Origin of the sequence: Sphingomonas sp. 28-62-11, assembly GCF_002278865.1 — a bacterium.
In the GTDB taxonomy this organism is placed as follows: Bacteria; Pseudomonadota; Alphaproteobacteria; order Sphingomonadales; family Sphingomonadaceae; genus Sphingomonas.
In genome coordinates this window covers 1-55,621 of sequence record NZ_NCGB01000018.1, presented here as the reverse complement: position 1 = coordinate 55,621, position 55,621 = coordinate 1, and the positions used below count along the sequence as shown (strand labels likewise).

The window sequence follows — 55,621 nt, the reverse complement described above, 5'->3', positions numbered from 1 at the left end:
AGGCCATGGAGCCGCTCCAGGCCGCGACCTTTTGGGTAGAAACGCTTGGGTATTTGGAATTCGTCAAGCAGCGCGGCCTGCCAGAGGCCAAGGCGCGTGCCTGCCTGGCTGATAAATCGGCGGTCGAGCGCGTCGCGATCAACCTGCAGGCGGCCGACACCCAGTACAAGATTTCCGGCACCCCGACCTTCATCGTCAATGGCAAGGTGGCCGAAGGCGTGCTTGACTGGCCCGGTCTGGAAAAGGTGCTCAAGGCCGCTGGGGCCTGATAGGGGGCATTTAGCAGCGTGCAGATCAAGCGGCTTCGGCTGACCGGGTTCAAAAGCTTTGTCGATCCCGCTGATTTGCGGATTGAACCCGGGCTGACCGGCATTGTCGGCCCCAATGGGTGCGGCAAATCGAACCTGCTTGAGGCGCTACGCTGGACGATGGGCGAAAACAGCGCGAAGTCGATGCGCGGTGCCGGCATGGAAGACGTGATCTTCGCCGGCACCGCCACTCGCCCGCAGCGCGACTTTGCCGAAGTATCGATCCTGCTCGATGGCGCTTCCGGGGGAGCAGGGGGCGATGAAAGCGACGAGACCGAAATCGTCCGCCGAATCGAACGCGGCGCGGGTTCTGCCTATCGCATCAACGGCCGCGATGTGCGCGCCAAGGATGTGTCGCTGCTGTTCGCTGATGCCGCCACCGGCGCGCATTCGCCTGCGCTTGTCAGCCAGGGAAGGATCAGCGCCGTCATTGCTGCACGCCCGGCCGAGCGCCGCGCGATGCTGGAGGAAGCCGCCGGGATCGCCGGGCTGCATGTGCGCCGCCGCGATGCCGAACAGAAACTCCGCGCGACCGAGGCCAACCTCGCCAAGCTCGACGAGCTGATCGGCGAGCAGGAAGCCCGCGCCGCAGCACTCCGCCGCCAGGCAAAGCAGGCCGAACGCTACCGCGCGCTTTCCGATCAGATTCGGGTCGCCGAAGCGCGGATGATCTTTGCCCGCTGGCGCGATGCCGCTGCCGCCGCCGATGACGCACGCGCCGAAGCCACCACCGCCGAAGCGCGCGTCGCCGACGCCGCCGAAGCCCAGCGCGCTGCCGCTGCCCATCAGGCGCAGGCCACCGAAACCCTCGCTGCTGCCCGCGCTGCCTCGCTCGCCGCGCGCGACCGGGCGAGTGAGGCGGGGCACCAACTCGCCACCTTGCGTACCGAACGTACCACCGTCGATCGCCGCATCGCCGATCTGGCCGAGGCGCAGGCGCGGATAGTGACCGATCGGGAGCGCGAAGGCGCGCTCGCGCACGACGCGGCAGAGGCGCTCGCCCGGATCGCCGAGGAGGCGAAGCTGATCGAAGCGCGCATTGCCGATGCCGCCGCGCGCCAGCCTGCGCTCGACGCCGCGCTTGCCGATGCCGAACGCGTCGCGCGCGATGCAGAGGTCGCCCTCGCCCAGGCGCTCGCCGCGCAAGCCAGCGAAGCGGCCGAAGCGCGCGTTGCTCAAGCCGCGCTTGCCGCTGCCGCCACCCGGCTCGATCGCGCGACCCGTGATGCCGACCGCGCTGCCGCCGAAGCCCGCGCGCTCGGCGATACCGCGCCGCTGCTCGCCCAGCGCACCGCCGCCGCCGATGCCCGCACCCAGGCGCTCCGCCACGCCGAAACCGCCCGCGCCGCGCTTGCCCAGGCCGATGCGACCGAACGCGCCGCGATCGACACCCGGGACCGTGCCCAATCCGCCCGCGCCACCGCGCACGCCGAGCTCGCCGCGATCGACAGCGAAAGCGCCGCACTCGCCAAGGCCACCCGCAGCACGGGCAAGGACCGCGTCCTCGATCAGCTCCGCCCCGATCCCGGCTATGAACGCGCGCTCGCCGCTGCGCTGGGCGATGATCTGGAAGCCGGACTTGATCCCGCAGCCGAACATTTCTGGGGCGGCGCTGACCCGCAACCCGCCGACCCCGGCGCGCCCACTGGCACCGTCCCGCTCTCCCGCCACGTCGCCGCACCCCCCGCGCTCGCCCGGCGCCTCGCCCAGGTGCTGGTGGCGGAAAGTGACCCCGGCCATCCGCTCGCGGTCGGCCAGCGGCTCGTCACGATTGCGGGGGTGCTGCGTCGTTGGGATGGCTATATCGCCAAATCGGGTGGCGCGGCGGCGGCTGAACGGCTCGAACGGATGAACCGCCTGCGCGCGCTCGAAGCATCGCGCCCCGCGGCCGTTCGCGCGGTCGAGCAAGCCGATGCCGAGCTCGCCCGGATCGACCAGAGCATTGCGGACGCCCGCCGCGCCGCCACCGATGCCCGCCGCCTGCTCGAAACGGCGGAAGCCAGCGCCCGCGACGCCGCCCGCGCCGAGGACCGCACCACCGCCGCGATCGAGCGCATCGAGGCGCAGGCCGCCGATCTCGCCACCCGGCGCCAGCGCATCACCGCCGAGGTCGACGAAGCGACCGCCGAAGTCACCCGCGCCCGCGCCCATATCACCACGCTTCCCGATGGCAGTGACACCCGCGACCAAGTGACCACGCTCCAGCATGAGGCCGATGCCCGCCGCACCGCCGTGGCGCAGGCCCGCGCTGACCGTGCCGCGTTCGACCGCGATCTCGCCGCTGACCGGGAGCGGCTTGCCACCGGCCAGGCCGATGCCCGCAACTGGCGTGCCCGCGCAGGCGAGGCCGCGCGCCGCATTGCCGATATGGCCAAGCGCGAGGAGAAACTGGGCGAGGAAGCCGCGATCCTCGCCGCGCGCCCCGCCATCCTCGACCGCAAGATTGCCGAGCTTGAGGCAAGCCATGCCGAGGCGCGTGCCGAGGCCGAAGCTGCGCAGGCTGCCGAGCGCGCGGGTGAGGCGGCGATGCGCCAGATCGAGGAAGCCGCCCGCCAGGCCGCCGAGGCGCTCTCGCAAGCCCGCGAAATCCGGGCCGGGGCGGCGGCGCGCGCGGAAAGCCAGGAACTGCGCCGGGTCGAGATGGGCCGCCTTTCGGGCGAGCGCTTCGAATGCCCGCCGCCGGTGCTGCCCGAACGGGTTGGCTTCCGCGCCGATGAAATCCGCACCCCCACCGATGAATCGCAGCGCCACGAGCGGCTGAGCGTGGAGCGCGAGCGGATCGGCCCGGTCAATCTTGTCGCCGAAACCGAGCTTGCCGAGCTGGAGGCCGCGAGCACCACCAACGCCGCTGAGCGTGACGAGCTGGGCCAGGCCGTCAACCGGCTGCGCGGCTCGATCGGCACCTTGAACCGCGAAGGGCGCCAGCGGCTGCTCGCGGCGTTCGAAGCGGTGGATGGGCATTTTCGGCGGCTGTTCACCACCCTGTTCAACGGCGGCAGCGCGCATCTGGAACTGATCGATTCGGATGATCCGCTCGAGGCCGGGCTGGAAATCATGGCCCAGCCCCCCGGCAAGAAACTGCAATCGCTCACGCTCCTGTCGGGCGGCGAACAGGCGCTCACCGCAGTCGCGCTGATCTTTGGCCTGTTCCTCACCAACCCCGCCCCGATCTGCGTCCTCGACGAAGTCGATGCGCCGCTGGACGACGCGAACATCGAACGATTCTGCGATCTGCTCGACCGCATGACCCAGGAAACCCGCACCCGCTATCTGATCGTCACCCACAACGCGGTCACGATGAGCCGCATGCACCGCCTGTTCGGCGTGACGATGATCGAGCAGGGGGTGAGCCGGCTGGTGTCGGTGGATTTGGGCGGCGCTGTGGGGTTGTTGGCGGCGTGAGGGAGCACCCAGTCAAAGACTCTGTCTGTTTCTATCGGGCGCTTCTTGACGGCTGGGAGTCTTGCTCGCGCTCCAGCGCCACGCGGATCGCCTTGATGGACAAGATATGCAGCGTGATCGCGAGCGGCGGGAAGAAGCCGGGCAAAAGGCTGTATGGAAAGGTCGATACGAAGGTGTTGGGCACATCGCTCGCCAAGATGTTGAGCGGCCCGGGCGCGGTCAGGACCGAGCGGACGATGACGTTCACCAGCGCCAGAAGCCCAGCCAGGTTCCAGACCAGCGCGACGCGAAAACCCATACCGCCCCGGGTTGTGAAATAGGCGAATAGCGGCGCGCTGAGGGCGATCAGGATGTCTACGTTTGCGCCCTCATAGGTGAGCATCCGAGGCGCTAGACCGATCGCCCAGAACTGATGCAGAAAGAGCTCAACGCCGATCCGGAATATCTGCAGGCCATGCAGCAAGGCGACGGGGATCGCCAGCGCAGCGATACGCCCCCAGCGTGAGCGGACCACCACAACCGCAATGAAAAGGATGATAGGCGCAAAGATGAGCAGGATGCCGGGCGGACGGCCTGGAACCGGCCTGAGCACTTCGAACCACGACAGTGCCAAGACATAGCCAAGCCAAAGCGGCAGCCCGAACGTGATCACTGTCGCAGCGTTGCGAGGCAAATATCGCCTCGCGATCCCAATGACGAGCGCCGCAATCACCCCGACATAGGCAAGGAACAGCTGCGCCGTCATGACATGTGCGCTCCGGCAGCAAGGCGCATGACCGATGGCTGCTCTGCCGCAGGCAAGTGGCTTGCTTGCCAACCTTCGTCATCGACAGCCAGACTTGGCGCAAACGGTACCGGGAAACCGCGGCTGCGATCGAAGCGGTCGAGATTCCAGCCCGGGTGGAGCGGTGTTCGGCTGAAATTCCAGATCGCCTTCAAGCGGTTGGCGAGCGTGGGCTGGGCAAAGGACTTCGCGGCGTAGCGACGGGCGGTCGTTTCAAAATCCTCGGCCGGTGATCCGGTCAGTTCGTGCACGACGTCCGTCACGCCGCCGCCCGCCGAGAATGCGCCGCGCCAATGGTCTTGCAGATAGTAGCGAAAGCCGCTGATCTCGTAAGGGTCGACCCCCTGCATCCTAGCCGTCTTGAAGAACATCCATAACGGAATGCCGATCGGCAATACCGGCTTGCCAATGGCGCGGCTGATCGCTTGGGCCATTTCCTTCCCAGAGAGCAGTTTGGGCCCGGTCGGTCGATAGGATCGACCGGCATGACGCGCTGGATCAGCGAGGACGGCGACCGCCACCCTGGCGATATCCTCGTTGGAGACAGGGGCACTGCGGCTATCTTTCGTTAGGTGCGGATAGATCAGCAGTAAGGTCGCGAAATCGATGAAGCGCAGGAAGTTGTCGGCGAACATTCCCGGATTGAGGATGGTATGCGCCACGCCCGGGATATCAGCGAAGAGACGATCGACGAGCCAGAGCTGGCGGGTCAGCATGGAAGGATGGCGCGCGCTTGAGAGCCACTGGCTCATCTGGACGATTTGCTCGAGCTTCGCCTCCCTGGCGGCGAGCGCGAAGGCGTTCGCTCCCTGGATCATGAAGGGATCCATGATGGGCAGGTAATAGGCACGGCGTGTGCCCTCCATCGCATGACGCAATTGCTCGGTGTCGAAATAGTCCGCGACTACCGTCTCGGCGCCCATTGCATTGAGCAGGGCGCTCCGCTCGTCACGCCGCCTCACCACTGCTCGCACCGGCCAGCCCTGGCGGCGCAATTCGGCGACGACCGCCCCGCCGGTTTTGCCGGTTGCGCCGGTCACCAGGATGCGAGGTTTGGCGGGGGTAATCATCGGGCAGCTCCTTTTGAGGAGCCCTCATTAGCTTCCAGTTTCAATGGCAGACTATCTGCGATAATGTGCATTGGTCATGAAGAAAAACTTCACTGTCTGCCGCGGCGCACTCGACGGCATCGAGATGTTTTTCGCGGTCGCGCGCCACCGTAGTTTTCGCCGCGCGGCGGCAGAACTTGGCGTTACGCCCTCGGCGGCGGGCCAGGCCGTGCGCGCCCTGGAACTCCGGCTCGGTGTTGCACTCTTTGTGCGGACGACCCGAAGCGTCGGGATGACGGAAGCTGGCGAGCGATTTTTGGTGCAGGCCGAGCCCGCCTATCAGCTGCTCGCGGCCGCAGCAGCTGCGGCAAGCGATCTCGGCGGACGTCCCACCGGGCTGTTGCGTTTGGCAGTTCCCCGCTCAGTCGTGCCCCTGATCATACGACCGGTGTTGGCCTCGTTTGCTGCCGCCTATCCCGATATCGAGCTCGAGATTGCGGCAAGCGAGGAATTCGTCGATATTGCTTCGCAAGGGTTCGATGCTGGTATGCGGATGGGCCAGTTCATCGCCAACGACATGACCGCGCTGCGACTCACGCCCCCCTTTCCGATGGTGGTTGTGGGTAGTCCCGAATATCTCGCTCGCCGTGGGACACCGTTATCGCCGGAGGATCTGCGGAATCATGCGTGTCTCAGACTGCGCCGCACGGCAGGCGGATCATCCCCGTGGCGTCTGACCGACAAGGGCAAGCCGCTTGAAATCTTAGTCCAGGGGCCACTCATCGCTGGCGATTTTCCGACGTTGCTTGATGCCGCCATCGACGGAGTCGGTCTTGCACAGGTTCCTGAGCCAGTTGCCGTCGCGCCTGTTAAAGCAGGCGCACTTCGGCAAGTTCTGGCCGCGTTCGCGCCCCAGACGCCGGGTGTGTTCCTCTATTATCCCGATCGCCGCCAAGTGCTTCCCAAGCTGCGTGCATTCATCGAGCATGTGAAGACGCATCTGCCCCCGGCACCGACTTTGGGCAAGGTCTTGTGAAGCATTTTGAGGCGTGACCATGATCGAGCAGGGGGTGGGCAGGTTGGTGTCGGTGGATTTGGCGCGCGCGGTGGGGTTGCTGGCGGCTTAGGCTGGTTTTCTTTTCACAGTATAGTTCTCCCGCGAACGCGGGAGTCCAGGATATCAGGTTCAGCCCTTGGCGACTCTGGACCTCTGCTTTCGCAGGGGTACGACGTGGTTCAGACTAATCGAACCGATTCCAGGCACGCGCGGTCATGCATTTTTCTTCGGCTGATCACCTACCTCACCGACGATCTGTTCGACGCCAGCAAGCGCCAGTTTCAACCGTGGGACGACGAAATCGAGAAACGCCCGCCGCTTGAGTGGTTGTACGCGCTGGCGTTGATGGACGAGGCTGACCGGGATCGGATCGGGTGAAAAATCTCTGAGGATCGTTCTGATTCGCCCGTCCGAAATCGCCGCCGCCGCCTGATAGGACATCACCCGTGCAATCCCGAGCCCCGCCGAGGCAGCGTCGATCACGGCGTCGGCAGTGTTAACTGAAAAGCGTGGTGAGATGGATATTGTCCTGGCATTCGGGGCGTTGCCGATCGTCCAGTTTCGATAGGTCTGGAGCCCTTCGAACGCGATGCAGTGATGATCGGCTAGTGCTTCGGGGGTGTCTGCCGGACCGTTGCGGGCAAGATAGTCGGGACTTGCGCAGATCACCCAGCAAACCGTGCCGACCGTCAGCGCGATCAGATCGCTGTCGGGCAGGCGGCCAATCCGCACCGCGACGTCGACATGCGCCTCGACCAGATCGATCACCTGGTCGGACAGAACGAGCCTCACGGTCACATCAGGATAGGCCGCCAGAAAATCATGGATGATCGGCGCGACATGCAGCTTGCCGAACATGATCGGGGCGGTGACGATCAGTTCCCCGCGCGGCGCGCGATATTCGCCGCTCGCGGCGCGTTCGGCATCGGCAAGGTCGTCGAGCAATCGCCGGGCGACTGCGACAAAGGCTTCGCCCTGTTCGGTCAGGATCAGCTTGCGGCTGGTGCGCACCAGCAATTGCGCCCCGAGATGCGCCTCCAGATCGGAAACGCGCCGGCTCACCGTCGGCAACGGCGTGTTCAGCGCGCGCGATGCCGCTGACAGGCTGCCGCCGTCTACAGCGGCGATCAGGGTGCGCATGGCTTCGAGCCGGTCCATTGAACATTCCATATTGTGGAAGGTAATGTCTCAAAAATAGCGCCTGCTCTCTGAAAACGGAAGCACTTAGTTACGGGTCACCGGCCAGCACGGCCAGTTGCACAAGGACCCAAGCCATGACCCGTATCGTTACCCCCGCTTCCGTTGCCGATGCCCCCGAAGCATCGCGCCCGCTGCTCGATGCTGTTGCCAAGCAACTCGGCAGCGTTCCCAACATGTTTCGCGCCATCGCCACCAGCCCCCAGGCACTCGAAGGTTATCTCAGCTTGTCGGGCGCGCTCGGCAAGGGCACGCTGCCTGCCGCAACCCGTGAGCGGATCGCGCTTGCCGTCGCTGAAGTGAATGGCTGCAGCTATTGTCTTTCGGCACACACCTATCTCGGTCGCAACCTCGCCAAGCTCGACGATGCCGAGATCACCGCCAACCGCAATGGCGCGTCGAACGACCCCAAGGCTGACGCCGCCGTCCGCTTTGCTGCCAAGGTCGCCAAGGATCGCGGCCATATTACCGACAGCGATTTCGCGGCCGTTAAGCTCGCTGGCTACACCGACGCGCAGGTGATCGAAATCGTCCAGCATGTCGCGCTCAACAGCTGGACCAACTTCTTCAACGAAGTCTTCCAGACCGAGATCGACTTCCCCGTCGTTGAAGCCCGGAAGGCCGCCTGAACCCCGGCTACCGACGACAGCACAACCCGGCGGGCGCTGCCCATCCCCTGCAGCGCCCGCCACCCCGTCCCCGAAATTCCGCAAGGAGCCCCGACCATGTCCCGGCGTCTGCCCCTCATCCATGCCGTGTCGATCGCCTCGATCGTGTTGGCGACCGCCTTCACCGCACCAACCCCCGTCAATGCCGCTGCCACCCGCGTGGCCCCCACCAGGAAAGCCATTTCAATGCCCCAGACCAGCTATCACTATGCCACCGTCAATGGCCGCAAGGTTTTCTACCGCGAAGCCGGTGATCCCAGCCTGCCGACGATCATCCTGCTGCACGGCTTCCCCAGCAGCAGCGATTGGTTTCCGCATTTTCACCCAGCGCCCCGATGCGGTGAAGGGCTTCGTCATCCAGAATGCGAACGCCTATATGGAAGGCGTGGGCGATCAGCCCAAACAACTCTTCCTGCCACTATGGGAGCACCGCGATGCCCAGTCGGAAGCAGGCGCGCGGAGCTTTCTCCAGGCCGACACCACGCAGTTCCAGTACACCGTCGGCGCGAAGAACCCGGCCGCGATCAGCCCCGATAACTGGACGCACGATCAGGCCCTGCTCGATCGCCCCGGCACCGATGCCTATCAGCTCAACCTGCTGGAAAACTACAAGACCAATGTCGCGCTGTACGACATCTGGCATGCCGCCTTCCGCCAGCATCATCCCAAAACGCTGATCCTGTGGGGCAAGCATGATCCGTTCTTCGTCGAAGCTGGCGCGACCGCGTTCCTGAAGGATTTGCCAAAGGCCAAACTCGTCTGGCTCGATGCCGGCCACTTCGTCCTTGATGAGAACGCGACGCTCGTCGCCGACGAGATCAAGGCGAGCTTTGCGGACCGATAGCGCTTCTCCCTCCCTGGGCGTCGAGCGTGCGCTCGACGTCCAGGCATCGGCGACACTTGATTGGTCCGGCACCCGATTTGGACCATGGTGCCGCCAAATGGCGTGATCAACCTTTCCTACAACCCGCAGATTTGTTACGATTATTTCGTTCTACGCAAAAGCCACCATCCGCTCTTTATCATCGTCGCATCCCCATCCGGTTGAGCGTTTCGATCCGCTCATCCCCCTTGCGCGACGTTCCGCGCCCTCACGATTTTTCACCCGGGTCATCACTTTCATCACCTATCGCCGCGCCGCCCACCCAAAGTTGCGCCCCTCCATCAAAATCAGATGGAGACCCGCAACTTCCGCAACTTCACCCCGCAACTTCGCCCTCGTCGCGCCCCGCACCACCCCCAAATCTGCTGCACGTGCGAACACCCCTTGGGCGAAACCGCAACCCGTGGTACGCGCCCCGCCATGCTCAATATCAACGGCATTACGGTGCGGCTTGGCGGTCGCACGATATTGGAACGTGCAAGCGCCACCTTGCCGGCGAAGAGCCGTGTCGGGCTGATCGGGCGCAACGGCGCGGGCAAATCCACGCTGATGAAGGTGATGATCGGCGCGCTCGATCCCGATGACGGTGAGATTGAGATGCCGCGCAAGACGCGGATCGGTTATCTCCAGCAGGAGGCCCCGCACGGCACGCGCACCCCGATCGAGACCGTCCTCGATGCCGATACCGAGCGCGCCGCGCTGTTCGCCGAGGCCGAGCATTGCGTCGATCCGGACCGCGTTGCCGAACTTTATGAGCGGCTCGAGGCGATTGACGCCTATACCGCCGAGGCGCGGGCCGCCCGGATTCTGGTCGGGCTTGGTTTCGATGAGGAAATGCAGCAGCGCCCGCTCGACAGCTATTCGGGCGGGTGGAAAATGCGGGTGGCGCTCGCCGCGCTGTTGTTTTCCGAACCCGATCTGCTGCTGCTCGACGAGCCGTCGAACCATCTCGATCTCGAAGCGACGCTCTGGCTCGAAAGCTTCCTGAAGGCCTATCCGGGCATGATGGTGGTGATCAGCCATGAACGCGATCTGCTCAACAATGTCGTCGACAACATCCTCCATCTGGAGGGCGGCAAGGTGACGCTTTATGCCGGCGGCTATGACGCGTTTGAGCGTCAGCGGGCCGAACGCGCGGCGCAATTGGCGGCGGCGCGGGCGAGCCAGGATGCCCAGCGCGCCAAGCTGCAGGAATATATCGCCAAGAATTCGGCCCGCGCCTCCACCGCGAAGCAGGCGCAGTCGCGGCAGAAGATGCTGGCCAAGATGCAGCCGATCGCGGCGATGGCCGAGGATCCGACGCTCAGCTTCGATTTTCCCAGCCCCGATGAACTGAAGCCGCCGCTCGTCACGCTCGACATGGCGACCGTCGGCTATGGCGAGAAGCCGATCCTTCAGCGGCTGAACCTGCGGCTCGACCCCGATGACCGGATCGCGCTGCTGGGTCGCAACGGCAATGGCAAGACGACATTGGCGCGGCTGCTCGCCGCCCAACTCGCCCCGATGGACGGCGCGATGACCAAGTCGGGCAAGATGCGGGTGGGCTATTTCACCCAGTATCAGGTCGAGGAGTTGGACGGCGACGATACCCCGCTCGAGCATATGTCGCGGCTGATGGGGGATAAGTCGCCCGCGGCGGTGCGCGGACAGCTCGGGCGATTCGGCTTTTCGGGGCAGAAGGCGACGACCAAGGTCGGCAAGCTATCGGGCGGCGAGCGCGCGCGGCTGGCGTTGGCGCTGATCACGCGGGATGCGCCCCACATGCTGATCCTCGACGAGCCGACCAACCATCTGGACGTCGATGCGCGCGAGGCGCTGGTACAGGCGCTCAACGCCTATGACGGCGCGGTCGTGGTCGTCAGCCATGATCGCCACATGATCGAGCTGACCGCCGATCGGCTGGTGCTGGTCGATGCCGGCACCGCGCAGGAATATGGCGGTAGCCTCGACGATTATACCGACCTGATTCTGGGCCGGAACCAGCCCAAGGGCGATGGCGGTTCGGCCAAGGGTGGCGGCTCGAAGAAGGACAAGAAGGCCGCAGCGCAGGAGCGCGAGCGCGCGGTGGCATTGAAAAAGGCAGCGCATGAGGCCGAGGCGCTGGTGGTGAAGCTGACGGCGCAGCGCAGCGCGATCGACCGGGCGATGTTCGATCCGTCGGGCGCGGAGCCATGGCTGGCGAAACTGTCGATGGGCGAGCTGTCTCAGCGCCGGGGTGAGGTCGAGGCGAAGTTGGAGATCGCTGAGGCCGCGTGGCTGGAGGCGAGCGAAGCGCTGGAATCGGTGCCGGCTTGAGCCAGAAGCAATAGTGCTAGGTGCCGCGAATCAGGGGGCGGAGCCTTCGAGGGATAATCTAGGCAGCGAACATGGCCTTGTCGGATGTCAAAATAATTAACTTATCCGCGTTCCAACGCCGCGTTTGCGAGTGAGGCTGTAGGAAATGCGACGAAATGCGGGCCGAAATGCACTTTTTCCTATCAATCGTGTATGGATTGCGACAAAGGGATTTTGGACACCGAGGGGGTCGGGTGCTGGGGCATATGGTGTGCCCGGGGAACGACCAAAATTTATAGATGGAGGTAAGTCCATGAAGAAGATCATTACGACGTCGCTGATCGCAGTTGCCACGCTCGGCCTCGCTGCTTGCACGCCTGCTGCTGACACGAACAACACGGCTGCCGTGAACGAAGTCGAAGCCATGGACGCAAACGCCATGGACATGAACGCCATGGACACCAACGCGATGGACACCAACGCGATGGACACCAACGCGATGGACACCAACGCCGTTGAAGCAACCAACGCAATGTAATTCATCATGGGCCTGACAGAATGGCGACTTGCCGATCTGTTGGACCCAATGATCAAATCAGAAGCCGCGCCGCCAACCAGCGGTGCGGCTTCTTTGATTTCGGGCAATGGCGAGGCTTTATTCGGCATTGTCGCTGACGGCATTCGACAAGCCGCCCGTAAACTGCGCCGGTCTGAGCGACAGTTGATGCAAACAGTTCCTTCGCTATTTGATTTCCTACGTTTTTAGTAGGAATATAGCGGTGTGACGCAGGGGAAGCTCCCTCGACACCACAACCTCGGCCCGGCAGGTGCTGCCGGGCCAATTTTTCACGCCCGCCCGCTCGCTAACGCCATGCCGGCCGCATGGCCGCTCGCCCAGGCCCATTGGAAGTTATAGCCGCCCAGCCACCCGGTCACGTCGACCGCCTCGCCGATGGCGTAGAGCCCCGGTACGGTCCGCGCGGCCATGGTCTGCGATGACAAGCCATCGGTGGCGATGCCGCCCACAGTCACTTCGGCCTTTGCAAAGCCTTCGCTGCCATTGGGCACGAATTGCCAGTTGCGGAGCCGCGCACTGGCTTCACTCAGCAGCCGATCGGGCACGTTGGCCAGCTCGCCCGCGGCCCCGATCCGCTCCGCCAGCACCTCGGCCAGCCTGCCCGGCAATGCTGAACCGATCATGCTGCGAAGCGTCGATCGCGGCTGCGCGCGCTTGGCGTTGACGAGCCAGTCGAGCGCCTGCCCGGGCAGAAAATCAATGCCGATCGGCTGGCCGTGCCGCCAATAACTTGAAACCTGAAGGATGGCAGGTCCGGACAGGCCACGGTGCGTGAACAGCGCCGCCTCTCGGAAGGCCGCCTTGCCGCACCGCGCGACGACCTCGGTCGCGACGCCGGATAGCGATTGGAACAGGGCTTCATCTGCCCCCAGCGTCAGCGGCACCAGCGCCGGGCCCGGCTCGACGACTTTCAGGCCGAACTGGCGGGCGAGATCATAGGCAAAGCCGGTTGCGCCCATCTTGGGGATCGACGGCCCGCCGGTGGCGATCACGAGCGCGGGCGCCGTTTCGGTCCGAATACCGACCTGCACCCGGAACTGGCCATCAGCATGCGCCACCGCGCGGATCGGCTCGCCCAGCGCGAGATCGACACGGCCGCGCGCGCATTCGTCGAGCAGCAGGTTGACGATCTGTTTCGCCGAGCCATCGCAGAACAGCTGGCCGAGCGTCTTTTCATGCCAGGCAATGCCATGCGATTCGACCAGCGCGATGAAATCGGCGGGGGTGTAGCGGCTGAGCGCCGATTTGGCGAAATGCGGGTTGGCCGAAAGAAACCGTTCAGGCGTGGTGCCCGTGTTGGTGAAATTGCACCGCCCACCGCCTGAGATCAGGATTTTCTTGCCCGGTGCATCGGCGTGATCGATCACGAGCACGCGTCGTCCGCGCTGCCCGGCGACCTGCGCACAGAACAGCCCGGCGGCACCCGCGCCCAGGATGATGACGTCGTACGGCAGGGACGTTTTTATTCGACGCTTCCCGAAAACCACATGCGCTGCAACTCGCGCTGCTTGTCGAAATACTGATGCTTCAGCGCGCCGGCGATGTGCAGGAACACCAGCGCGTACAGCACGAACGCGATATATTCATGCGCTTCGCCAAAGCTGTCATGGATCGCCTTCTTGCTCGCCGGGTCCATCGCCATGATGAAGCCGATCCGCGGCCATTCGAACGCGCCGAACAGGAACATCGGGTTTTCCGCTGCCTTGTCCCATGCCGAGTCCATGATCCAGCCGGTCAGCGGCATGGCGAAGATGATGGCATAAAGCAGGAAATGGGTGAAGTGGCTCAGCTGCACTTCCCACTTCTGATAACCGCTGTGCAGCGCCGGTGGGCGGTGCGTCAGCCGCCACAACAGCCGCATGATGGCAAGGCCAAGCACCGTGATGCCCACCGATTTGTGCAAGTTAATCGCGGGGCGTACAGATTCATCGGGGTAATATTCCCAGGTCAGCGCCAGGAACACGTTCAGGACGATGCCGATCGCGACAAGCCAGTGGAGCGAGATCGCAAGGCTGGTATAGCGGCGTTCATCCATGCAGAATTCCTACTCTATATTGCACTGCGGCACTAGCCGATCGTGGCCATCGACCTTAGCTGGTTGCAAGCCTGTGTTCATCACAAATCGGAAAAAGTAGCGGCGCATGACCCCAATGAGCCAATCGCTCGTCGCCCAATCGCCGCGACTAACGCCCCGACCTGTGCCGTTCGCCAGCTATGCGATCATGGGATCGGTGGTGCTGTTGTTTATCGCGCTGGTGGCACAGGCTTTTTTCCGCACCGGATTGGCGAGTTGGTCGGTCGGACTGGTGTACATCGCTTATGATACCGCCCTGCTGATCTTCACCGCCAGCAAGACGCATCGATTGGCGCAGCCGATATCAGAGACCCTATCGATTGCGCGACCTGGGCAGGCGCGGCCCAGCCTTGGCGTTATCATCGCGGCGCACAATGAAGCGCGTGTGCTTGGGATCACGATCGACACGCTGACCGCACAGAGCGATCCGCCCGATCTGATCCTGATCGCCGATGATGGATCGAGCGACGACACCCCGGCCGAACTGATGCGGCTTTATGGGTTGGCGATGCCAGCCCTTGGCGCGATCAGCGATCCCGCGCCGAACCTGTCGACGCTCCGCTGGCTCCGCTTGCCGCATGGCGGCAAGGCGCGCGCGCTGAACGCGGCGATCCAGCTGATCTACACCGATGTGGTGCTGACGGTCGACGCCGATACGTTACTCGATCCCGGCGCGCTCGCGGCGATGCGCGGGGCGTTCGCCGAGGAGCCCGAACTGATGGCAGCCACCGGCGTGCTGACCCCGATTTGCGGCCCAACGTTATCCGGGCGCATTTTCCAGTGGTTCCAGACCTATGAATATGTCCGCAACTTCCTGTCGCGCTATGCGTGGATGCGCGTCGACAGCTTGTTGCTGATATCAGGCGCATTCGCCGCGTTCCGCCGCGACGCGCTAATCACGGTCGGCGGCTTTGATCCGGCCTGCATGGTCGAGGATTATGAGCTGATCCACCGGCTCCACCGCCATGCCGCCGATCAGGGGCTCGGCTGGACGATCCGGGTAATCGGCGCGGCGACCGCGCGCACCGATGCGCCGGCATCGCTGATGGCCTTTCTGCGCCAGCGTCGGCGATGGTTCGGCGGCTATCTCCAGACGCAATATTGGAATCGCGACATGATCGGCAATCCGCATTTCGGGTCGCTGGGAACCGCGCAAATGCCCGTCAAGACGCTCGACACCGTGCAGCCCATTTATGGGATCGCAGCGTTCATCATCCTCGTCACGCTGGTCGTAACCGGCAACTTCCTGCTCGCCTGGCCGATCCTGGTGGTGATGATCATCAAGATCGTCTTCGATCTCGCCTATCACCTCTGGTCGCTGCGGCTCTACGCGCGCTGGACCGGGCAGGCCGAGGGGCTGGGGATGGGCTGGGCCATTCTTGCCGCGATCCTTGAGCCCTTCACCTTCCAGCTGCTCCGTCATATCGGCGCGACCTGGGGATGGTACAGTTTCCTCACCGGGCGAGAGACATGGGGCCGCCAGCGCCGCACCGCCATCGAGGGAGCAGGGCGCTAAACCTATTCGATTAGGTTGACTTATCTTCCACCACCGTTCGCCATGAGCGAAGTCGAAGGGCAGGCGCAGCGCTTGGGCTTCGACTTCGCTCATCCCGAACGGGTTAATGCATGAATGACGTCGCCATCATAGGAAACTCGCCAGTAGCGTGACGTTCAGCGTGATGATCACCCCCGTCACCCCCCATGCCGCCCATTTCACCCAGGGCGCATTGGCGAAATTGCCCATCACCGTGCGGTCGCTGGTAAAGGCGACGAGTGGGACGACCGCGAAGGGCAATTGCAGGCTCAGGATCACCTGGCTCAGCACCAGCAGGTCGGTCGCACCCCGGTCACCCATCAGCGCGACGACGATGACGGCGGGGATGATCGCCAGCATCCGTGTCGCCATCCGGCGCAGCCAGATCGGGATTTTGAGGTCGAGGAAGCCCTCCGCCACGATCTGCCCGGCCAGCGTGCCCGTGACGGTCGAATTCTGCCCCGCCGCGAGCAGCGCCACCGCAAACACGACGCTGGCCGCACCCGCGCCAAGCGTGGGGCTCAGCAATTCATAGGCGCGGCCAATTTCCGCCACATCGGTGCGCCCGGTGACGTGAAACGCCGACGCTGCCAGGATCAGGATCGCCGCGTTGATGAATAGCGCGAGGCCCAGCGCGACGCTGCTGTCGATTGTCGCGAGCCGGATTGCGTGGCGCTTGCCGGCATCGTCGGTGTCGAACGCGCGTGTCTGAACGATCGAGGAATGCAGATAAAGGTTATGCGGCATCACCGTCGCGCCGAGAATGCCGATCGCGATATAGAGCATCGCCGGATTGGTGATGATCTGCGTGGTTGGCACCAGGCCGCCCGCGATTGCTCTCAGATCGGGTTGGGCGATCCATAGTTCATAGGCAAAACAGCCTGCGATGACGATCAAGAGCGTGACGATGAACGCTTCGAGCAGGCGGAACCCGTATTGCTGGAGCGTCAGGATCAGCAGCACATCGAACGCGGTGATGGCAACCCCGGCGATCAGCGGCAGCCCGAACAGCAATTGCAGCGCGATCGCGGTGCCGAGCACTTCGGCCAGATCGCAGGCAATGATTGCGATCTCGCACAACACCCAGAGCAGCAGGCCGACGGGGCGCGAATAACGCGCGCGGCACGCCTGGGCGAGATCCAGCCCAGCCGCGATCCCCAGCTTTGCGGCAAGCGCCTGGAGCAGCATCGCCATCAAGTTGGAGATCAGGATAACCGACAACAATTTATAGCCGAACGCCGATCCCCCGGCGATATCGGTCGCCCAATTGCCGGGGTCCATATAACCGACCGCGACGAGATAGCCCGGCCCGCTGAACGCGAACATCCGCCGCCACCAGACCGCGCCCTTGGGCACGCCCACGGTTCGATAGCTTTCACTGAGCGTCACTCGACGCGCGATCGGTTCTTCGATGCCGTGCGCGAAGCCACCGAATTCGCCGTCAAAGGGTGGGGGTGGGGCCATTCATGTTCCTAGGTCGTCGAGCACTTTATCTGCACCGCTCGTGCTGAGCGAAGTCGAAGCACATGGCGATGCGCGTGGCCTTCGACTTCGCTCAGGCCAAACGGAAGGGTACAAGGTACCGCTTTCCGCGCTAGACCCGGTAATGGGCCTCACGTCCAACGACATTTGCCGATCAGCCTGAACGATCGGCCTGCGAATCAGTGCCCATTCACGCGCGCGAGAATAGCGTCGAGCTTCGCCAACAGGGCCGGGTCCCGCTTCGCCGGATCGGTCATCAACGCGAAATCGAGCACGGTATCGATGGGCGAGGGGGTGCGCTCGGCGGGGAGCGACGCGATCAGCGCGCTGACCGTCTTGCGGGCGGTATCGCCATTCTTGTGCATCTGTTCGATCACTTCGGCGACATCCACCGCTGCCTCGCTTTCGCGCCAGCAATCATAATCGGTGACCATGCCGATCAGCGCATAGGGCAGTTCGGCCTCGCGGGCGAGCTTGGCTTCGGGCATTGCGGTCATGCCGATCACATCGGCGCCCCATTGGCGATAGAGCAGGCTTTCGGCGCGGCTGGAGAATTGCGGCCCCTCCATCGCGAGATAGGTCGCGCCATGGGTTACCTTGCCGCCCGCGGTCGCCACCGCTTGTGCCGCAAGGGTGGATAGGCGCGGGCAGACCGGGTCTGCCATCGATACATGGCCCACCAGCCCGGTTGTGAAAAAGCTCGACAGGCGCGCGACGGTGCGATCAATGAACTGATCGACCACCACGAAGCGTCCCGGCTCAAGCTCCTCGCGCAGGCTGCCGATCGAGGAGATGGCGAGGATATCGGTGCATCCGGCGCGCTTCAGTGCATCGATATTGGCGCGCGCGTTGAGCTCGCTTGGCGAAATGCGGTGCCCCCGGCCGTGGCGCGGCAGGAACACCAGGTTCACATCACCCAATTGCCCGAACAGCAATTGATCGGATGGATCGCCCCAGGGCGTGGACACATCGCGCCATTCGGCATTGGCCAGACCATCGATCGCGTAGAGGCCTGATCCGCCGATGATCCCGATCGTCCATTTCCCGTTCATCACTTGCCTTTCATGGGGTAGGCCGCGCCCAATTTGCCAAAGGATTAGCCGTTCATGCGATTCGCGATTGCTCTTGCCGCCCTCAGCTTGCCCGCCGCCGCTCATGCCGCCACGCCGATCACGGGGCAATGGCTGACCGTCGATGGCAAGGCGATTGTCACGATCGCTGAATGTGGAAACGGCGTATGCGGGCGCGTGACCAAGGTGCTGAAACCCAACCCCAAAGGCCCGACCACCGATTTCCGCAACCCCGATCCGTCAAAGCGCAACCGCCCGATCGAAGGCTTGCAAATCCTCGCCAATTTTACCGATGGCGGGAAGGACTGGCAGGGTAAAATCTACAGCCCTGAAGCGGGCAAGGAATATAAATCTTACCTGACGCGCAAGGCCGATGGCCGACTGCAAGTGAAGGGGTGTATTGCGTTTTTCTGCCAGACGCAGGTGTGGATGCCGGTGAAGTAAAGATCTTGGTGCCGAATCAAACCACCACACCCGTTCGCCCTGAGCGAAGTCGAAGGGCAAGCGCTACGCAGGGGCTTCGACTTCGCTCAGCCCAAACGGATCGGTCGATTCCGCCGTTTTGGTGAGCAGTCCTCAAACCACCGCCATATCCACCTTGTAATGATGCCACGCCATGATCGCGGCCGCGCCCCGGTGCGGACGCCACGGCTCAGCGATCAGCCGGATGGCCTTTTCTGTCGGTCGGGTGTCGAGGCCCATGATCCGCCCGATTTCGATCTGCACGGCCAGGTCGCCCGCTGGCCAGATGTCGCATCGACCTTCTGCAAACAGCAGGTAGATTTCGGCAGACCAGCGACCAATGCCTTTCACACTGACAAGCGCGGCGATCGCTGCCTCGTCGTCGTTAGGCAGGTGCTGCAAGTCTAGCCGACCGCTCGTGACTTCCTCGGCCAGACTTTTGGCATAGCTGGCCTTTTGGCGGGACATGCCGGCGGCACGCAGCACATCGTCACTGGCATGGGCAAGGCTGTCGGGCACGTTCAGATCGCCCAGTTCCGACTCCAGTTTGCGCCAGACCGACTGCGCTGCGGCGACGCTCACCTGCTGGCCAATGATCGTGCGGAGCAGCGTGCCATAGCCGCGATCACGAATGCGCGGTTCGGGATAGCCGGCCCGTTCGACCGCACGGGCCATAGCGGGTTCGATCGCCGCCAGCGCATCGAGCGCCTCGGTCAGTTGCGTGGCGGTCAGGCCCATCGAGTGTTTCCTTGAAATCGCACGCTCAAGGCGGCAAGGCGGCGCAACACACGCCTTTTGGAGGATCGAATGCCGCAGCTTACCGTCGTCATGCGTAATGGGGAAGAACGGACGATCACGGGCGAAGCCGGCCTGTCGGTGATGGAAGTGATCCGCGATGCGGGCATCGATGAAATCCTCGCGCTGTGCGGCGGTTGCGCCAGCTGTGCGACGTGCCACGTCCATGTCGACCAGGATTTTGCGGCCAAACTGCCAAAGATGGGTCCGGACGAGGACGATCTGCTCGACAGCACGTCAGACCGCGACGCCAATTCCCGACTGTCGTGCCAGATTCCGTTCACGAACGACTTGGATGGCCTGCGCGTGACGGTGGCCGCGGAGGATTAAAGGGGGGCTGCTAAACTCTAGGCCCGATCATGTCTCACCCCTTTCGTCCTGAGCGGCTGGCTTGGCAGGAAGTCTGAGAGTTCAACCGTTACTTTGGGCGAACGGGTACACCGCAAAAAAGGGCGCATGCGGGGGGCTTGCACCCCGCCCTTGTCCCGTTACGTTTGCGTCAACGTCTTTGGGGAAATTCATGCGCCACCATCTTCTGCCGCTCACCGCCGCCTTGCTTGCTATCGCCACCCCCTCCGTCGCGCAAACGGCGCCCAAGGTCGAAGAAGCCTCGATCGCCGATCTGAAGGCGATGATCGCCAGCGGGGCGGCTACCAGCGAGAGTATCACCCAGGCCTATCTCGCCCGGATTGCGGCGATGGACCGCAGCGGGCCGACGCTGCGCTCGGTGATCGCCACCAACCCCGATGCGCTGGCGCAGGCGCGGGCGGCCGATACGCGCCGCAAAGCGGGCAAGGCGCTCGGTCCGCTTGATGGCGTACCGGTGCTGGTGAAGGACAATATCGAGACCAAGGACCCGATCGCGACGACGGCGGGCAGTCTCGCGTTGAAGGACAATGTCACGCTGCGCGATGCGCCGATGGTCGCGGCCCTGCGCAAGGGCGGCGCGGTGATCCTGGGCAAAACCAACCTGTCCGAATGGGCTAATATCCGCTCGAACAATTCGATCAGCGGGTGGAGCGCCGTTGGGGGCCAGGTGCGCAATCCCTATGCGCTTGATCGCACGCCTTGTGGTTCCTCCAGCGGTACCGGCGCGTCGATCGCCGCGAGCTTTGCGGCGGTCGGCATCGGCACGGAGACCGACGGATCGGTCGTCTGCCCGTCCTCGATCAACGGGCTGGTCGGGCTGAAGCCGACGATCGGGCTGGTCAGCCGCACGCATGTCGTGCCGATCAGCCATAGCCAGGATACACCGGGGCCAATGGCGCGGAGCGTTACCGATGCGGCGATCCTGTTTTCGGCGATGATCGCCAGCGACCCCGCCGATGCGGTGACCAAGAATGCCGACAAGTACAAGCGCGATTATGCTGCCGGGTTGGCGGGTGCGTCGCTGAAAGGCGTTCGGATTGCAGTGCGGCGGCCAACCATGGGGGCCGATCTCGCCAAGGCATTCGATGCGGCGCTGGCCGTGCTGAAGGCGCAGGGCGCAGTGCTGCTCGATGTCGAGATGCCCAAGCTCGACGGGCTGGGCGCGGCCGAGTTTGCGGTGCTGCTGAGCGAGTTGAAGGGGGACCTGAACGCCTATCTCGCGACCACGCCCGCTGCCGTGAAGACGCGGACCTTAAAGGAGGTGATGGCCTTCAACGTGGTGAATGCGGCGACGGAAATGCCCTATTTCGCGCAGGAAACTTTTGAGGCGGCGGAAAAGACGCGCGGGCTCGATGATCCGGAGTATCTGGGCGCGCGGGCGAAATCGAAGCGGCTTGCCGGGGTGGAGGGCATCGATGCGATGCTCGCCAAGGCGAATGCGCAGATACTGGTCGAACCCAGCTATGGCCCTGGCTGGCTGATCGACGGCGTCTATGGCGACCAGTATAACGGCCCCTCGTCAAGCGAGCTGCCCGCGGTATCGGGCTATCCTAATCTGACGGTGCCGATGGGGCTGGTGCGCGGGCTGCCGGTCGGCCTGTCATTCATCGGTACAGCGTATAGCGAGGGCACGCTGCTCGGCGCTGGCTATGTCTACGAACAGGCGAGCAAGGCGCGCGTGGCGCCACGCTATTTGCCGACGGCGGATGTCGGGCCGGGGATGGATGGGGTGCGGTAGGAGAGGTTTGGTATAACGCCTTACCATGGTCCGTTCGGGCTGAGCGAAGTCGAAGCCCACGCGCTGCGCATGCCCTTCGACTTCGGCCCAAGGGCCGAAGTTTATCCTGAGCGCCTGCCTTGCAGGCAGTCGAAGGGCTGAGGGCGAACGGGGTCGTGCCGAAGTCACCAAACTTTAGAGTCAGTCCTTCTCGAGCAGCTCCACCCGCACTCGCGTCGCGCGGAGGGACAGCCGCACCTCGATCATGAACGTTATAAGCCCGGCCACGAGTAGAATTGTTGCCAGAATGAAGGTGAGCGCGACGATGGTGCCGATCTTCCAGTTGGTGAGCTCGGCCACAAACAGCAGCGCTACGACGGAGCAGATCGCCACCGCGCTGCTGACGCACAGGAAAAGCGCCGCGTTGATCATCGACATGCGCCGATCGAGCTGGCGCAGTTCCCAGACATGGCGATCGTGCTCGGGGCCGCTGCTGCTCGGGTGAAGCTTCTCTAGCGTGCGCGAACGATCGATCACCCGGGCAAGGCGACCGGCGATCACGTTCAGCACTGCGCCGATCCCCGCGAGCAGGAACACCGGCGCGACGGAAAGCTGGATCGCCTGGGCGATGGTCGAAACGGCGGGCATGACGGACATGGCGTTACCTGAAAGGGCATCGGCCAAATCGTCAAGCGCCAACGGGTTGGTAACGACTGTTGCTGTAAAATTGCTGCATGACGAAGCCGATGCTGCTTGCCGATTTCGCGCGCCTGCCGCCAGCGATGGTTGCGCAGGTGGGCGACGGGCTGTCGGCTGCGATCGACAGCGTCGCGGTGGCCGCGCCCGAAAGTCATCGGTTTCTGCGCTACCACTGGTTTGCGGCGGCGCTGTCGGCCTATGGCGGCCAGGCCCGAACGATTGTGATCGAGGCGGACCGGGTACCGATCATCGCGTTGCCGATGGTCGCACTGGGGCCGCGTTGGGCGGGTCTGGCGGCGGTGCCGGGGGGCTATTGGCCGTTCCGCAGCTTTCCGACGGCGACGGATACTCCCGCCGATGCATTCGCGGTGCTGGTCGCGGCGCTGGCGCGACAGATCAACGCGCTGCGGATTGGCCCGGTCTATGATGGAGATCCGTCCGCAACCGCGCTGATCACCGCGGCGCGTGCGCAGGGCTGGGCCGTGCTCGACCGGTTCGTCGCGGACAGTTTTCTGCTCGATATGGCCGCCGAAGCTGCGAATGGCTGGCCGCGCAATTCGACACTGCGCAAAAACCGGTTTCATGAAAAGCATCTGGGCGAACATGGTGCGCTCGACTGGCGTTTTCTGGACGGCGCGGCACTGAAGGCGGGCGGGTTTGATGCGCTGGCCTCGATCGAGGAAAAAAGCTGGATCGCGGCGCGCACCGATGGCCATGATGCCAAGTTCACCGCCACCGGGCATGGCGCGTTCTGGCGCGCGCTGGCGGATGATCCAGTGCTGGCGGGGATGATGCACGCGGCGCTGCTCACCGTGGATGGTGCGCCGGCCGCCTTCTCGTTCGATATCGATGCGGGGGCGCTGAAATATGCGGTCGCCAACAGCTATGATCCGGCTTTTGCTAAGCACTCGCCGGGCAAACTGCTCTATTATCGCAATCTGGTCGAAGCGATGGCGCGCGGCATCACCCAGGTCGATTGGGGCGCGGGGGACAGCGGGTATAAGCGCGTGATCGGCGCGACCCAGGGCCCGGCGATCCGCGACTGGCTACTGGTACGACCGGGCCTGCCCGCGATGTTGGGGCGGATGCTGAAAGGGCGTTGGGCACGCAGCGGCCATAGCGGCTGATCCCCGGCCGATTGACGCAAGCGGGCGATTGGCGATATCACACGCCTCGCTACTCGGAGTGGTCATGTTAGGAATTGTCGCCCGCTGATTGCTGGCCGGGGCATCGCCCCGCAGCCCAGCATCGTGCATTGCCGCCGCCCCATGCGGGCGGGTCTTGGCGTGCGGGCGCTAACCCCATGTCTGGGGCTGACATTTCCCATGAACATCTCAAAATACGAACAGCGCGTGCTGCACGCGCTGGCGCAGGGCGGGCGCATTGTTCACCGCCGCGACGAACAAGGCCGGATCAACGCGGTCGATTGCTTTACCCGCGAAGGATACGTGCTTACCGATTGCACCCTGTCACTGTTCCAGCGGCTTCGGCGTCGTGGCTTGATCGCGAGCCAGGGCGGTGGCCCCTATCGCGCAACGCGGCTGGGGCTGGCATCGGTGCGGTCACAACTTGATAATCGATAGGGGTCGGGGATGGAGGATCAATCGCCGCGGCTGGCGGGAATCGAGCTTGGCGGGACCAAGGCGATCGCGGTGCTGGCGCGGGGCCGCACCATCGTCGCGCGCGAATCCTTCCCCACCACCGCCGATCCGGCGGCGACGCTGGCGGCGGTGGTGGCGGTGATTGTCGGTTGGCACGCACAGGCGCCGCTGGCCGCGATCGGCATCGCCAGTTTCGGCCCCGTGGCGCTTGATCCGCACGCGTCGACCTATGGGCAGATCCTCGACACGCCAAAGCCGGGCTGGGCGGGGTTCGATGTGCTCGGCAGCGTGCGGCGGGCTATCGACGTGCCGCTGGCGATCGACACCGACGTCAATGCGGCGGCTCTGGCCGAGGGGCTTTGGGGCGGTTCAGCCGGGTGCCGCATCCATGCCTATGTGACGATCGGCACAGGCGTTGGCGGCGGCATCGTTGTAGACGGGCAGCCGCTGCACGGTTTTCTCCACCCCGAAATCGGTCATGTGCGGGTGCCGCGCGTGGCGGGCGATGCGTTTGCCGGGGTCTGCCCGTTTCACGGCGATTGCATCGAGGGGCTGGTCGCCGGACCGGCGCTTGCAGCGCGCACCGGGCTGAGGGGCGCGGACATTGCAGATGATCATCCGGTCTGGGCCAATGTCGCGCAGGAACTGGGCGATTTCTTCGCCAACATGCTGGTCAGCTTCGCGCCTGAACGGATCGCGCTGGGCGGCAGCGTGGTCCTTGGGCGGCCATCCTTGCTTCACGCGGTGCGCGCGGTGGTGGCGCGTCGCCTCGCCGGCTATCTGCCCGCTACAGGCATGCTGCCCGAAGACCGAATCGCATTTGCTACATTGGGCGCGGATGCCGGGCCGTTTGGGGCAATCGCGCTGGCGATGCGGGCGCTGGGTTAGACCCGCAGATAGCGAAAGTACCACACCTCATGCCCCTTGGTCCGGGCTTTGCGTTCATAGCGGGTTTCGGGCCAGTCGGCGGGGCGGGTAAGGAAGTCGGTGGCGCTTGCCGCCTGCCAGTCGAAGTCACGGCGCGCGTTCATGATCATCATCGACCAGCGGCAATAGGTGGGATCATCAGTGCCGAGCCGAAACTCGCCGCCGGGTTTCAGCTTGGCGTGGATCAGGTCGAGCGGGCCGTGGTTCACCATCCGGCGCTTGGCATGGCGCGCTTTTCGCCACGGATCGGGGTGGAGCAGATAGACGCGCTCAAGCGAGGCATCGGGTAGCCGCTCGATCACCTCCAGCGCATCGCCCATGTGGAGCCGCACATTGTCCAGCCCCCCGTCGCGGACATGCGCGAGTGCACCGACCACGCCGTTCAGGAAGGGCTCGCAGCCGATGAACCCGCTGCCCGGCCGCATCGCCGCTTGCCCTGCAAGATGCTCACCGGAACCGAAACCGATCTCCACCTCAAGCGGCCGATCATCCCCGAACAGCGCCATCGCATCGATCGACCCGGTTTCGGGTACCGAGATTTGCGGCAGCAATTCCTCGATCAGCGCGGCCTGGCCCTGCCGCAATTTGTGCCCGGCGCGGCGGCCGTAGAGGCGGCGAATGGTGGTGGGATCGCTCATAAAAAAGGGGCGATAGCTGCACGCTACCGCCCCCGCAATCGTTCAGCGCAGTGCGTGATTTACGCCAGCGCTGCCTTCAGGTCGTCGACCAGGTCGGTGCGCTCCCAGGGGAAGAAATCCCCCTCGGGCTGGCGGCCGAAATGGCCATAGGCGGCTGTTTTCTGATAGATCGGCTTGTTGAGCGCGAGGTGGGTGCGGATGCCGCGCGGGGTAAGGCCGCCGAGCTTTTCGATCGACATGATCGCCTCTTCGATCTTGTCATCGCCGACGGTGCCGGTGCCATGCGTATCGACATAGAGCGACAGCGGCTTGCTGACGCCGATCGCATAGGCGAGCTGGATCGTGCAGCGCTGGGCGAGCCCGGCGGCGACGATGTTCTTCGCCAGATAGCGGGTGATGTACGCCGCCGAGCGATCGACCTTGGTTGGATCCTTGCCGCTGAACGCGCCGCCGCCATGGGGCGATGCACCGCCATAGGTGTCGACGATGATCTTGCGACCGGTAAGCCCGGCGTCGCCGTCCGGCCCGCCGATTTCGAAACTGCCGGTGGGGTTGATGTGATAGACGGTCTCGTCCGAAAGCAGCTCGGCCGGGATCACGCTGGCGACCACCGACTTCACATAGGCGTGAAGCTCGGCTTCCTTCTCGCCCTGATCATAGCCCTTGGCGTGTTGGGTGGAGACGACGATCGCGGTGCACGCGACGGGCTTGCTGCCCTCATAGCGCAGCGTGACCTGGCTCTTGGCGTCGGGTTCGAGAAAGGGGGCGACCTTCGAATGGCGATCGGCAGCCATTTTTTCGAGGATCTTGTGGCTGTAATAGAGCGTCGCGGGCATCAGATCGGGCGTGTCGTCGGCCGCATAGCCGAACATGATGCCCTGATCGCCAGCGCCTTCATCCTTGTTGCCGCTGGCGTCAACGCCCTGTGCGATATGCGCCGATTGCGGGTGCAGATTGTTTTCGAAGCGCAGCGTTTCCCAATGAAAACCGTCCTGCTCATAACCGATGCGCTTCACCGTCGCGCGGACGGTCGCTTCGACCTCTTCGCGCACGCCGGGTGCCCAGTTGCCGGCTTCATCCATGATGCCCTTGCCGCGAATTTCACCCGCAAGCACCACGAGCTGCGTGGTCGTCAGCGTTTCGCAGGCGATGCGGGCTTCGGGGTCTTTCGACAGAAACAGATCGACGATCGCGTCCGAAATCTGATCCGACACCTTGTCGGGATGGCCTTCTGAAACTGATTCGGACGTGAAGAGATAGGATGAGCGCATGGTAATCCCTTATGACTGGGCCAGAGAAGCGGCACCGGATTAGCGGCTGCGGACCGCATATAAAGCTTTTGTTATATGCGCCCTATCGCGCTCGCTGACGAATGGCAACTGCCAGCGCGAGCATCAGCGCGGCTACCGGTGCGGCCATCCAATTGCCGAGCATTGCAAACAGTGTCGGCGGATGCGCGGGTGGTATCGGGAGCTCGATCGCACCGTCACGGTCGGCGGGGATGCTCGCGAGCACGCGGCCATCGGCGTCGATGATCGCCGATACGCCGGTAGGGGTCGCGCGGATGACGGGCAGTCCTTCCTCGATCGCGCGCAGCCGGGCCATGGCGAGATGTTCGACCGGCCCCCACACGCCGTACCAGCTGTCGTTCGAGGGGTTGAAAATGAAGCGCGGGCGCTGCGCACGGTTCACGGTTTCGCCCGAAAAGATGATCTCGTAACAGATCTGCATGCCGACAAGCCCGAAGCCGGGCAGGTTCAGGCCAGACGGTCCCGGGCCGGGGCGGATATCGACATCGCCGGGGACGAGACGCGACAGGCCGATCGCCGACATGATCGGGCGGGCGGGCAGATATTCGCCCCATGGCACCAGATGCGCCTTGTCATAGCGGCCGAGCAGCCGCGCTTTGGAATCGAGCGCCAGCACCGAATTGCTCACCGCGCTCAATTGTCCGCGATCGTCGAACTGCAACCCGTTGCCGCCTGCCAGCACGATATCGCGTGGGCCGAGCATCGCGGCGATGCGTGCGCGTGTCACTTCAGGCCGTCCGCGCCAGTAATATTCGGGGGGGTAGCCGTCCTCGACGAACAGACGCAGCGCCCCTTCGGGCCAGACGATCAGGCGGGGGGCCGGGCCGGGGGTCCCCATGAGACGCGCAATGGCGGCGAGATTGGCTTCGGCATAATCGTCGCGCGGGCGCTCCTCCTGATCGAGATTGGGCTGGACCACGCGGATGCGGGGTGCGTCGGCGGTAATGGCGGCTGGGGTCTGCGCTAAATCTATTCCGTTCACCGCCAGTAACAGGGTAGCGCCCAGCACGGGCGCGGCGAGCCTCCAGCGGCGTTGCGTCACTAGCAAAAGCAGCGCGCCAGCCACCACCACGCTCAACCCGCCTAGCGCATAAGTGCCGATCAGGCTGGTCGATCGTGCCACGCCGATCAGCGGCAGCCAGATTGCCGCTAGCGGGTTCCAAGGATAGCCGGTCAACATCGTGCCGCGCAGCCATTCGGTTATGATCCACGCCGCGCCCGCGACAATCACATAGCTGCCGCCGACTGGCGTCGTGCCGTCACCATTCGCGCGCGGACTCGCCAGACGCCACATCAGGCCGGCGGCGAGCATAGGGTAGATCGCTAGATAGGCGGCAAGGATCGACACCGCCGGATAGCCGAGCCAGGCCGGCATCGCATCCTGTAAAGTGAAGGCACGTGCGATCCAGTTGTTGCCGATCGTGAAATGGGCGATCCCGAACAGCCAGCCACGCCACAATGCCGCGCGCAAACTCGGCGAATCATGGACGATCAACAACCAGGCGGCGAAGCAAGCCAACGTCACCGGTAAAAGATTGAGCGGGGCGAATCCGGTGGCGGCCACGGCGCCAAGGATCAGCGACATAAGGGCGGGGCGTTTCGTCACGCCGGGGCTATCGCTTGGTTCGCCGGGATTTGCTAGCAGCTTTGCATGATGCGCCCCTTCCACCTCGCCTTTCCCGTTCATGATCTCGCCGCCGCGCGTGCCTTTTACGGCGGGGTGATGGGCTGTGCGGAGGGGCGGTCATCCGAACATTGGATCGATTTCGACCTGTACGGGCACCAGATCGTCGCGCATCTCGATCCGTCGGCAAAGCCAGTTGTCGTCGCCAACGCCGTTGACGGCCATGACGTGCCGGTGCCGCATTTCGGCGTAGTGCTGACGATGCCCGACTGGCAGGCGTTGGCAGACCGGGTCGCGGCGTCGGGGATCGCTTTTGGCATTGCGCCGCACATCCGGTTCCTTGGGCAGCCGGGTGAGCAGGCGACGATGTTCTTTTACGATCCCAGCGGCAATGCGCTCGAGTTCAAGGCGTTTGCCGATGATGCGATGCTGTTTGCCACCCAATAATGATGTCGGTCTGGCGAAGCGATCATCGGGTCAGTCGTCGTGGATCTCGATTACGCCCACTCTGGCCAATTGCTCGGCTGTTTTGGTGAACTCGGCGAGAATTGGTTCGAGCATCGGTTCAAGCCCCAGAATATCGATCACGCCGGGCGGCGGCGTTACCCCGCCCCGGCAATCTTCGATCAGCAATCCCCGCTCGATCATCTTCTCAACCTGGCGACGCACGGTTTCGCGCGGCAGGCCAGTCGCCGAGGCGATGGCATTGCGCGAGATCGGGATCACCCATTCGCGCGGCAAAATGGCGGTCGCGGTAAAATTTTCGGGCACTGTACGTTCGCGCATCAGTTTCTGCACATTGGCAACACAGACGGTCAGGTAGATCAACATTTCGGTCGGGCTGATCGCAACCTTACCCGCTGAAAATGCCCGCTGCGTTGCAAGGAACATATTGGCGACGCCGAACATCGCGACTCGCCAGTTTGCCGCCATATTTTCAGGATTGGTCGCAATCCTTACGGCCATTATCGTTCGTTCCTCTTCCTCGCCAGACAGTGCCGACTACGGACAGACCGTTACCCAAAGCGGGTACGGTAGGAACTACGTAATTCAAATCGGATGATTTCGGCAATAGGAATGACAATAGCTGTGCTGCTTTTTTCCACTATTTCCGGATGGCGCGCGGGCTTTACTGACCTAGCGCGTGCCGCTGACCCGCCAGATCACGTTACCGACGTCATCGGCAACGAGCAGGCTGCCGGTTCGATCGAGCGCGACCCCCACTGGTCGCCCTTGCGCATCGCCATTCTTGTCGAGGAACCCGCTCAGCACGTCGATCGGCTTTGTGCCTTTCACGGGGAAACCATCGGCGGCAAATGGTACGTAGATAACCTTGTAGCCCGATACCGGGGTTCGGTTCCACGATCCGTGTTGGCCGATGAACGCGCCATTGGTGAACTGCCCGCCTAATGTTGCACCTTTGGCAAAACTCAGGCCGAGCGAAGCGGTATGCGGACCAAGCGCATAATCGGGACGTTTCGAATATTCGAGCAAATCGGGCCGTTCGGGCTGAACGCGCTTGTCGACATAGCCGCCCCAATAGCTGTTCGGCCACCCGAAGAAATCGCCCAGATTAACTGCCGTCATGTAATCCGGCGCGAGGTCCGATCCGAGCATGTCGCGCTCATTCACTGTCGTCCACAACCGGTCGGTCTGCGGTTCGAATGCCAGTCCCTGGGGGTTACGCAGTCCGGCGGCGAACACGCGGAAGGTTTTGGCGGCGGGATCCACTTCGAGAATGTTCGCGCGGTTCACCTCTACATCAAGCCCGTTTTCGGCGATGTTGCTGGCCGAGCCGACAGCGACATACAGCGTTTTGCCATCGGCACTTGCAATCACGTTGCGCGCCCAGTGGTTCCCGCCACCGGGATAACGCACGACGGTTTCCGGCTTGGCGGTGATCTTGGTCTGGCCGGTCGCATAGGGTACGCGCACAAGCGCATCGGTGTTGGCGATATAAAGCTGGTCGCCCACCAGCACCATGCCGAGTGGCGAGTTGAGCCCGCCGATCAGCACCGAACGGGTTTCTGCAACGCCGTCACCGTCTGAATCGCGCAGCAGTGTGATTCGATTGGCCGACGGCACGCCCGCGCCGGCTTTTGACATCAGCGCCTTCATCACCACGCCGGTGATGCTGAATCCGCCCTTGCGCGGGGGCGAGTTGGTTTCTGATACCAGAATGTCGCCATTGGGCAGCTGATAAATCCAGCGGGGATGATCGAGCCCCTTGGCAAATACCGCAACCTTCAGTCCGGTGGCCGGCACGGGGGTCGCCCCGTTCTGCCAGCCAACAACATCAGCGACCTTGATCGTCGGGATCGTCTGGACGCGCGGTGGCGTTATCTTGGGGCGCGGGCCCATTACCGCTTCGAGCGGCAGCCGGGCTTGGTCAGGCTGGCTGACCCAGAACCACGTACCGCCAGCAAGGACGACCAGAATGGCGAGGACGATCAGGATGTGTTTGCGCATGAACCTTAGGTAAGGTGGTTCCGGCTTGGGGAAAAGGCCAAAAGAAACGGCCGCCGACACAGGGGTAATGTCGGCGGCCGAACGGGCTGGTGTCACCCACCAAAGGGCAAGCGGGGAACTTGCCTGGGGATGGGGTCGGCAGGTGCGCTGCCAGCTACTCACCTCTCGGTAAGCCGAGGGTGGAGTAGCAGCGGCAGTAAAATCGGCAAAATAGATTAAATCATATTCACTGATCGATAGCGTGATTGTTCGCAGGCCTGTCAATCCTCGGCAAAAGCGCCGGGTTGGGGCGGGTGAAGCCTTAGGCGCTGAATCCGTTTGGTATCGGCTTCAATCACCTCAAGCCGCCAGCCGCTGGGGTGTTCGATGCACACGCCCGTTTCGGGCACATGGCCCACCAATACGGCCGCCAATCCTCCGATTGTGTCGATATCATCATCGGTCTCGGCGAGGCGCGGATCTATCGTTGCGGCAACATCTTCGAGCTCGGCGCGGCCATCGGCATCCCATGCGCCGCCATCGATCGGCACGAGCAACTGCTGGGGCGCATCGTCATGCTCGTCCTCGATATCGCCGACGATTTCCTCGATCAGATCCTCGATCGTCACCAGCCCTTCAGTGCCGAAATATTCGTCGAGCACGATCGCCAGATGGACGCGTTTCTGGCGCATGTCGGCCAGCAGATCGAGCGTGCCACGCGACATCGGCACGAACAGCGGCTGGCGGATCAGCCCGGCGATTGAAGCCGGATGCGGCGCCCCCGTCGCCAGAATGTTGAAGACGTCCTTGATATGGATCATCCCGATGATCGTATCGAGCTGATCGCGGTAAACGGGCAGGCGGCTATGCCCGGCCTCGGCAAACAGCGTCACCAGATCGGCAAAGCTCGTTTGCTCCTCCACGGCCATAATATCAGCGCGGGGCACGCCGACATCGCCCGCATCGCGCTCACCGAAATGGAGCAGGTTGCGCACCATCTGGCGCTCGAGCGGGGAAAGATCACCGCGCGCATCGGGTGCGGGATCATCCTCATGCGCGTCAATCGCTTCTTCTAGCTGCGCGCGGAGCGAGTCATCGGCGGGTTCACCGAAGATGAACTTGCGGAAGGAGCGCCATAAGCTGCCTTCCTGGGAGCCGGCATTGCCGGTCTCGGTACTGGGGCCGTCGGCCATCGGGGTTGGTTAGTCCTCGTGCAGTTGATCGTTCAGATAGGGATCGGCGATGCCGAGCGTGGCCAGCACATCGCGTTCGATCTGCTCCATCGCATCGGCCTCGGCCTGCCCCTGATGATCATATCCTAGCAGATGCAGCGTTCCGTGCACGATCAAATGCGTGGCGTGATCGTTGAGCGTGATGCCCTTCTCCGCCGCCTCCGCTGCGCAGACGCCTTGGGCGAGCACGATATCGCCGAGCAGCACTTCACCGTCATCGGTATTGGCGACCGTATCGAGCAGATCGGGCGCGATCATCGGGAAGGAAAGGACGTTGGTCGCTTTGTCCTTCTGCCGGTAATCGCGGTTGAGCGTCTGTACCTCGGCATCGTCGGTGAGGCGGATCGAGATTTCTATCGTGGCATCGGCGGTGGTGAGCGCGCCATAGGGCGTCGCGTTCAGCGCTGCGGTCGCGGCGCGCGTGGCGAGGGACTCCCAATCGGTCGTGCTGGCCCAAACCGGTTCGGCCGAAAGGGCAACGTCAAGCATCAGGCGAGGTCCGTGTGGATGAAATCATCACCCTTGTAGAGGAGTTTGGCACCGTTGGCTTTGGCGCAGGCATAAGCGAAACAGTCGCCGAAGTTGAGTTTAGCCGGATGACCGCTGCCTCGACCGAATTTTTGATGCGCACCCAGCGCTGTGGTGAGTTCGAAAGCCCCGATGGCAACGATGCGAAGTCCAAGCGCGTCGGCTGAGCGCTGCACGACCGTTCGGGCAAGGTCCGCGCTCAGCCGCTCCGCCCTGGCAACCGCGCTCACCGTTTCCCAACACGACATAGCCGACCACAATGGATCAGGCTCGGCGAGGATCGAATCGCGAAACTGTTCACGCTCCGGCTCGTTGACGATAATGGCGACGAGCGCCGACGCATCGACGAACAGGCTCAATCGCCGTCCTCGCCCCACATCTTGTCGTAAAACGCCTTATCGACCTTTGTGCCTGTTGCGCGCGGAAACGGATATTCCCGCCAGAGTGCGTCGAGCTTTTCGTGTGCCGAAGCGCGTGGGTCTGCCCGGTCAAGCTCCGCTTCGCGCGCTGCCGCAAGCTCGCGAACAAGCGCGGTCTTGGTAACACCTGAACGCTTTGCCACGCGCTCGACAAGGGCGGCCGTGTCGTGATCCTTGATGTAGAGCGATGCCATATCAAACCTCTCAGGATATCCTTTCATAGTTTGGGATATCCTTCAAATCAAGCATCCTTCCCTTCGTAAGCCTCCACAATTCGCCCGACGATCGGGTGGCGGACAACGTCGCCCGCGCCAAACCGGCAGATCGACAGACCCTCGACGCCGTCGAGCCGACCGACCGCGTCGTTTAGCCCGCTCGCGTTCATGCCGCCGGGCAGATCGGTCTGCTTGGGATCGCCGCAGACGACCATGCGGCTGTTCTCGCCGAAGCGGGTGAGGAACATCTTCATCTGGGCGGGCGTGGTGTTCTGCGCTTCGTCGAGAATGATGAAAGCATCCGCCAGCGTGCGGCCGCGCATGAAGGCGATCGGCGCGATCTCGATTTCGCCGCTCGCGATCCGGCGTTCGACCTGCTCCGCAGGCAGGCAATCGTTGAGCGCATCGTACAAGGGCCGCAGATAGGGATCGACCTTCTCCTTCATATCGCCGGGCAGGAAGCCGAGCTTTTCGCCCGCCTCCACCGCCGGGCGCGACAGGATCAGCCGCTGGATGCTGCCGGTAATCAGCTGCGCGACGGCCTGGGCGACCGCGATATAGGTCTTGCCGGTGCCCGCCGGTCCGAGCGCGAAGATGATGTCGTTGTTGAGCAATTCACGCATATAATGCGCCTGCGCCACGGTGCGGGGCACGATCGTCTTCTTGCGCGTGCGGATCATGATTGAGGGCGGGGCAGAGGCTTCGGCGCTGATGATGCCGTGGAGCGTCGGTTCGGCGGACATCGTGATTACGGCCTCGATCAGCCCGGTATCGATGATCTCCCCGCGCACGATCCGGTTGTAGAGCCCGTTGAGCACATCGCGCGCCGAGGCCACCGCTTCTGCCGTCCCCTCAAGCCCCACCTTGTTGCCACGCGCGGTGATGTACACGCCGAGTCGGTTTTCGAGCAGCAACAGGTTCTTGTCGAACTCCCCGAACAGCTGCGCCATCAACTGGGGTCGATCAAAGGTCAGCTCGGCACGGCTGCGATCACCGGATTGCGCGGGGACAGGCTTGCGGCTCATGCGATTCCTTCGCGGCGGAGGGGGCTTAAGTTGCGGAAGTTGCGGGTCTGAAGCGTTTTCGCCGAGCGCCCGACAGGACCAGCGCGGCGAACAAGGCCGAGGGTCGCGTGGGGTGGGCGGGCGTGCTGCATCCGCCCGGGAGTTTGGCAGATCGGGGGCGTGTAGGACAGGGGGAAAGTAGCAAATCTCAGCCGACAATTATTGATAAAGCGATACATCTTCTGATGTCATTGCGAGGGCAGCGAGGCAATCCAGCCTCTCCACGCGCGGCACGCTGGATTGGTTGGCCTGTGGCCGCCTACGGCCCGCTGCGCTCGCAATGACGACGATGGTTGACGCAAGGGAGACCGCACCATGATCAGCACAGCGCTTGGCCAGCAGCTTGAGGGTTTCGTGACGAAGCTTGTCCAGAGCGGTCGATATAACTCCAAAAGTTAAGTGCTCCGCGAAGGCGTCCGCCTAGTACAGGAGCGCGAAGCGCGATTTGCGACGATATCACAAGGGAAACCAGTCAGTAAAATTCTTCCAATGTAAGAGTGCGGGTTTCTCCACCACAAAGTTTGATTGAAACCTGCCGGCCAGGTGTGTCTGTTGTCCATCGACGGAGACTACTCTCAAAATAGTTTTTAGGGATGTTTTGGCCATCGATCGCACATATTTTGGTGTCGGATTTCCATCCGGCGCGTTCCGCCGGGCCGTTACGCATAACGTAAAGAACTGACAAATAGTTAGACACTGGAATTACGATGAGCCCGCTCGTCGACTTGATAATGGGCGGAGTAGGCGATACAGGATTTCCTATATAAAGCATTTTATCTTTAAAATCGATTGTAAGATCAAATCTTTCTAATATTGTCTTGCCAATCAACCCTACCGTAGGATTGCTAATGCCGTTTTTTGGAGTTTATCTGGCGAAATTGACTTCCAAGCGATCGACCGTATATTTATCGATGGACAATGCTGGAATAACTGCGATTTCCTCGACAGATACTGCAACCGCACTTGAAACTGGAACTGTTGTAATCCTAGTACCGTTCGCTACGAAATGGGAGCCGTCTCGATCGGAGGTGACCTGATATCCAGTGGCGCTTCCAGTATCCAAATAGGATTTTATTTTTTCACCGCCATTTAATGATACTGTTGTGTAAAGGAAATTATCACCGTTCTCATCAAATGTTTTTACGCGAGATAGGCGTTTATTTTGTATGTTATCAGAAATTTCTATTCTGTTAGACTTTCGATCAAAGTTTACCTTACAGTATTTCAACAAATCACGTCCAACAATTGCTTCAATAGGAATCTGCAATAATTCGAAATCTCTAAAATCAACTACTTCTACTTTCTGTTTATAAAAAGCATCGATACCTAGGTCAATTGTCACTTCATTGGCTTGAAAGGTTTGTGCTCTTGCATTCAAAAAATCTCTCTGTTGACCAATGACATATGGAATTTTGAGAGTGTCGGATAATTTTTTTGAAATAGTTGTCACCGGAGCGCCAGTATCGATAACCACTTGGGTTTGGTAGCCATTTATCTTTCCGGTTACCGTAAAACCGAGGTTTGGGTTTTTGTTTATAGGCAGCCAACCAGTCTCAACTGGGCATTTCGATCCAGAACGATCTGGCGACTTCAGATTGTTATCGGTCGAAAGCGCGAGGGCAGCGGCGATTAACGTGCCAATAAAAGCCATATTTTGCCTTTCAGAGTCTGATTAGGCGTGTCGCGCACAGCGCAACACGCCTTTCACGAGCTCACATTTATCGAGAAACTGTAAGTCTTATGGCTGGGACTGTTCCGCTAGATGAATTTATCGTGCCGCCGCTGATGCTCACACCATTACCGAGATTTGCCGCCGGCCCTACTGGGGCACTCGTTGTGGGAGGGACTATTGGGCCACCTGAGCTACCGCCAACAGAATCCTTAAAGATCTCATCGAGTTTTCTAAAAATCTCTCTGGTAGTTTCAGGATCGCTTGTGGTCGGTTCACCGAAGCCACCAGAGACGAGGCCAATCTCATGATCATCTAAATAACGCATGACTAATCCTTTCCTTTAACCCTCCCGCATAAGAAAAAATACATTCTGATAAATACAAGTCAATATAGCATCAATATTGACATATTTAATGCCATTAATGGCGCGATGTATAGCAACATAGGACCACGAGATTCTGCGCAGTTCCGGTGCACCAATTCCGGAGACACTATACTCAATTCCCCATTCGTCATGCCGGACTTGTTCCGGCATCCACTGTGCCGCGAGGGCCGAACCCGATTTGTTTGCAGCACGGTGGACCCCGGAACAATTCCGGGGTGACGATGGGCGTGGGGCGACGGGCGTAAACTTTGAACCGTCATTGCGAGCGGAGCGAAGCAATCCAGCCGCACCGCGTGTGGAAACACTGGATTGGTTGGCCAGCGGCCGCCTACGGCTCGCTTTGCTCGCAATGACGGGTTGTGTCAGGTGACCGCGCGATTCTTCAGGACTGGGGCGGTGCGACCCGTTCCCCCATCACCGAATTCGCGCCGGCCTCGATAATCTCGACCTCGACCAAGTCCCCAATCGCCGCATCGCCCACCAGATGCACCGATTGCAGCCACGGGCTCTTGCCGATCAGCTGCCCCTCCAGCTTGCCTTTCCGCTCCAGCAAAACCGCGCAGCGCTTCCCCACGCTCGCCGCGTTGAACGCGGCCTGATCGCGGTTGAGCGCGGCTTGCAGACGTTGCAGGCGCTCGTCCATGACGTCGGGCGCGATCTGGTCGGCCATCGTCGCGGCGGGGGTGCCAGGGCGGGGGCTGTATTTGAAGCTATAGGCCTGGGCATAGCCGACCGCGGCGACCAGGCTGAGCGTCTCGGCGAAATCGGCCTCGGTCTCGCCGGGGAAGCCGACAATGAAATCGCCCGACAGCGCGATATCGGGGCGGGCGACGCGTACCCGGTCGAGCAGGCGCAGATAGCCGTCGCGCGCGTGGCTGCGGTTCATGGCTTTCAGGATGCGGTCGCTGCCCGATTGGACGGGCAAATGGAGGAACGGCATCAGCTTTTCGACGTCGCGATGCGCAGCGATCAGGCCGTCGGCCATGTCGTTGGGGTGGCTGGTGGTGTAGCGGATGCGCGCGAGGCCCTTGATCCGGTCGAGCGCCGCGATCAGATCGTGCAAACCCCTCCCGTCATCGTCCCACGCATTCACATTCTGGCCGAGCAGCGTGATTTCCTTGGCGCCCGCATCGACCAGCGCCTTGGCCTCATCGACGATTTGCGCGAAGGGGCGGCTGACTTCGGCGCCTCTTGTGTAGGGCACGACGCAATAGGTGCAGAATTTGTCGCACCCCTCCTGCACCGTCAGGAAAGCGCTGGGCGGCACGCGGCGGCGGGCGGGGAGGTGGCCGAACTTCATGTCGACGGGCATCTCAGTATCGAGTGCTGCCTCGCCCCGGCTGGCGCGGGCGACGAGATTAGGCAGGTTGTGATAAGCCTGCGGGCCGACAACGACGTCGACCTTGGCGCGGCGGACGATCTCCGCGCCCTCGGCCTGGGCGACGCAGCCCGCGACCGCGATCATCGGGCTGCCGCCCAGTTTGCCGGATTCTTTGCGGATGCGGCCGATGTCCGAATAGACCTTTTCGGTGGCGCGCTCGCGGATGTGGCAAGTGTTGAGGATGACGAGATCGGCGGCGAACTGGTCGTCAGTCGCGGTCAGGCCTTGTGCGGCCATCAATTCGCCCATCCGGTCGCCATCATAGACGTTCATCTGGCAGCCAAAGGATTTGACGTGATAGGTTTTGGGGGCGGGCTTCATCGCCGGGCCTATAGCGGGGCGGGGCGGTCGCGACAAATGCGGCGTCGATTTTGAGATCACGCGGGAATTATGTCGACTTTGGGCGCAACTATCCCATGGGAAAATCTATGCTTGCCTGTTAACCATAAGACCTTCGATCTTAATGATGATTCGCGATGGGGCTTTGGATGGCGATTGGAGCTACCAACCTGTGCAGTAACATGTGCCGGATCGCTGAAAGCGTCATGGCGGCCGCGTCGGTCGCTCCCAGTGCGTCGGGCGCGTCGCTGACGATGGGCAGCTGGCCCGATTGGCTGCAGACCGGGCTGATGCTGGTGGCGGTGGGCGTCGGGATCGCCATCGTCCGTGCGCTGTTCAGCCTGCGCGATCGCTTCCCCAAGCCCGAAAAGCGCGATGCGGCAGCCTTTGTTACGATGCTGTGCGACCAGATGTGGGAATGCACCAATCGCATCACCACTGTGTTTGCCGAGCGTCTTCGCCAGCCACCGGGGGATATTGCGCAGATGCGTATCCTGGTGCGCCATTTGCGTGAAGACATGAGCATTCCGATGAATTTCATCGAACAGATGCGCCACCATCCGCCCGGCGACTGGCACAGCGCGGCGATCTTTAAGGCCTTTACGGACTGGAGCGCGCAGATGGCGGCGACGGCGAAGCAGCTTGACGATCTGCACCAGTCGATCACCTATCCGCTGATCCGCGAGCCGGTCGACAAGCACCGCGATGAAATGCTCGTCTATCAATATCATACCGAACAGGCGTTTCTCGATCGGCGGATCGATGACGTGCTCGGCCGCGCCTATGCGTTTTGTGAAGTTGCGCGCAAGGCACTGAAGAAGATCAAGAAAGATAAAGCGGCCAAGAAGGTTGAGGGTGATGATGATGGCGCGACGCATGATTGCCCGTGCTGCAAACGTCCCCCGGCGCAGCATCGCCCCAATGTGCGCGATCCGCTGAAGCCGATCATCCTCCCCCCGCCGCCGACCCCGCCGCCGCCATCACCGCCCGCGGCGACAGTGCCCGCACCGGTGAAATGCTGTTGCGTCGTGCCGCGCGCATGCGTGTGCCAGCGTGCCTGCATTTGTGCTTGCCACTGCGCGCCGACAGCGGCGGTGCAGCCAAAAGCGGCGTGTTAGGGCTGGGGTCGATCGTTCAGCGACGTGGCCGGATCAGTCTTGGCTGGCGTCTTCTCCCACCAGTCATGTCCGCGAAACGGCGCGAGCGGGAAGCCGACCTCGGCCGCCAGTGCCTCCTCGATCCGCCGCCGGCTTTCGGCAGCGATTGCCTTGCGGCCGGGGTAATCACGCGGGTGAAAGGGCTCGAGAAACTCGACCATTACCTTGAAACTGCCGTTCCGGGATAGCACCCGAATGGCATTGTCCTTGCCGTTTTCGACGCCGAGCCAGGCTATGTCGTAACCCACCTCGCCGCCGTACCAGAGCAGCACCGGCTGCACCATCACGCCCGGCGGGGGCGGTTCAAGCACTTTCAGCATCGGCGTTTTAAAGGGCAACAGCGACATGCCGTCTGTGGTGGTGCCTTCGGGAAAGACCGTGACCGACCAGTTATCGGCCAGCGCATCGCGCAGCCGGTTGATCTGATCGGCAACGCCCAGCCGGTCTTCGCGCTCGACAAATACCGTGCGGTTCATCTTGGCAAGGGCCCCGACCACCGGCGCTGTGGCCAGTTCCGCCTTGGCGACAAAGGCAGTGCCGCTGGCGCTGGAAATGGCGAGGATATCGACCCAGCTGACGTGGTTGGCGATGTAAAAAACGTCGCGTTTCAGCGGTACGCCCTTGATGCTCACCCGCGCCCCGCAGATCCGCGCCGCCGCCATCATGAACAGTCGTGGCCAGGGCGAGGGCAGACGGAGCAGTTGAAACAGATAATGCGACGGCACCGATAGGCCTGCGATGAGCGCAAGGCCAAGCACGCGCCAGCCGATCCGCATCCAGCCGATCACCGGCACAGGGCTGGGCGTGCCGGCGGCGGCGGCTTCACGCGCGGGCGAGCCGATAAGGTGACCGGCGGGCAATGACGGGTCCGGCAAGATCGGGCCTTATGCCTTGCGGTCCAGCACCACGCCGTAAAGCTCCATCCGGTGATCGACCAAGCGGAAGCCAAGTCGCTCGGCAATCTGCTTCTGGAGTTGTTCGAGCTCTGGATCGACGAACTCGATCACGCGGCCGGTTTCGACATCGATCAGATGATCGTGATGCGATTCAGGCGCAGGTTCATAGCGCGAGCGGCCATCGCCAAAGTCATGACGATCAAGGATGCCGGCTTCTTCGAACAAGCGGACGGTGCGGTACACGGTGGCGATTGAAATGCCAGGGTCGATCGCTGATGCGCGCTCATAGACCTTCTCAACATCGGGATGGTCTTCAGCGTCAGACAGCACGCGCGCGATTACACGGCGCTGCTCGGTAATGCGCAGGCCCTTTTCATTGCACAGCGCCTCGAGATCGATCTTGCGCCCCATAGTCACCGTCCGCCCGTCAACATGTGTCGTCTTGCCGGGTGTAGCGGGAAGCGTGCCGGGGGGAAAGTACCCCTGCCGCCGGTTCACCGGCGGCAGGGGGCAATAATCGCTGTCAGCGTACCGCCTTGCGGCGCTTGGTGCCGAGGCCGATCTTCTTGGCCAAGGTGCGGCGCTGTTCGGCGTAATTCGGCGCGACCATCGGATAATCGGCGGGCAGGTTCCACTTGGCGCGATATTGTTCCGGCGTCATCTGATAATGCGTCATCAGGTGGCGCTTCAGCATTTTCAGCTTCTTGCCATCCTCAAGACAGACAATGAAATCCGGCTTGATCGACGCGCGGATCGACACTGCCGGTTCCTGCTTGACTTCTGGCTCGATGACCGGGCCGCCCAGACCAGCAAGTGCAGTATGCACATTGGCGATGAGGACCGGCAGATCGGAAACGGCAACGCTGTTGTTGCTGACATGCGCTGCCACGATGTCTGCGGTGAGCGTGATCAGGGTTTCCTGAACTTCGGTGTGGGTGTCCATTATTGTCCTTTCGGTACTGAGAGAGGCCGTACAAAGGCTTCGCTTTGACCTTATCGGACTCAGTTCTGCAATGTGCAAGCAACAATTTACGCAAGCCGCGATTTTCAGACTAAACGCTTCTCGAAGGTCAAGGCATCGAACAATTGATTGGCGGGACCACGATAATAAGCGCGCCGTTCACCAACCTGTACAAAGCCATTAGATCGATACAGTGCCAGCGCGTCATTTCCGCGCCGAACCTCGAGGTAAACCCTTGTTGCAGTTCGATCTTGTGCTTCGTTTACTACTGATCGCAATAAGGCACCACCTACGCCTCGCCGCCGCACCTCTGGTATGCAGGCGAGCAACAGCAGCTCGGCTTCACCGGCTGCAACCCTTGCCATGGCAAAACCGGCATCGGCGCCGTTTAGTTCCGCCATGGTCAACCACACACCCGGCATCGCCAAAATGCCCAGGCACTGGCCCCGGGTCCACGCTTCCCCGAAGCGCGGATCGAACGCCCGTTGCATGATCGTATCGACCATGCCGAGATCGGCGGGTGTTCCGGGTCGCAATGCAACAAGATTCAGCGTTGTGCTCATAGGGCGATACCCGCTTTGGGGACGGACGGAACGGCATCCGGCGCGCGGCCGTAAATCGGGCGGGGGGGGAGCGACGCAAAATCGGGCGGCAGCAGCACGGCATTGGCGGCATTGGGCAGCGTATGGACAAGCGGCAGCGAGGCATCGATCGCGGCCAGAAACCGCACCCCGCTACCGATGCCGCTCCGCTGGCCAAGCGCTGCAATCGCATCGGCGGGGGCAAGTGATTGCAGAGGCGCATCCGCTGCAAAGGGCATCGTCGTGAAGCCCTGCATGAATACTTCGCCGTGCCCGCCTTCGATAATCGCGGCGACCGCGCGGCTGGCTGGATTAGCCGCAAAATGCGTGGCTGCCAGCAGCGCCAGCGATGAATAGCCGAGCACATCGATGCCCCAACCCAGGCCAAGCCCACGTGCCGCCGCGACCCCGACGCGAATACCGGTAAAGCTGCCGGGGCCGCAATCGACGCTGATGCGATCGGCTCGCCCCCCGTCCGGCAGATCGGCGATCATCGCGACGAGCCGCTCGGCATGGCCACGGCCGACCGATTCATGCGTCGCGGCAATCACGACCCCATCCTCGATCAGAGCGACCGAGCAGGCAGCGGTGGCGGTATCGATAACCAGGATGCGCATCGCGCCCGCTTAGCGGCTGGCGCGTCGAATGCAAAAGGACGGATCGCGAGACGGCCGCAGCTTAAGGTTTTAACGTAATGCGCGGCAGCGATCGGTCGAGCCGTGCGATGACTTCTTTGGTGATGTCGAGCGCCGGGAGATACTGCAGCGTCGCACCCTTGGCGAGAGTGATGGACGCGCCACGCTTGCGCATGACGGCCGTAATGATCGGCGTTGCAGCGTCGTTGAGCTGACGCACTACGTCTCTACGCGCAGCATCGTTTCTTTGGCTTTGTCCGGCCAATTGCTGTTCGGCCTGGGCCTTTCGCGCCTGTATGTCGCGCGCTTTGATTTCCCAGGCGGTAGCGGCAGGTCCGGTCGCGGTCGGGCGAGTTTTGAGCAGCGACTGTTCCTCGCTGCCGAACGACGTGCGCAACGTATTCACACGAGTTTGGAGGGCATCGACGCGCTTCTTCAGTTCGGCTTGCGCCTGTTTCCCGGCGATAGAATTCGTGATGACTTCGTCTAAATCGACGATGGCGATGACTGGCGCGGGCAGCGTCTGCGCTGTTAGCGGCGAGGTGACCAAGCCCGCAGCAAGCGCGAGCGCCCGAAGCATCTTCGTGATCATCATCAAACTCCTGCCTGCAGAGTAAGCATTTGGCCATACGCTGGCCGATCTTCATATCGGCTCAATTGCGATTTGCCAAAGTTGACCGCCAAAGGACAGGGTCTGCTCCCGCTATGGATAATGGGCTTAAAACGTCATTACAGGCAGATCAGCACGCTTACGCAATCCGATTGAACCTCGCAAATTCGGGTCTTGGCAAGCGATCAAAGATCGTCGCGGGGTCCCCCACGCCAAGCGTCGAGATGAAGTTCGACTTGATGTGTGGCGTTTCGGCAAAGAACGCGGCGTCGACGGCGGCATTGTTGAAGCCCGACATCGGCCCGGTATCGAAGCCCAGCGCGCGCGCCGCGATAATGAAATAGCCACCCTGCAGCGTGCCATTGCGCATCGCGGATATCTGCCGCAGCGGCTCGTTACCGTCGAACCACGCCTTGGCATTGGTATGCGGGAACAATTCGGGCAGCTTCTCGTGGAAATTCTCGTCATTGCCGAAGATGACGGTAACGGGCGCAGCGAGAATCTTGGGCGCGTTGGTGCCGCTGGCGCACGCTGCCAGCTTCGTCTTTGCCTCCGGGCTCGTGCACCAGATGAGCCGTGCAGGCATCTGATTGGCGGAGGTCGGCCCCCATTTCATCAAATCCCAGATCGCGCGGCAATCATCCTCGGTAACAGGCGCATCAGTGTAGCCGTTATAGCTACGCGCAGCCCGGAAGATCGTGTCGAGCGCGGCGTCGGACAGTTTTTCTGCCATATGGTTTTTCCGATTTCTGGGAACGGGCGAAACGGGCCGGTGCGGATCAGACCGCGCGAACCTCAGTCACTTCGGGCACATAATATTTCAGCAGCTGTTCGATGCCGTTCTTCAACGTCGCCGTTGACGACGGGCAACCCGCGCACGCGCCCTGCATCTTCAGATAGACTTTGCCCTTGTCGAAGCCCTGATAGATGATGTCACCGCCATCATTGGCGACCGCGGGGCGGATGCGCGTCTCGATCAGATCCTGGATCTGCACAATGATGTCGGCATCGGCCGGATCATCGGCATGGCCATTTTCCATCGGCACCGCGATTGCCGCGGCCGATCCGGGCTTGAATAGCGGCATGCCGCCCGCAAAATGATCGAGCAGAATGCCGAGCACGTCTGATTTCAGCGCGTGCCAGTAAACGCCCGGCGCGGCGGTGACCGAAATGAAATCGCGGCCAAAGAACACACCCGTCACATCGCCCAGCGTAAATAGCGCTTCCGCCAAGGGGGATGCTTCGGCTTCCTCCGGGCTCGCAAAATCGCGCGTGCCTGCTTCCATGACCGTGCGGCCGGGAAGGAATTTCAGCGTGGCCGGATTCGGCGTCGTTTCGGTTTCGATCAGCATGCGGTGCATGTGGGCTGCATTGGCCGCCGGATCAAGAGTGGGATCGCTGTAGCGTGATCAAGACGGCGGGTTCGCGTCCTATTTTTCGGCGGTGGTTTGCCACTTCACCCTCAGCGGCGCTTTGTCGATTACCCGGTCCAGCGCGACCTTATCACCGATCTTGAAACCGTCCGATCGGCGGGCGTTGATGAGGAAAGTCTCACCAGCCGAAATGTTAAGCGCGCGCTTTTCCAGTGTAGGCGCGCCGATTTTGTCCCAGCCCAACCGATCTTCACTCAGGGATATCGGTTGTTCGGCTGTCAGTTCGACCGAGGTCCAGAACAAGAAGGGGTGACGAACATCAGACACGATAAACATTGGCCACCTCGTTTCTGTAGTATCGATCGGTGGTGATTTTTCAATTCGGCAACCAGCCCCATTTGTCCGAGAGTGTGCTGAATTTTGTCCTGAGGTTCAAGATGATGGCGGTCGGGGAGAGATGTACTGTTGGTTTGTTAAACGACGGTTTTCACTCCGAACCGTCATGCTGAACTTGTTTCAGCATCCACCGCGCATAAGCGGGAGCCTTTCCAAGTGGAGAGCTGGATCCTGAAACAAGTTCAGGATGACGAAGAAAAGCAAACTCTGGGAAGCTTTCGGGTCAACTGCGTCCCCACCGCCTCACCCATCAAGTTGCTTCATCGCCGCGTTCCACGAATGGATGTTTTCGCGCGCTTCCTGCACAAAGGCCGATCGGCGGACAAAGCCCATGAAGAAATCGGCGAACCATTTGCCGGGCTGGCGCAATGGACGTTCGACATGGATTAACAACACGACGCGGGTGGCGTCACTGTCGTTCCACACTTCGTGCCGATACGTATCGTCGAACACGAGCATCTCGCCTTCGCCCCAGCGCACAATCTGGTCGTCCACGCGCATTCGGACCCCTTGATTCTCACCTTCGGTCTGGAGGCCGTCCTTGGGCACGATCAGCCCGAGATGGCAGGTGATAAGCGCTTTGGTGACGCCGCGGTGATCGGGAATATGCGTGCCGGGCGCCAGGATCGAAAAGAACGCGCTGTTGAGCCCGGGAATGCCCGCGATCGCTTTCGCGGTATTCGGGCAGCGGGCGATGTTTTCGGGGATCGCAAAGCCATAGCCGTGCAGGAAGAACGATCGCCAGCTATCGACTTCGGCAATGCCCTTGTGATCGGGCGAGATGGTGACGAGGGAGGGGGCAGCATTGCCGCGTAGCGCGACGGCAACAGCCTCGTCGCGGATCGCCTCCCAATTGTCGCGCAGCGTCTGCGTCCAGGGGAACAGCGCGGGATCAAGCACCGGATCATTGGGCACCAGCGATGAGGCACCGATCAACCGATCGAAAGTGCCGCGCAGCTTTTTACCGATCGCGATGATCAGCGGGCGACGTGGTTCGGCTTCAACGCCATGGCTTACATCGTTGCTGGCCACGGGCAGCGGCGCCGCCAGCGGCCGTTGCGGCAAGAACCCGTTGGGGTTGCCGGGCACCGCGATGCTGCGGGCGAATTCGTCGGCGGCGTGGCGATTGATGGGGGAATGAATGGTCACGATAGTGTCAGCCTCTTTACGCTCGTTGGACCGGCAATATCCTGCACGGACAGAAACCACGGGGGCGCTGGCCTGGGGAGCGAGCGCGATAATCCGGGGCGCCAATGCTGGTTTGTTACGCATGCGTCATTTAGTTTCCGGTTGGGTCAGAATCATGGCAAAAATCTGGATATCTGCGGTACTTGCCTTGATTCATGATGAAAAAGGGGTGGAGCGTGGCTGGCGGCGGATAAATAACGCGGCTAGATAGTTGTGATGTACCTTCTTGCTCGTACGCTTTGGCGTCCCGCCGCCCTTAGTCTCCTCCTTGGGTTCGCACTTCCGATCGGCGCACAATCCGTGCCGCTTTCGGACCGGATAAATGCAACGGCCCCCAAGAAAGTTCCGCGCCCGGCACAATCAGCGTCCAAGCTAGCACCAGCTGCCGTACCGGTTGCCGCCAAGCCCAAGGACGACACGCCCTGGCTGTTTCGGGGCAGTGATATTCCGCCCGATCGTGACTGGACGTTCGGCGAATTGCCAAATGGCGTGCGCTATGCCGTTCGGCGCAACGGCGTGCCGCCGGGCCAGGTCTCCATCCGTGTGCGGATCGATGCCGGATCGCTGATGGAAAGCGATACCGAGCGTGGCTTTGCCCATCTGATCGAGCACCTTACCTTTCGCGGATCGGCCTATGTGCCTGATGGCGAGGCGAAGCGGATCTGGCAGCGGCTGGGCACGACCTTCGGGTCTGATACCAACGCCCAGACGACGCCGACCGGCACGACCTACAAACTCGATCTGCCAAGCGCGACGGCAGAAGGGCTCGATGAGAGCCTGAAGATTCTGTCGGGCATGATCGCCCAACCCAACCTGTCTGCAGCCGCGCTGAATGCCGAACGGCCGGTCGTGCTTGCCGAACAGCGCGAACAGCCCGGCGCGCAGGTGCGGATCGGCGATACGATCCGCCAGACTTTCTTTGCGGGGCAACCACTCGCTGATCGATCGCCGATTGGGACCGTCAAGGCGCTTGAGGCAGCGACGGCCGAGAGCGTTCAGGCGTTCCACAAACGTTGGTACCGCCCTGATCGTACCGTGGTGATCATTTCGGGCGATGTCGATCCGGCGCAGTTCGAAGCGCTGGTGTCGAAATACTTCACGACCTGGAAGGCCAATGGCCCGCCCCCGCCCGAGCCCGATTTCGGTAAGCCCGATCCAAAATCGCCGATCGGGGCCGCCACCAACGAGCCCTCGCTGCCGCCGATCGTGTCCTGGGCCGTGCTGCGTCCGTGGATCTACCGCGACGATACGATCATCTTCAACCAGAAGCGGATGGTCGACCAGATGGCGGTTCGGCTGATCAACCGCCGGCTCGAAACTCGTGCGCGGGGCGGCGGCAGCTACATTCAGGCCAGTGTATCGCTGGACGATATATCGCGCTCTGCCAACGGGACCTTCATCAGTATTTTGCCGATTGGCGATGATTGGGAAAAGGCGCTGCGCGATGTGCGTGCGGTGATTGCCGATGCCCAGGCCGCGCCGCCCGCCCAGGGCGAGATCGACCGCGAACTGGCCGAATTCGATGCCGCGATGAAGGCGCAGGTCGATACCGCGCGCGCCGAACAGGGCGCGCAACAGGCCGATAATATGGGGATGGCAATCGACATCCGCGAAACCATCGCGAGCGCGCAAGTATCCTACGACATTCTTGTAGGTGCGCGGCAGAAGGGTTTCTTCACGCCCGAGGCGATCCTCGAATCGACGAAGCGCGTCTTCACCGGCGATGCGACCCACGCCGTCGTCAACGCGCGCACTGCCGACCCAACGATCGTTGCTAAGCTGGAGACCGCGCTGAAGGCCGATGTTTCCGGCGTGGCGGCGACCCGCGATGCGCTCAAGACGGTCAGCTTTGCCGATCTTCCCAAGCTCGGCAAACCGGGCAAAGTCGTAAGGCGGTTGACCGCCAAGGAGCTGAAGGTGCCGCTCGAGGTCGAGCAGATCGAGTTCGGCAATGGCGTGCGGGCGATGCTATACCCCAATAAGGGCGAAGCGAACCGGGTTTATGTCCGCGTGCGTTTTGGCGGCGGGATCAATGCCTTGCCAACCAACCGGCAGACCATGGCTTGGGCGGCACCACTCGCGCTGGTTTCGGGTGGGATCGGCAAGCTGGGGCAGGAAGAGCTCGACCAGCTGACCGTGGGCCGCCGGATCGGCCTGGGCTTTGGCATCGAGAATGATGCGTTCTCGCTATCGGCGACGACCTCGCCGGAAGACCTGGCCGATCAGCTGACTCTGATTGCCGCCAAACTGGCCGCACCCGGCTGGGACCAGAAGCCGATCGCGCGGGCGCGGGCGGTGACGCTGGCGGCGTTCGATGCGAATAATGCTTCACCGGGCGGTGTGCTATCGCGCGATCTGGAAGGGTTGCTCCACAATGGCGATCCACGCTGGACGTCGCCGACGCGCGCGCAGGTGGAAGCATCGACTCCGGCCATGTTCAAGGCATTATGGGCGCCGCTGCTCGCCTCCGGGCCGATCGAGGTCCAGGTGTTTGGTGATTTCAAGACCGAGGAGACGATCGTAGCGATCGCAAAGTCGGTCGGTGCGCTCGCGCCGCGCCGCGCCGCCAAGCGCGCTGCACCCCCGGTCGCCTTCCCCGCGATCACCGGCAAGCCTATCGTGTTGACGCATGAAGGGCCTGACAATCAGGCGGTTGCGGTGGTTGCCTGGCCGACCGGCGGCGGGATTGAAGGGGTGACGGATAGTCGGCGGCTTGATCTGCTCGCCCAGATCTTCAGCGACCGCCTGTTTGATCGGTTGCGATCGGAAGCGGGGGCCAGCTATTCGCCCAGCGTGCAGAATGAATGGCCATTGGGGCTTCCCAATGGTGGGCGGATGATCGCGGTGGGTCAGGTGCCGCCCGACAAGGTCGAGTTTTTCTACAAGTTGGTGCGTGAGATTGCCGCCGATCTGGTCGCGAAGCCGATCGAAAAGGATGAACTGCGCCGCACGCTGGTTCCCTATCTGCAGTATATCGCCCGCGCATCGACCGGGAACACCTTCTGGCTCAACCAGCTCGAAAGTGGTGCATTCGATCCGCGCCGCCTGGCTGCGGTCAACACGATCGCCGGCGATCTGCAAGGGGTGACACCCGAAGTGATCCAGGCGACGGCACAGAAATATCTGAAAGCCGATGGCGCGTGGCTGCTTCAGGTGGTGCCGAAGGCGGGTGGTACGACGGCAGGGAAATAGCGGTTACCCCGGCTCTCAATAATGATGGGCCGGGGCAGACACCTTACCCGGCGTCGACGCTCGCCAGGATCGCCTTGTTATCGGCGCGGACCTTGTAATCGTCGGTCGACAGCTTCTGCTTGATCACGCCGTTCTTGCCGATCACCATGATCGTCGCGAGTGGCACGCCGTATGCCGGGCTGTCCTTCGGGTAACGCGGATCGCGCAAGCCGAAGGCGTCGATCTGCTTGGAACCGGTGTCTGACAGCAAGGTGTAGTTGACCGGCACCTTGGCGTTGAACTTGTTCAGCGCGTCGACCGAATCATAGCTGATCGCCGCCAGCGTGTAGCCACGCTTGGCAAGTTCGGGCTGCAGATCGCGAATGTCCTTCAACTGCTTCTGGCAACAGGGGCACCAGGAGGCCGACCGGAAGAAGACGAGCACGACGCCGTTCTTGCCGCTGATTGAGGCGAAATTGCGTGGCTTGCCGCTGGTGTCCGTGGCGGTGAAACCGGCGGGCACCTTCGCACCGATGGCGATCGGTTGCGCGGCGATGGCGGCGGTGGCGGTCAGTGCCGCGACCGGGGCGGCAAGGGCGAGCGACAGGGCAAGAAAACGGGCAGGGCGCATTGGATGGTCTCCGGCAGGGGTTACCCGTCCGCATACGCCGCGCGCCTTTGCCGCGTTACAGGCGAATGCCAGCTTCGGGACGAACCGGCACCCACGCAAGCGTTAGCCGCACCTAGCTCCGGTACAGCGCGTCGAGCCGTTCGCCATAGACCTGCTTCAGCACATGCCGCCTGATCTTGAGCGAGGGGGTGAGCTGCTCATTCTCGATCGCGAAGGGCTCATCGGCGATGATGAAGCGGCGGATGCGCTCGATCACCGACAGATCCTTGTTCACGCGCTCGACCGCCTCGCCCAGTGCCGCGCGATAATCGGGGTTGTCGCGGAGTTTGGCGAAATCGCAGCTATCGCCTGATCGCGCGCAGAATTCCTGCGTCCATTCGGGATCGGGCACCAGCACCGCGACCATATGCGGCCGCCGGTCGCCTGCGATCATTGCCTGCAGGATCTCGGGCTGAAGGGTCAGCATCCCCTCCACCTTTTGCGGGGCGACGTTATCGCCCTTGTCGTTGATGATCAGATCCTTCTTGCGATCGGTGATCTTGATCCGGCCCTTTTCGTCGATAATGCCGATATCGCCGGTGTGGAGCCAACCGTCCTTCAGCACCCGCGCGGTCTCTTCCGGGTTACGCCAATAGCCGTGCATGACGAGTTCGCCGCGCACCAGGATTTCGCCATCCTCGGCGATCCGTACCTCGGTGTTGGCGAGCGGCGGGCCTACCGTGTCCATCTTCAGCCCGACCTTGGGGCGGTTGCACGAGATGACAGGCGCGGCTTCGGTCTGGCCATAGCCCTGCAGGAAAGTGAGGCCGAGCGACTGGAAGAAAACGCCGATTTCGGGATTGAGCGGCGCGCCGCCCGAGACCATCGCCTTGATCCGCCCGCCGAATTTCTTGGATACCTTCGGCCGCAGCGTGGCCCCAAGCAGCAGGTTCATTGGCCCGTCGAGCAAACCCTTTTTGCCGACATGCTCGCGTCCGCCGATCGCCAGCGCCTGATCGAGCAGATAGTTGGAGAGCTTGCCTTGCTTCTCGATCGTCTTGAGCATCCGCGCGCGGAGCACTTCGAACAGGCGCGGCACGACGACCATGAGTGTGGGGCGCGTTTCCTCGATATTCGACGCAAGCTTGTCGAGCCCCTCGGCATAGTAAATCTGCGCGCCCAGTCCGATCGGGAAATGCTGGCCGCCGGTATGTTCATAGGCGTGGCTGAGCGGCAGGAAGGATAGGAACACTTCCTCCTCCCAGCCGAAATCCTCGCTGATCACGGTGCAGCAGCCATTGACGTTGTGGAGGATCGCGCCGTGGTGCTGCATCACCCCGCGCGGCGCGCCGCCGGTGCCGCTGGTGTAGATGATGCAGGCGGTGTCCTCGCGACCGAAAGTGGCCTGCGCGGCGCACTGGGTCGGCGTCGTCGGGTTGTCGCTGATCAACTGCTGCCAGCTGTGGAAATCGAGATTACCCGACTGGCCGATCCGCAGATCCTCGATCCCGATCACCATCTTCGCCTGGCTGGCGCGCATGACGGCGGGCAGCAGCACCTTGGCGAGTTTGGCATTGGACACGATCACGGCGCGCGCACCGCTGTTTTCCAGGATGTGCGCGTGATCGCGTTCGGTATTGGTGACATAGGTTGGCACGGTAATCGCGCCCGCCGCCATGATCGCCAGATCGCTGATGCACCATTCGGGACGGTTTTCAGACACGAGCATCACGCGGTCACCCGGCGCGATACCGATCGCTTTCAGGCCGGCCGCCAGCCCGGCAACCTGCTCGGCCGCTTCGCGCCAGCTGCGCGAAACCCAGGCACCGTCATGCTTGTGCCACAGGAACGGCTTGTCACCCTGTTCGCGGGCGCGCGTGAAGAACATCGTGACGAGATTGGGGAAATGTTCGAGCTTTCGCATCGTCTCTCCTGGTGCGCGCCGTTACGGCTTGCGCGATCGTTATGCTGGAATCCGTTTGGGACGATTATTCGGCGAGTGCAACGCCTACGCTGCGCGGATCAGCCGCGCCGACCCAGCCGGACGGGGTCAATTCGGCGGCATTGGCCTTCAATCCCAATTTGCCGACCGAGACGACATGGCCGAGCTTTTCGAGATCGGCTTTCATCGGTTCGAGCGTGGTACCCGCTTCGAGCACCAGCCCCTTGGCGTTGAAATAGACGAGCCCCTGGCCCAGCGCCTCACGCCCGGGCATCCCCCAATCGAGATGCGCGATCAGCGCCTTGGCGACCTGCATGATGATCGTCTTGCCGCCCGCCGCACCGACGGTGAAGATCGGCTTACCGCTTTCGTCATAAACGATCGTGGGCGACATCGACGATAGTGGCCGCTTGCCGCCCTGCACGCGGTTGGCGACGGGCGCGCCGTCTTTTTCGGGCACATAGGTAAAATCAGTGAGTTCGTTGTTGAGCACAAAGCCGCCCGCGAGCAACTGGCTGCCAAACGGCCCTTCGACGGTGGAGGTCATTGTCGAGACGTTGCCGGCGCGGTCGACCGCGACGAAATGGGTAGTGCCGGGCACTTCGGCCTGCGGTGCCGCGGTGCGCGGCTTGGCCCCGGGCGGCGTGCCGGCATCGTGCGAGGGCAAAGTCTTGTCGAGCGAGATCAGTTTCGACCGCGCCTTCATATAGGCCGGATCGATCAGCCCCGCGACGGGCACATCGACGAAATCGCGGTCGCCCAGATATTTCTCGCGGTCGGCATAAGCAAGCAGCATCGCCTCGCTGATCAGGTGCCAGGAGACGGGGTTCGCCGCGCCCAGTTTCTTCATGTCGAAGCGTTCGAGCATGCCTAGGATCTGCAGCACCGTGGTGGCGCCCGACGAAGGTGGCCCCATGCCGCAGATGCGGTAGACGCGGTAATGACCGCACACGGCGGGGCGTTGCTTGGCCTGATAGGCGGCGAGATCGGCCAGCGTGATGTCGCTCGGGTTGCGGGTCGATCCGGTGGCGGCGGCGACGATCGATTCGGCAATCGGACCTTTGTAGAATGCATCCGCGCCGCCATCGGCGAGCTGGCGGAGCGTCTGGGCGAGCGCGGGGTTCTTGATCGTTTCGCCGACTGCATAGGGCTTGCCGTCATGCATGTATTGCGCGGCGGCGGCGGGAAAATCCTTCCACAGGGTGGAAACGAAGCCGAGACCATTCGCCATGGGCGGGGTGACGGTATAGCCTTCTTCCGCCAGCTTGATCGCAGGGGCGAACAGCGCCTTCCACGGAAGCTTGCCCCAGCGCTGGTGGACCATCGCCATCAGCCGCATATTGCCAGGCACGCCGACCGATTTGCCGCCGGGGACGGCCTGCAGAAAGCCGAGCGCAGTGCCGTCTGGTTTCAAAAAGCGATCGGGCGTGGCGGCAGCGGGCGCGGTTTCGCGGCCGTCGATTGCGGTGAGCAGGCCGGTCTTCGCATCCTGATAGAGGAAGAAGCCACCGCCGCCGATGCCGCTCGATTGCGGTTCGACCACGGTGAGCGCGAGCATCATCGCCATTTGCGCATCGGCAGCACTACCGCCTGCGCGCAAGATCTCCTGCCCCGCAGCGGCCGCGCGCGGATCAGCGGCGGATACAACGCCCGGTGTCGATTGCTGCGCGTAGAGGGTGGACGGCAGGCACAGCGCGAAGAGCGCGAGGATCAGCTTTTTCATGGGGGCGAACCTAGCCGGGATTGGCGGCGGCGCAAACACGCTTCGTCAAGCGGTGCCGATGGCGTCGGCGAGAGTGGTGAACCCGTCGCATTTCAGCAGCGTGGCCAGGCCGGTGTTGATCCGGCGGGCCAGACCCGGTCCTTCATAGACCAGCCCGCTGTAGAGCTGGACGAGCGACGCACCGGCACGGATGCGGGCATAGGCCTCTGCCGCGCTGTCGATGCCGCCCACCGAAATGATCGGGATCGCCCCGCCGGTCGCTTGGCGCACATCGGCGAGGCGCGCGCGGGCGAGACTCGCCAATGGTGCACCCGAGAGTCCGCCGGTTTCGGTGGCATGGCGCGATGTGAGCGTTTCTGGGCGGGAGATTGTTGTATTGGAGACGATCAGTGCATCGATGTGATTGGCTGTTGCGGCGCGGGCGATATCGTCGGTCGCGGCGGGTTCCAGATCGGGCGCGATCTTCAGGAACAGCGGCGTCGTGCCGCGCGCGGCGTCACATGCCGCCAGCAGCTCGGCCAGTGCCGTGCCGTGCTGCAGATCGCGCAAGCCCGGGGTGTTGGGCGAACTAATGTTGATCGTGACATAATCGGCGATCGGCGCGGCGCGGGATACGCCGTGGGTGTAATCCGCAACCCGGTCGACCGCGTCCTTGTTCGCACCGACATTGATGCCGAGCACGCCTTTGCGCCGGGCAGCCTTCGCGCGGGGCAGGGCAGCATCGATCCCGCCATTGTTGAAACCCAGCCGGTTGATGATTGCGCGGTCCTCGACCAGTCGGAAGATACGCGGTTTGGGGTTGCCCGGCTGGGGTAGCGGGGTGAGCGTGCCGATTTCGACGCTGCCGAAGCCCAGCCCGAACCAGCCATCGATCGCGTCGCCATTCTTGTCGACCCCGGCGGCAAGGCCGAGGGGGGAGGCGAAGTGCAGCCCTGCCACCTTGCTGTGCAAGATGGGATCGGGCGGCGGGGCAGCGAAGGGCGTGCCCAGTCTGGCCCAACTGGCGAGCCCGTCGATCGTCAGGCCATGTGCCTGCTCTGCATCGAGACTGAAGAGCGCGGGGCGGAGGAGTGGGAACATGGCGAAGCGTTTGGCAGGTGCGGTAGGCGTCGTCAAAGGCGGCACGGTCCAAAGCAGCGGTTGATTTTGCGGATCGGATGGCCCATTTAGCAATCGGATCGAATCTATCCGATTAGGAAATCATGCGCCTTTCCAGCCTTGCCGATTATGCCGTCGTGATGATGAGCGCCTCCGCGCGTCATTGTGGCGTCAGTGGGCGGCTGAACGCGACGCTGCTGAGTGACGAGACGGGCATTCCACTGCCGACGGTGCAGAAGCTGGTGAGTCGGTTGTCGGCTGCGGGGCTCATTGAAAGCACGCGCGGCACTGGTGGTGGCTTTCGTTTGTCGCGCCCGCCCGCCAGCATCAGCCTGGCCGACATCATCGAGGCTGTCGAAGGCCCGATCGTGCTGACGTCGTGCGTCGACGAAGGGCGGCATGACTGTATCATCGAGGATAATTGCCGCGTGAAGCCGCACTGGAATGTCGTCAATGGCGCAGTGCGCGGGGCGTTGGCGGGGGTAAGTTTGGCGAGTTTGTCGAGGGAAATCGCATAATGGCCACCAAGAATGCCGAGGCGATTGCCGCCGCCAACAAGAAGTATGAATGGGGTTTCAGCTCGGACATCGAGCAGGAATTCGCGCCGAAAGGGCTGTCCGAAGACACCGTCCGTTTCATCTCCGCCAAAAAGAATGAGCCCGAATGGATGCTCGACTGGCGGCTGAAGGCGTATCGCCACTGGCTGACGATGGAATCGCCGGATTGGGCCAAGCTCGACCTCGCGCCGATCGATTATCAGGACGCCTATTATTACGCCGAGCCCAAGGCGAAGCCCAAGCTGGGGTCGCTCGACGAGGTCGACCCCGAGATCCTGCGCGTCTATGAAAAGCTCGGCATCCCGATCGCTGAGCAGAAATTGCTCGCGGGCGTCGAGGGCGGTGAGGAAGGCGGCCTGCCCGCTCGCCGCGTCGCGGTCGATGCGGTATTCGACAGCGTTTCGGTCGCGACTACGTTCCGCAAGGAGCTCGAGGCGGCGGGCGTCATCTTCCGCAGCATCAGCGAGGCGATCAAGGAATATCCCGATCTGGTGAAGAAGTGGCTGGGGAAGGTCGTCCCCATGCACGACAATTATTTC

55 protein-coding genes and 1 pseudogene (1 of these 56 cut by a window edge) are annotated in these 55,621 nt (G+C 62.5%); 20 read left to right on the top strand and 36 right to left on the bottom strand.

The annotated features are described in order from the left end of the window. Both B7Y49_RS07495 and B7Y49_RS07490 read left to right on the top strand, forming a co-directional pair. Positions 1-269: the 3' portion of a thioredoxin domain-containing protein gene (locus tag B7Y49_RS07495; protein ID WP_374126958.1), read on the top strand. The gene continues 469 nt to the left of window position 1, outside the view; the window shows 269 of its 738 coding nt (coding positions 470-738); its start codon lies off the left edge, out of view; the stop codon is at positions 267-269. Positions 270-287: 18 nt separating this feature from the next. Beyond that, positions 288-3,710 (top strand): chromosome segregation SMC family protein, encoded by a 3,423-nt coding sequence (locus B7Y49_RS07490; protein ID WP_374126957.1) that lies wholly within the window; start codon positions 288-290, stop codon positions 3,708-3,710. A 31-nt stretch (positions 3,711-3,741) separates the two neighbouring features. On the opposite strand, the gene B7Y49_RS07485 is transcribed toward B7Y49_RS07490, so the two are convergent. Beyond that, positions 3,742-4,422, bottom strand: coding sequence for a hypothetical protein (locus B7Y49_RS07485; protein WP_374126956.1), 681 nt, complete (start codon positions 4,420-4,422; stop codon positions 3,742-3,744). A 29-nt stretch (positions 4,423-4,451) separates the two neighbouring features. Next, the gene (locus B7Y49_RS07480; protein WP_374126955.1) at positions 4,452-5,564 is read right to left on the bottom strand and encodes an SDR family oxidoreductase; all 1,113 of its coding nucleotides are present in this window, start codon (positions 5,562-5,564) and stop codon (positions 4,452-4,454) included. 76 nt (positions 5,565-5,640) lie between these two features. Between B7Y49_RS07480 and B7Y49_RS07475 the strand changes: the two genes are divergently transcribed. Further along, a complete protein-coding gene (locus B7Y49_RS07475; protein WP_374126954.1) occupies positions 5,641-6,579 on the top strand; it encodes a LysR family transcriptional regulator in 939 nt (312 codons plus the stop codon). Between the two features lie 234 nt (positions 6,580-6,813). Here B7Y49_RS07475 and B7Y49_RS07470 read toward each other — a convergent pair whose 3' ends face one another. Further along, a complete protein-coding gene (locus B7Y49_RS07470) occupies positions 6,814-7,758 on the bottom strand; it encodes a LysR family transcriptional regulator (protein WP_374126953.1) in 945 nt (314 codons plus the stop codon). Between the two features lie 116 nt (positions 7,759-7,874). On the opposite strand from B7Y49_RS07470, the gene B7Y49_RS07465 reads away from it, so the two are divergent. Then, positions 7,875-8,426: a carboxymuconolactone decarboxylase family protein gene (locus B7Y49_RS07465; protein ID WP_374126952.1), complete on the top strand. Its 552-nt coding sequence runs from the start codon at positions 7,875-7,877 to the stop codon at positions 8,424-8,426. A 222-nt stretch (positions 8,427-8,648) separates the two neighbouring features. Here the strand turns inward: B7Y49_RS07465 and B7Y49_RS07460 are convergent, their stop codons facing one another. Beyond that, the gene (locus B7Y49_RS07460; RefSeq protein ID WP_374126951.1) at positions 8,649-8,822 is read right to left on the bottom strand and encodes a hypothetical protein; all 174 of its coding nucleotides are present in this window, start codon (positions 8,820-8,822) and stop codon (positions 8,649-8,651) included. Between B7Y49_RS07460 and B7Y49_RS07455 the strand changes: the two genes are divergently transcribed. The 4 genes from B7Y49_RS07455 to B7Y49_RS07440 all read left to right on the top strand — a co-directional run bounded on the left by B7Y49_RS07455 (position 8,806) and on the right by B7Y49_RS07440 (position 12,388). After that, positions 8,806-9,309, top strand: coding sequence for an alpha/beta fold hydrolase (locus tag B7Y49_RS07455; RefSeq protein ID WP_374126950.1), 504 nt, complete (start codon positions 8,806-8,808; stop codon positions 9,307-9,309). The genes B7Y49_RS07460 and B7Y49_RS07455 overlap by 17 nt on opposite strands. Positions 9,310-9,768: 459 nt before the next feature. After that, positions 9,769-11,643 (top strand): ABC-F family ATP-binding cassette domain-containing protein, encoded by a 1,875-nt coding sequence (locus B7Y49_RS07450; RefSeq protein WP_374126949.1) that lies wholly within the window; start codon positions 9,769-9,771, stop codon positions 11,641-11,643. 292 nt (positions 11,644-11,935) lie between these two features. Continuing rightward, entirely contained in the window at positions 11,936-12,160 is a 225-nt protein-coding gene (locus B7Y49_RS07445; RefSeq protein WP_374126948.1) for a hypothetical protein, read from the top strand. 48 nt (positions 12,161-12,208) lie between these two features. Beyond that, the gene (locus B7Y49_RS07440; protein WP_374126947.1) at positions 12,209-12,388 is read left to right on the top strand and encodes a hypothetical protein; all 180 of its coding nucleotides are present in this window, start codon (positions 12,209-12,211) and stop codon (positions 12,386-12,388) included. 80 nt (positions 12,389-12,468) lie between these two features. Here the strand turns inward: B7Y49_RS07440 and B7Y49_RS07435 are convergent, their stop codons facing one another. Together B7Y49_RS07435 and B7Y49_RS07430 are read right to left on the bottom strand one after the other, a co-directional pair. Continuing rightward, positions 12,469-13,686: an NAD(P)/FAD-dependent oxidoreductase gene (locus tag B7Y49_RS07435; protein WP_374126946.1), complete on the bottom strand. Its 1,218-nt coding sequence runs from the start codon at positions 13,684-13,686 to the stop codon at positions 12,469-12,471. Further along, entirely contained in the window at positions 13,662-14,234 is a 573-nt protein-coding gene (locus B7Y49_RS07430) for a cytochrome b (RefSeq protein WP_374126945.1), read from the bottom strand. Before B7Y49_RS07430 ends, B7Y49_RS07435 begins: the two co-directional genes overlap by 25 nt. 115 nt (positions 14,235-14,349) lie before the next feature. On the opposite strand from B7Y49_RS07430, the gene B7Y49_RS07425 reads away from it, so the two are divergent. Then, the gene (locus tag B7Y49_RS07425) at positions 14,350-15,789 is read left to right on the top strand and encodes a glycosyltransferase family 2 protein (RefSeq protein WP_374126944.1); all 1,440 of its coding nucleotides are present in this window, start codon (positions 14,350-14,352) and stop codon (positions 15,787-15,789) included. 126 nt (positions 15,790-15,915) lie between these two features. Here the strand turns inward: B7Y49_RS07425 and B7Y49_RS07420 are convergent, their stop codons facing one another. Next, positions 15,916-17,271, bottom strand: a complete 1,356-nt coding sequence (locus tag B7Y49_RS07420; RefSeq protein ID WP_374126943.1) for a divalent metal cation transporter — start codon at positions 17,269-17,271, stop codon at positions 15,916-15,918. Between the two features lie 197 nt (positions 17,272-17,468). Continuing rightward, the gene (gene mtnP, locus B7Y49_RS07415; RefSeq protein ID WP_374126942.1) at positions 17,469-18,341 is read right to left on the bottom strand and encodes an S-methyl-5'-thioadenosine phosphorylase; all 873 of its coding nucleotides are present in this window, start codon (positions 18,339-18,341) and stop codon (positions 17,469-17,471) included. Positions 18,342-18,395: 54 nt separating this feature from the next. Between mtnP and B7Y49_RS07410 the strand changes: the two genes are divergently transcribed. After that, a complete protein-coding gene (locus B7Y49_RS07410; protein WP_374126941.1) occupies positions 18,396-18,803 on the top strand; it encodes a DUF2147 domain-containing protein in 408 nt (135 codons plus the stop codon). 132 nt (positions 18,804-18,935) lie between these two features. Here B7Y49_RS07410 and B7Y49_RS07405 read toward each other — a convergent pair whose 3' ends face one another. Next, positions 18,936-19,559, bottom strand: a complete 624-nt coding sequence (locus B7Y49_RS07405) for a DNA-3-methyladenine glycosylase (RefSeq protein WP_374126940.1) — start codon at positions 19,557-19,559, stop codon at positions 18,936-18,938. A 69-nt stretch (positions 19,560-19,628) separates the two neighbouring features. Between B7Y49_RS07405 and B7Y49_RS07400 the strand changes: the two genes are divergently transcribed. Beyond that, positions 19,629-19,946, top strand: coding sequence for a 2Fe-2S iron-sulfur cluster-binding protein (locus B7Y49_RS07400; protein WP_374126939.1), 318 nt, complete (start codon positions 19,629-19,631; stop codon positions 19,944-19,946). 190 nt (positions 19,947-20,136) lie between these two features. After that, the gene (locus B7Y49_RS07395) at positions 20,137-21,723 is read left to right on the top strand and encodes an amidase (RefSeq protein ID WP_374126938.1); all 1,587 of its coding nucleotides are present in this window, start codon (positions 20,137-20,139) and stop codon (positions 21,721-21,723) included. 180 nt (positions 21,724-21,903) lie between these two features. On the opposite strand, the gene B7Y49_RS07390 is transcribed toward B7Y49_RS07395, so the two are convergent. After that, positions 21,904-22,359: a DUF2721 domain-containing protein gene (locus tag B7Y49_RS07390; protein ID WP_374126937.1), complete on the bottom strand. Its 456-nt coding sequence runs from the start codon at positions 22,357-22,359 to the stop codon at positions 21,904-21,906. Between the two features lie 77 nt (positions 22,360-22,436). On the opposite strand from B7Y49_RS07390, the gene B7Y49_RS07385 reads away from it, so the two are divergent. The 3 genes from B7Y49_RS07385 to B7Y49_RS07375 all read left to right on the top strand — a co-directional run bounded on the left by B7Y49_RS07385 (position 22,437) and on the right by B7Y49_RS07375 (position 24,890). Then, entirely contained in the window at positions 22,437-23,528 is a 1,092-nt protein-coding gene (locus B7Y49_RS07385) for a GNAT family N-acetyltransferase (protein WP_374126936.1), read from the top strand. 198 nt (positions 23,529-23,726) lie between these two features. Continuing rightward, on the top strand, positions 23,727-23,984 hold the full coding sequence (locus B7Y49_RS07380; RefSeq protein ID WP_374126935.1) for a YjhX family toxin: 258 nt from the start codon (positions 23,727-23,729) through the stop codon (positions 23,982-23,984). Between the two features lie 9 nt (positions 23,985-23,993). Continuing rightward, positions 23,994-24,890: an ROK family protein gene (locus tag B7Y49_RS07375; RefSeq protein WP_374126934.1), complete on the top strand. Its 897-nt coding sequence runs from the start codon at positions 23,994-23,996 to the stop codon at positions 24,888-24,890. Here B7Y49_RS07375 and B7Y49_RS07370 read toward each other — a convergent pair. The 3 genes from B7Y49_RS07370 to lnt form a co-directional block, all read right to left on the bottom strand. Continuing rightward, positions 24,887-25,567 (bottom strand): tRNA (guanosine(46)-N(7))-methyltransferase TrmB, encoded by a 681-nt coding sequence (locus B7Y49_RS07370; protein WP_374126933.1) that lies wholly within the window; start codon positions 25,565-25,567, stop codon positions 24,887-24,889. The two genes, B7Y49_RS07375 and B7Y49_RS07370, sit on opposite strands and share 4 nt — an antisense overlap. Positions 25,568-25,626: 59 nt before the next feature. Then, a complete protein-coding gene (metK, locus tag B7Y49_RS07365) occupies positions 25,627-26,838 on the bottom strand; it encodes a methionine adenosyltransferase (protein WP_374126932.1) in 1,212 nt (403 codons plus the stop codon). 82 nt (positions 26,839-26,920) lie between these two features. Continuing rightward, positions 26,921-28,483 carry an apolipoprotein N-acyltransferase gene (gene lnt, locus B7Y49_RS07360; protein ID WP_374126931.1) on the bottom strand — a complete coding sequence of 521 codons (1,563 nt, stop codon included), beginning with the start codon at positions 28,481-28,483 and terminating at the stop codon, positions 26,921-26,923. A 45-nt stretch (positions 28,484-28,528) separates the two neighbouring features. Here lnt and B7Y49_RS07355 point away from each other — a divergent pair, with 45 nt between their 5' ends. Further along, on the top strand, positions 28,529-28,948 hold the full coding sequence (locus tag B7Y49_RS07355; protein WP_374126930.1) for a VOC family protein: 420 nt from the start codon (positions 28,529-28,531) through the stop codon (positions 28,946-28,948). A 30-nt stretch (positions 28,949-28,978) separates the two neighbouring features. On the opposite strand, the gene B7Y49_RS07350 is transcribed toward B7Y49_RS07355, so the two are convergent. The 9 genes from B7Y49_RS07350 to miaB form a co-directional block, all read right to left on the bottom strand. Further along, entirely contained in the window at positions 28,979-29,467 is a 489-nt protein-coding gene (locus B7Y49_RS07350) for a hypothetical protein (RefSeq protein ID WP_374126929.1), read from the bottom strand. A 171-nt stretch (positions 29,468-29,638) separates the two neighbouring features. Further along, the gene (locus tag B7Y49_RS07345) at positions 29,639-30,970 is read right to left on the bottom strand and encodes a sorbosone dehydrogenase family protein (protein ID WP_374126928.1); all 1,332 of its coding nucleotides are present in this window, start codon (positions 30,968-30,970) and stop codon (positions 29,639-29,641) included. 260 nt (positions 30,971-31,230) lie between these two features. After that, positions 31,231-32,142, bottom strand: coding sequence for a hemolysin family protein (locus B7Y49_RS07340; RefSeq protein ID WP_374126927.1), 912 nt, complete (start codon positions 32,140-32,142; stop codon positions 31,231-31,233). Positions 32,143-32,151: 9 nt separating this feature from the next. Beyond that, positions 32,152-32,670, bottom strand: coding sequence for an rRNA maturation RNAse YbeY (gene ybeY / locus B7Y49_RS07335; protein WP_374126926.1), 519 nt, complete (start codon positions 32,668-32,670; stop codon positions 32,152-32,154). Then, entirely contained in the window at positions 32,670-33,068 is a 399-nt protein-coding gene (locus B7Y49_RS07330; RefSeq protein WP_374126925.1) for a type II toxin-antitoxin system VapC family toxin, read from the bottom strand. Before B7Y49_RS07330 ends, ybeY begins: the two co-directional genes overlap by 1 nt. Continuing rightward, positions 33,065-33,322, bottom strand: coding sequence for a type II toxin-antitoxin system VapB family antitoxin (locus B7Y49_RS07325; RefSeq protein ID WP_374126924.1), 258 nt, complete (start codon positions 33,320-33,322; stop codon positions 33,065-33,067). The genes B7Y49_RS07330 and B7Y49_RS07325 overlap by 4 nt, the downstream gene beginning before the upstream one ends. Positions 33,323-33,369: 47 nt before the next feature. Beyond that, complete coding sequence (locus B7Y49_RS07320) at positions 33,370-34,368, bottom strand: PhoH family protein (protein ID WP_374126923.1); 999 nt, start codon at positions 34,366-34,368, stop codon at positions 33,370-33,372. 904 nt (positions 34,369-35,272) lie between these two features. Beyond that, positions 35,273-36,058, bottom strand: a complete 786-nt coding sequence (locus B7Y49_RS07315; protein WP_374126922.1) for a retroviral-like aspartic protease family protein — start codon at positions 36,056-36,058, stop codon at positions 35,273-35,275. Between the two features lie 788 nt (positions 36,059-36,846). Then, entirely contained in the window at positions 36,847-38,166 is a 1,320-nt protein-coding gene (miaB, locus tag B7Y49_RS07310; RefSeq protein WP_374126921.1) for a MiaB/RimO family radical SAM methylthiotransferase, read from the bottom strand. A gap of 167 nt (positions 38,167-38,333) precedes the next feature. Here miaB and B7Y49_RS07305 point away from each other — a divergent pair, with 167 nt between their 5' ends. Next, positions 38,334-39,302, top strand: coding sequence for a hypothetical protein (locus B7Y49_RS07305; protein WP_374126920.1), 969 nt, complete (start codon positions 38,334-38,336; stop codon positions 39,300-39,302). Here the strand turns inward: B7Y49_RS07305 and B7Y49_RS07300 are convergent. The 10 genes from B7Y49_RS07300 to B7Y49_RS07255 all read right to left on the bottom strand — a co-directional run bounded on the left by B7Y49_RS07300 (position 39,299) and on the right by B7Y49_RS07255 (position 45,942). Next, a complete protein-coding gene (locus B7Y49_RS07300) occupies positions 39,299-40,117 on the bottom strand; it encodes a 1-acyl-sn-glycerol-3-phosphate acyltransferase (protein WP_374127006.1) in 819 nt (272 codons plus the stop codon). The genes B7Y49_RS07305 and B7Y49_RS07300 overlap by 4 nt on opposite strands. A 108-nt stretch (positions 40,118-40,225) precedes the next feature. Beyond that, the gene (locus B7Y49_RS07295; protein ID WP_374127005.1) at positions 40,226-40,648 is read right to left on the bottom strand and encodes a Fur family transcriptional regulator; all 423 of its coding nucleotides are present in this window, start codon (positions 40,646-40,648) and stop codon (positions 40,226-40,228) included. A gap of 112 nt (positions 40,649-40,760) precedes the next feature. Beyond that, the gene (locus B7Y49_RS07290) at positions 40,761-41,180 is read right to left on the bottom strand and encodes a MucR family transcriptional regulator (protein ID WP_374126919.1); all 420 of its coding nucleotides are present in this window, start codon (positions 41,178-41,180) and stop codon (positions 40,761-40,763) included. A gap of 104 nt (positions 41,181-41,284) precedes the next feature. Continuing rightward, on the bottom strand, positions 41,285-41,704 hold the full coding sequence (locus tag B7Y49_RS07285; protein WP_374126918.1) for a GNAT family N-acetyltransferase: 420 nt from the start codon (positions 41,702-41,704) through the stop codon (positions 41,285-41,287). 53 nt (positions 41,705-41,757) lie between these two features. Then, positions 41,758-42,396 (bottom strand): tRNA threonylcarbamoyladenosine biosynthesis protein TsaB, encoded by a 639-nt coding sequence (gene tsaB, locus B7Y49_RS07280; protein WP_374126917.1) that lies wholly within the window; start codon positions 42,394-42,396, stop codon positions 41,758-41,760. Between the two features lie 61 nt (positions 42,397-42,457). Next, complete coding sequence (locus tag B7Y49_RS07275) at positions 42,458-43,006, bottom strand: OmpH family outer membrane protein (protein WP_374126916.1); 549 nt, start codon at positions 43,004-43,006, stop codon at positions 42,458-42,460. Between the two features lie 157 nt (positions 43,007-43,163). Beyond that, positions 43,164-43,757: a nitroreductase family protein gene (locus B7Y49_RS07270; RefSeq protein WP_374126915.1), complete on the bottom strand. Its 594-nt coding sequence runs from the start codon at positions 43,755-43,757 to the stop codon at positions 43,164-43,166. 46 nt (positions 43,758-43,803) lie between these two features. After that, on the bottom strand, positions 43,804-44,376 hold the full coding sequence (locus tag B7Y49_RS07265) for a NifU family protein (RefSeq protein WP_374126914.1): 573 nt from the start codon (positions 44,374-44,376) through the stop codon (positions 43,804-43,806). A 78-nt stretch (positions 44,377-44,454) separates the two neighbouring features. Further along, positions 44,455-44,724, bottom strand: a complete 270-nt coding sequence (locus B7Y49_RS07260; protein ID WP_374126913.1) for a hypothetical protein — start codon at positions 44,722-44,724, stop codon at positions 44,455-44,457. A gap of 312 nt (positions 44,725-45,036) precedes the next feature. Next, positions 45,037-45,942, bottom strand: a complete 906-nt coding sequence (locus B7Y49_RS07255; protein ID WP_374126912.1) for an aspartyl/asparaginyl beta-hydroxylase domain-containing protein — start codon at positions 45,940-45,942, stop codon at positions 45,037-45,039. Between the two features lie 255 nt (positions 45,943-46,197). Here B7Y49_RS07255 and B7Y49_RS07250 point away from each other — a divergent pair, with 255 nt between their 5' ends. Continuing rightward, positions 46,198-49,173 carry a pitrilysin family protein gene (locus B7Y49_RS07250; RefSeq protein ID WP_374126911.1) on the top strand — a complete coding sequence of 992 codons (2,976 nt, stop codon included), beginning with the start codon at positions 46,198-46,200 and terminating at the stop codon, positions 49,171-49,173. Between the two features lie 43 nt (positions 49,174-49,216). Here the strand turns inward: B7Y49_RS07250 and B7Y49_RS07245 are convergent, their stop codons facing one another. The 4 genes from B7Y49_RS07245 to B7Y49_RS07230 all read right to left on the bottom strand — a co-directional run bounded on the left by B7Y49_RS07245 (position 49,217) and on the right by B7Y49_RS07230 (position 54,507). Then, positions 49,217-49,783 carry a peroxiredoxin gene (locus tag B7Y49_RS07245; protein ID WP_374126910.1) on the bottom strand — a complete coding sequence of 189 codons (567 nt, stop codon included), beginning with the start codon at positions 49,781-49,783 and terminating at the stop codon, positions 49,217-49,219. Between the two features lie 112 nt (positions 49,784-49,895). Beyond that, entirely contained in the window at positions 49,896-51,686 is a 1,791-nt protein-coding gene (locus tag B7Y49_RS07240; RefSeq protein WP_374126909.1) for a long-chain fatty acid--CoA ligase, read from the bottom strand. Positions 51,687-51,750: 64 nt separating this feature from the next. Beyond that, a complete protein-coding gene (gene ggt / locus B7Y49_RS07235; protein WP_374126908.1) occupies positions 51,751-53,427 on the bottom strand; it encodes a gamma-glutamyltransferase family protein in 1,677 nt (558 codons plus the stop codon). A gap of 45 nt (positions 53,428-53,472) precedes the next feature. Then, positions 53,473-54,507, bottom strand: a complete 1,035-nt coding sequence (locus B7Y49_RS07230) for a dihydroorotate dehydrogenase 2 (RefSeq protein WP_374126907.1) — start codon at positions 54,505-54,507, stop codon at positions 53,473-53,475. A gap of 122 nt (positions 54,508-54,629) precedes the next feature. Here B7Y49_RS07230 and B7Y49_RS07225 point away from each other — a divergent pair, with 122 nt between their 5' ends. Together B7Y49_RS07225 and B7Y49_RS07220 are read left to right on the top strand one after the other, a co-directional pair. Beyond that, a complete protein-coding gene (locus tag B7Y49_RS07225; protein WP_374126906.1) occupies positions 54,630-55,043 on the top strand; it encodes an Rrf2 family transcriptional regulator in 414 nt (137 codons plus the stop codon). Then, positions 55,043-55,621, top strand: a pseudogene (locus B7Y49_RS07220) (Fe-S cluster assembly protein SufB); the annotation flags it as partial. The gene B7Y49_RS07225 and the pseudogene B7Y49_RS07220, both read left to right, overlap by 1 nt.

Bases quoted from the DNA above. Each gene is read 5' to 3' on its own strand.
- B7Y49_RS07225 (WP_374126906.1), top strand. From the start codon at position 54,630: ATGCGCCTTTCCAGCCTTGCCGATTATGCCGTCGTGATGATGAGCGCC.
- B7Y49_RS07320 (WP_374126923.1), bottom strand. From the start codon at position 34,368: ATGAGCCGCAAGCCTGTCCCCGCGCAATCCGGTGATCGCAGCCGTGCC.
- B7Y49_RS07390 (WP_374126937.1), bottom strand. From the start codon at position 22,359: ATGTCCGTCATGCCCGCCGTTTCGACCATCGCCCAGGCGATCCAGCTT.
- B7Y49_RS07295 (WP_374127005.1), bottom strand. From the start codon at position 40,648: ATGGGGCGCAAGATCGATCTCGAGGCGCTGTGCAATGAAAAGGGCCTG.
- B7Y49_RS07385 (WP_374126936.1), top strand. From the start codon at position 22,437: ATGACGAAGCCGATGCTGCTTGCCGATTTCGCGCGCCTGCCGCCAGCG.
- B7Y49_RS07275 (WP_374126916.1), bottom strand. From the start codon at position 43,006: ATGATCACGAAGATGCTTCGGGCGCTCGCGCTTGCTGCGGGCTTGGTC.
- tsaB (WP_374126917.1), bottom strand. From the start codon at position 42,396: ATGCGCATCCTGGTTATCGATACCGCCACCGCTGCCTGCTCGGTCGCT.
- B7Y49_RS07425 (WP_374126944.1), top strand. From the start codon at position 14,350: ATGAGCCAATCGCTCGTCGCCCAATCGCCGCGACTAACGCCCCGACCT.
- B7Y49_RS07430 (WP_374126945.1), bottom strand. From the start codon at position 14,234: ATGGATGAACGCCGCTATACCAGCCTTGCGATCTCGCTCCACTGGCTT.
- B7Y49_RS07465 (WP_374126952.1), top strand. From the start codon at position 7,875: ATGACCCGTATCGTTACCCCCGCTTCCGTTGCCGATGCCCCCGAAGCA.
- B7Y49_RS07245 (WP_374126910.1), bottom strand. From the start codon at position 49,783: ATGCGCCCTGCCCGTTTTCTTGCCCTGTCGCTCGCCCTTGCCGCCCCG.
- B7Y49_RS07230 (WP_374126907.1), bottom strand. From the start codon at position 54,507: ATGTTCCCACTCCTCCGCCCCGCGCTCTTCAGTCTCGATGCAGAGCAG.
- B7Y49_RS07450 (WP_374126949.1), top strand. From the start codon at position 9,769: ATGCTCAATATCAACGGCATTACGGTGCGGCTTGGCGGTCGCACGATA.
- ggt (WP_374126908.1), bottom strand. From the start codon at position 53,427: ATGAAAAAGCTGATCCTCGCGCTCTTCGCGCTGTGCCTGCCGTCCACC.
- B7Y49_RS07300 (WP_374127006.1), bottom strand. From the start codon at position 40,117: ATGCGGATCGGCTGGCGCGTGCTTGGCCTTGCGCTCATCGCAGGCCTA.
- B7Y49_RS07370 (WP_374126933.1), bottom strand. From the start codon at position 25,567: ATGAGCGATCCCACCACCATTCGCCGCCTCTACGGCCGCCGCGCCGGG.
- B7Y49_RS07315 (WP_374126922.1), bottom strand. From the start codon at position 36,058: ATGGCTTTTATTGGCACGTTAATCGCCGCTGCCCTCGCGCTTTCGACC.
- B7Y49_RS07290 (WP_374126919.1), bottom strand. From the start codon at position 41,180: ATGGACACCCACACCGAAGTTCAGGAAACCCTGATCACGCTCACCGCA.
- B7Y49_RS07340 (WP_374126927.1), bottom strand. From the start codon at position 32,142: ATGGCCGACGGCCCCAGTACCGAGACCGGCAATGCCGGCTCCCAGGAA.
- B7Y49_RS07470 (WP_374126953.1), bottom strand. From the start codon at position 7,758: ATGGACCGGCTCGAAGCCATGCGCACCCTGATCGCCGCTGTAGACGGC.
- B7Y49_RS07405 (WP_374126940.1), bottom strand. From the start codon at position 19,559: ATGGGCCTGACCGCCACGCAACTGACCGAGGCGCTCGATGCGCTGGCG.
- B7Y49_RS07250 (WP_374126911.1), top strand. From the start codon at position 46,198: ATGTACCTTCTTGCTCGTACGCTTTGGCGTCCCGCCGCCCTTAGTCTC.
- B7Y49_RS07345 (WP_374126928.1), bottom strand. From the start codon at position 30,970: ATGCGCAAACACATCCTGATCGTCCTCGCCATTCTGGTCGTCCTTGCT.
- B7Y49_RS07325 (WP_374126924.1), bottom strand. From the start codon at position 33,322: ATGGCATCGCTCTACATCAAGGATCACGACACGGCCGCCCTTGTCGAG.
- B7Y49_RS07420 (WP_374126943.1), bottom strand. From the start codon at position 17,271: ATGGCCCCACCCCCACCCTTTGACGGCGAATTCGGTGGCTTCGCGCAC.
- B7Y49_RS07355 (WP_374126930.1), top strand. From the start codon at position 28,529: ATGATGCGCCCCTTCCACCTCGCCTTTCCCGTTCATGATCTCGCCGCC.
- ybeY (WP_374126926.1), bottom strand. From the start codon at position 32,670: ATGCTTGACGTTGCCCTTTCGGCCGAACCGGTTTGGGCCAGCACGACC.
- B7Y49_RS07445 (WP_374126948.1), top strand. From the start codon at position 11,936: ATGAAGAAGATCATTACGACGTCGCTGATCGCAGTTGCCACGCTCGGC.
- B7Y49_RS07375 (WP_374126934.1), top strand. From the start codon at position 23,994: ATGGAGGATCAATCGCCGCGGCTGGCGGGAATCGAGCTTGGCGGGACC.
- B7Y49_RS07480 (WP_374126955.1), bottom strand. From the start codon at position 5,564: ATGATTACCCCCGCCAAACCTCGCATCCTGGTGACCGGCGCAACCGGC.
- B7Y49_RS07380 (WP_374126935.1), top strand. From the start codon at position 23,727: ATGAACATCTCAAAATACGAACAGCGCGTGCTGCACGCGCTGGCGCAG.
- B7Y49_RS07270 (WP_374126915.1), bottom strand. From the start codon at position 43,757: ATGGCAGAAAAACTGTCCGACGCCGCGCTCGACACGATCTTCCGGGCT.
- B7Y49_RS07400 (WP_374126939.1), top strand. From the start codon at position 19,629: ATGCCGCAGCTTACCGTCGTCATGCGTAATGGGGAAGAACGGACGATC.
- B7Y49_RS07265 (WP_374126914.1), bottom strand. From the start codon at position 44,376: ATGCTGATCGAAACCGAAACGACGCCGAATCCGGCCACGCTGAAATTC.
- B7Y49_RS07395 (WP_374126938.1), top strand. From the start codon at position 20,137: ATGCGCCACCATCTTCTGCCGCTCACCGCCGCCTTGCTTGCTATCGCC.
- B7Y49_RS07350 (WP_374126929.1), bottom strand. From the start codon at position 29,467: ATGGCCGTAAGGATTGCGACCAATCCTGAAAATATGGCGGCAAACTGG.
- mtnP (WP_374126942.1), bottom strand. From the start codon at position 18,341: ATGAACGGGAAATGGACGATCGGGATCATCGGCGGATCAGGCCTCTAC.
- B7Y49_RS07305 (WP_374126920.1), top strand. From the start codon at position 38,334: ATGGCGATTGGAGCTACCAACCTGTGCAGTAACATGTGCCGGATCGCT.
- miaB (WP_374126921.1), bottom strand. From the start codon at position 38,166: ATGAAGCCCGCCCCCAAAACCTATCACGTCAAATCCTTTGGCTGCCAG.
- metK (WP_374126932.1), bottom strand. From the start codon at position 26,838: ATGCGCTCATCCTATCTCTTCACGTCCGAATCAGTTTCAGAAGGCCAT.
- B7Y49_RS07285 (WP_374126918.1), bottom strand. From the start codon at position 41,704: ATGGTCGATACGATCATGCAACGGGCGTTCGATCCGCGCTTCGGGGAA.
- B7Y49_RS07410 (WP_374126941.1), top strand. From the start codon at position 18,396: ATGCGATTCGCGATTGCTCTTGCCGCCCTCAGCTTGCCCGCCGCCGCT.
- B7Y49_RS07460 (WP_374126951.1), bottom strand. From the start codon at position 8,822: ATGACGAAGCCCTTCACCGCATCGGGGCGCTGGGTGAAAATGCGGAAA.
- B7Y49_RS07475 (WP_374126954.1), top strand. From the start codon at position 5,641: ATGAAGAAAAACTTCACTGTCTGCCGCGGCGCACTCGACGGCATCGAG.
- B7Y49_RS07240 (WP_374126909.1), bottom strand. From the start codon at position 51,686: ATGCGAAAGCTCGAACATTTCCCCAATCTCGTCACGATGTTCTTCACG.
- B7Y49_RS07440 (WP_374126947.1), top strand. From the start codon at position 12,209: ATGATCAAATCAGAAGCCGCGCCGCCAACCAGCGGTGCGGCTTCTTTG.